The sequence below is a fragment of the Nocardia sp. NPDC058705 genome (genome assembly GCF_042749305.1).
Taxonomy (GTDB): Bacteria; Actinomycetota; Actinomycetes; order Mycobacteriales; family Mycobacteriaceae; genus Nocardia.
In genome coordinates this window covers 171,290-221,919 of the sequence record NZ_JBHYRN010000003.1, presented here as the reverse complement: position 1 = coordinate 221,919, position 50,630 = coordinate 171,290, and the positions used below count along the sequence as shown (strand labels likewise).

The 50,630-nt window shown below is 66.7% G+C and carries 48 protein-coding genes, 1 tRNA gene and 1 pseudogene (1 of these 50 cut by a window edge); 24 read left to right on the top strand and 26 right to left on the bottom strand.

The genetic code is table 11. The features are described from left to right. Positions 1–394 (top strand): WD40 repeat domain-containing protein (locus tag ACFW6D_RS06520; protein WP_379325412.1); only part of this gene is annotated, 394 nt, incomplete at its 5' end. Between the two features lie 389 nt (positions 395–783). Next, positions 784–1,638: a hypothetical protein gene (locus tag ACFW6D_RS06515; protein WP_379325410.1), complete on the top strand. Its 855-nt coding sequence runs from the start codon at positions 784–786 to the stop codon at positions 1,636–1,638. A gap of 53 nt (positions 1,639–1,691) precedes the next feature. On the opposite strand, the gene ACFW6D_RS06510 is transcribed toward ACFW6D_RS06515, so the two are convergent. Next, the gene (locus ACFW6D_RS06510; protein WP_379325408.1) at positions 1,692–2,321 is read right to left on the bottom strand and encodes a hypothetical protein; all 630 of its coding nucleotides are present in this window, start codon (positions 2,319–2,321) and stop codon (positions 1,692–1,694) included. 267 nt (positions 2,322–2,588) lie between these two features. Next, positions 2,589–3,782 (bottom strand): hypothetical protein, encoded by a 1,194-nt coding sequence (locus tag ACFW6D_RS06505; RefSeq protein ID WP_379325407.1) that lies wholly within the window; start codon positions 3,780–3,782, stop codon positions 2,589–2,591. 225 nt (positions 3,783–4,007) lie between these two features. On the opposite strand from ACFW6D_RS06505, the gene ACFW6D_RS06500 reads away from it, so the two are divergent. After that, entirely contained in the window at positions 4,008–4,598 is a 591-nt protein-coding gene (locus tag ACFW6D_RS06500) for an RDD family protein (protein ID WP_379325406.1), read from the top strand. A gap of 225 nt (positions 4,599–4,823) precedes the next feature. On the opposite strand, the gene ACFW6D_RS06495 is transcribed toward ACFW6D_RS06500, so the two are convergent. Both ACFW6D_RS06495 and ACFW6D_RS06490 read right to left on the bottom strand, forming a co-directional pair. After that, positions 4,824–5,465, bottom strand: coding sequence for an SMI1/KNR4 family protein (locus tag ACFW6D_RS06495; RefSeq protein WP_379325405.1), 642 nt, complete (start codon positions 5,463–5,465; stop codon positions 4,824–4,826). 263 nt (positions 5,466–5,728) lie between these two features. Next, complete coding sequence (locus ACFW6D_RS06490) at positions 5,729–6,043, bottom strand: hypothetical protein (RefSeq protein WP_379325404.1); 315 nt, start codon at positions 6,041–6,043, stop codon at positions 5,729–5,731. 644 nt (positions 6,044–6,687) lie between these two features. Here ACFW6D_RS06490 and ACFW6D_RS06485 point away from each other — a divergent pair. Continuing rightward, entirely contained in the window at positions 6,688–7,602 is a 915-nt protein-coding gene (locus ACFW6D_RS06485) for a 3-methyladenine DNA glycosylase (RefSeq protein ID WP_379325403.1), read from the top strand. Here the strand turns inward: ACFW6D_RS06485 and ACFW6D_RS06480 are convergent. After that, the gene (locus ACFW6D_RS06480) at positions 7,599–9,335 is read right to left on the bottom strand and encodes a BCCT family transporter (protein WP_379325402.1); all 1,737 of its coding nucleotides are present in this window, start codon (positions 9,333–9,335) and stop codon (positions 7,599–7,601) included. The two genes, ACFW6D_RS06485 and ACFW6D_RS06480, sit on opposite strands and share 4 nt — an antisense overlap. A 245-nt stretch (positions 9,336–9,580) precedes the next feature. Between ACFW6D_RS06480 and ACFW6D_RS06475 the strand changes: the two are divergent. After that, positions 9,581–10,906: pseudogene (locus ACFW6D_RS06475) on the top strand (LVIVD repeat-containing protein); the annotation flags it as partial. A 2-nt stretch (positions 10,907–10,908) separates the two neighbouring features. Continuing rightward, positions 10,909–11,529, top strand: coding sequence for a DUF305 domain-containing protein (locus ACFW6D_RS06470; RefSeq protein ID WP_379325401.1), 621 nt, complete (start codon positions 10,909–10,911; stop codon positions 11,527–11,529). A gap of 57 nt (positions 11,530–11,586) precedes the next feature. Here ACFW6D_RS06470 and ACFW6D_RS06465 read toward each other — a convergent pair whose 3' ends face one another. From ACFW6D_RS06465 to ACFW6D_RS06450, 4 genes are all read right to left on the bottom strand, one after another. Next, complete coding sequence (locus ACFW6D_RS06465) at positions 11,587–12,441, bottom strand: isocitrate lyase/phosphoenolpyruvate mutase family protein (protein ID WP_379325400.1); 855 nt, start codon at positions 12,439–12,441, stop codon at positions 11,587–11,589. Between the two features lie 136 nt (positions 12,442–12,577). Beyond that, on the bottom strand, positions 12,578–13,234 hold the full coding sequence (locus ACFW6D_RS06460) for a GntR family transcriptional regulator (RefSeq protein ID WP_379325398.1): 657 nt from the start codon (positions 13,232–13,234) through the stop codon (positions 12,578–12,580). Further along, positions 13,221–13,946 carry a maleate cis-trans isomerase gene (locus ACFW6D_RS06455; protein ID WP_379325396.1) on the bottom strand — a complete coding sequence of 242 codons (726 nt, stop codon included), beginning with the start codon at positions 13,944–13,946 and terminating at the stop codon, positions 13,221–13,223. The genes ACFW6D_RS06460 and ACFW6D_RS06455 overlap by 14 nt, the downstream gene beginning before the upstream one ends. Positions 13,947–14,016: 70 nt before the next feature. Then, the gene (locus ACFW6D_RS06450; protein ID WP_379325394.1) at positions 14,017–14,757 is read right to left on the bottom strand and encodes an Asp/Glu/hydantoin racemase; all 741 of its coding nucleotides are present in this window, start codon (positions 14,755–14,757) and stop codon (positions 14,017–14,019) included. Positions 14,758–14,858: 101 nt separating this feature from the next. Here ACFW6D_RS06450 and ACFW6D_RS06445 point away from each other — a divergent pair, with 101 nt between their 5' ends. Together ACFW6D_RS06445 and ACFW6D_RS06440 are read left to right on the top strand one after the other, a co-directional pair. Next, the gene (locus ACFW6D_RS06445; RefSeq protein ID WP_379325736.1) at positions 14,859–15,824 is read left to right on the top strand and encodes a D-2-hydroxyacid dehydrogenase; all 966 of its coding nucleotides are present in this window, start codon (positions 14,859–14,861) and stop codon (positions 15,822–15,824) included. A gap of 11 nt (positions 15,825–15,835) precedes the next feature. Then, complete coding sequence (locus ACFW6D_RS06440; RefSeq protein WP_379325392.1) at positions 15,836–17,230, top strand: amidase; 1,395 nt, start codon at positions 15,836–15,838, stop codon at positions 17,228–17,230. A 442-nt stretch (positions 17,231–17,672) separates the two neighbouring features. Here the strand turns inward: ACFW6D_RS06440 and ACFW6D_RS06435 are convergent, their stop codons facing one another. Next, complete coding sequence (locus ACFW6D_RS06435) at positions 17,673–18,914, bottom strand: aspartate aminotransferase family protein (RefSeq protein WP_379325390.1); 1,242 nt, start codon at positions 18,912–18,914, stop codon at positions 17,673–17,675. Positions 18,915–19,020: 106 nt separating this feature from the next. Here ACFW6D_RS06435 and ACFW6D_RS06430 point away from each other — a divergent pair, with 106 nt between their 5' ends. The 3 genes from ACFW6D_RS06430 (at position 19,021) to ACFW6D_RS06420 (ending at position 23,282) form a co-directional block, all read left to right on the top strand. After that, on the top strand, positions 19,021–20,577 hold the full coding sequence (locus ACFW6D_RS06430) for an NAD-dependent succinate-semialdehyde dehydrogenase (RefSeq protein WP_379325388.1): 1,557 nt from the start codon (positions 19,021–19,023) through the stop codon (positions 20,575–20,577). A gap of 9 nt (positions 20,578–20,586) precedes the next feature. After that, on the top strand, positions 20,587–21,660 hold the full coding sequence (locus ACFW6D_RS06425; protein WP_379325386.1) for a tartrate dehydrogenase: 1,074 nt from the start codon (positions 20,587–20,589) through the stop codon (positions 21,658–21,660). Positions 21,661–22,073: 413 nt separating this feature from the next. After that, on the top strand, positions 22,074–23,282 hold the full coding sequence (locus ACFW6D_RS06420; protein WP_379325384.1) for a molybdopterin-binding protein: 1,209 nt from the start codon (positions 22,074–22,076) through the stop codon (positions 23,280–23,282). A gap of 232 nt (positions 23,283–23,514) precedes the next feature. Here ACFW6D_RS06420 and ACFW6D_RS06415 read toward each other — a convergent pair whose 3' ends face one another. Together ACFW6D_RS06415 and ACFW6D_RS06410 are read right to left on the bottom strand one after the other, a co-directional pair. Beyond that, positions 23,515–24,756: an SPFH domain-containing protein gene (locus ACFW6D_RS06415; RefSeq protein WP_379325382.1), complete on the bottom strand. Its 1,242-nt coding sequence runs from the start codon at positions 24,754–24,756 to the stop codon at positions 23,515–23,517. A gap of 3 nt (positions 24,757–24,759) precedes the next feature. Further along, a complete protein-coding gene (locus ACFW6D_RS06410) occupies positions 24,760–25,191 on the bottom strand; it encodes an NfeD family protein (RefSeq protein ID WP_379237812.1) in 432 nt (143 codons plus the stop codon). Between the two features lie 106 nt (positions 25,192–25,297). Here ACFW6D_RS06410 and ACFW6D_RS06405 point away from each other — a divergent pair, with 106 nt between their 5' ends. Together ACFW6D_RS06405 and ACFW6D_RS06400 are read left to right on the top strand one after the other, a co-directional pair. Beyond that, entirely contained in the window at positions 25,298–26,122 is an 825-nt protein-coding gene (locus ACFW6D_RS06405; protein ID WP_379325380.1) for a DUF3097 domain-containing protein, read from the top strand. A gap of 72 nt (positions 26,123–26,194) precedes the next feature. Continuing rightward, positions 26,195–27,007: a hypothetical protein gene (locus ACFW6D_RS06400; RefSeq protein WP_379325378.1), complete on the top strand. Its 813-nt coding sequence runs from the start codon at positions 26,195–26,197 to the stop codon at positions 27,005–27,007. A gap of 191 nt (positions 27,008–27,198) precedes the next feature. Here ACFW6D_RS06400 and ACFW6D_RS06395 read toward each other — a convergent pair whose 3' ends face one another. The 10 genes from ACFW6D_RS06395 to ACFW6D_RS06350 all read right to left on the bottom strand — a co-directional run bounded on the left by ACFW6D_RS06395 (position 27,199) and on the right by ACFW6D_RS06350 (position 37,024). After that, positions 27,199–27,681, bottom strand: a complete 483-nt coding sequence (locus tag ACFW6D_RS06395) for a hypothetical protein (RefSeq protein WP_379325376.1) — start codon at positions 27,679–27,681, stop codon at positions 27,199–27,201. Between the two features lie 87 nt (positions 27,682–27,768). Beyond that, positions 27,769–28,161: a hypothetical protein gene (locus tag ACFW6D_RS06390; RefSeq protein WP_379325374.1), complete on the bottom strand. Its 393-nt coding sequence runs from the start codon at positions 28,159–28,161 to the stop codon at positions 27,769–27,771. 86 nt (positions 28,162–28,247) lie between these two features. Beyond that, positions 28,248–29,297 carry a ferrochelatase gene (locus ACFW6D_RS06385; RefSeq protein WP_379325372.1) on the bottom strand — a complete coding sequence of 350 codons (1,050 nt, stop codon included), beginning with the start codon at positions 29,295–29,297 and terminating at the stop codon, positions 28,248–28,250. Next, on the bottom strand, positions 29,297–30,133 hold the full coding sequence (gene inhA, locus ACFW6D_RS06380; protein WP_379325370.1) for an NADH-dependent enoyl-ACP reductase InhA: 837 nt from the start codon (positions 30,131–30,133) through the stop codon (positions 29,297–29,299). The genes ACFW6D_RS06385 and inhA overlap by 1 nt, the downstream gene beginning before the upstream one ends. Before the next feature lie 53 nt (positions 30,134–30,186). Beyond that, positions 30,187–30,906 carry a 3-oxoacyl-ACP reductase FabG1 gene (fabG1, locus tag ACFW6D_RS06375; protein ID WP_379325368.1) on the bottom strand — a complete coding sequence of 240 codons (720 nt, stop codon included), beginning with the start codon at positions 30,904–30,906 and terminating at the stop codon, positions 30,187–30,189. A gap of 85 nt (positions 30,907–30,991) precedes the next feature. Continuing rightward, on the bottom strand, positions 30,992–31,996 hold the full coding sequence (locus ACFW6D_RS06370; RefSeq protein ID WP_379325366.1) for a VWA domain-containing protein: 1,005 nt from the start codon (positions 31,994–31,996) through the stop codon (positions 30,992–30,994). Further along, the gene (locus tag ACFW6D_RS06365) at positions 31,993–32,943 is read right to left on the bottom strand and encodes a DUF58 domain-containing protein (protein ID WP_379237828.1); all 951 of its coding nucleotides are present in this window, start codon (positions 32,941–32,943) and stop codon (positions 31,993–31,995) included. The genes ACFW6D_RS06370 and ACFW6D_RS06365 overlap by 4 nt, the downstream gene beginning before the upstream one ends. A gap of 29 nt (positions 32,944–32,972) precedes the next feature. Next, complete coding sequence (locus ACFW6D_RS06360; protein WP_379325364.1) at positions 32,973–34,133, bottom strand: AAA family ATPase; 1,161 nt, start codon at positions 34,131–34,133, stop codon at positions 32,973–32,975. 657 nt (positions 34,134–34,790) lie between these two features. Beyond that, the gene (locus ACFW6D_RS06355) at positions 34,791–36,215 is read right to left on the bottom strand and encodes an NlpC/P60 family protein (RefSeq protein ID WP_379325362.1); all 1,425 of its coding nucleotides are present in this window, start codon (positions 36,213–36,215) and stop codon (positions 34,791–34,793) included. A 266-nt stretch (positions 36,216–36,481) separates the two neighbouring features. Beyond that, the gene (locus tag ACFW6D_RS06350) at positions 36,482–37,024 is read right to left on the bottom strand and encodes a DUF6676 family protein (protein ID WP_379237836.1); all 543 of its coding nucleotides are present in this window, start codon (positions 37,022–37,024) and stop codon (positions 36,482–36,484) included. A 283-nt stretch (positions 37,025–37,307) separates the two neighbouring features. On the opposite strand from ACFW6D_RS06350, the gene acnA reads away from it, so the two are divergent. From acnA to ACFW6D_RS06320, 6 genes are all read left to right on the top strand, one after another. Further along, positions 37,308–40,121, top strand: a complete 2,814-nt coding sequence (gene acnA / locus ACFW6D_RS06345; RefSeq protein WP_379325360.1) for an aconitate hydratase AcnA — start codon at positions 37,308–37,310, stop codon at positions 40,119–40,121. Positions 40,122–40,251: 130 nt separating this feature from the next. Next, a complete protein-coding gene (locus ACFW6D_RS06340; protein ID WP_266290299.1) occupies positions 40,252–40,821 on the top strand; it encodes a TetR/AcrR family transcriptional regulator in 570 nt (189 codons plus the stop codon). A 17-nt stretch (positions 40,822–40,838) separates the two neighbouring features. After that, positions 40,839–40,911: transfer RNA gene (locus tag ACFW6D_RS06335), tRNA-Val, on the top strand. Between the two features lie 137 nt (positions 40,912–41,048). Next, positions 41,049–42,263, top strand: a complete 1,215-nt coding sequence (locus tag ACFW6D_RS06330) for a hypothetical protein (RefSeq protein WP_379325358.1) — start codon at positions 41,049–41,051, stop codon at positions 42,261–42,263. Then, positions 42,256–43,413 (top strand): sensor histidine kinase, encoded by a 1,158-nt coding sequence (locus ACFW6D_RS06325; RefSeq protein WP_379325356.1) that lies wholly within the window; start codon positions 42,256–42,258, stop codon positions 43,411–43,413. The genes ACFW6D_RS06330 and ACFW6D_RS06325 overlap by 8 nt, the downstream gene beginning before the upstream one ends. After that, on the top strand, positions 43,410–44,015 hold the full coding sequence (locus ACFW6D_RS06320; RefSeq protein ID WP_379325354.1) for a response regulator: 606 nt from the start codon (positions 43,410–43,412) through the stop codon (positions 44,013–44,015). The genes ACFW6D_RS06325 and ACFW6D_RS06320 overlap by 4 nt, the downstream gene beginning before the upstream one ends. A gap of 20 nt (positions 44,016–44,035) precedes the next feature. On the opposite strand, the gene ACFW6D_RS06315 is transcribed toward ACFW6D_RS06320, so the two are convergent. Both ACFW6D_RS06315 and ACFW6D_RS06310 read right to left on the bottom strand, forming a co-directional pair. Continuing rightward, positions 44,036–44,830, bottom strand: a complete 795-nt coding sequence (locus tag ACFW6D_RS06315) for an alpha/beta fold hydrolase (protein WP_379325352.1) — start codon at positions 44,828–44,830, stop codon at positions 44,036–44,038. Between the two features lie 153 nt (positions 44,831–44,983). Beyond that, the gene (locus tag ACFW6D_RS06310) at positions 44,984–45,484 is read right to left on the bottom strand and encodes a MarR family winged helix-turn-helix transcriptional regulator (protein WP_379325350.1); all 501 of its coding nucleotides are present in this window, start codon (positions 45,482–45,484) and stop codon (positions 44,984–44,986) included. 65 nt (positions 45,485–45,549) lie between these two features. On the opposite strand from ACFW6D_RS06310, the gene ACFW6D_RS06305 reads away from it, so the two are divergent. From ACFW6D_RS06305 to ACFW6D_RS06290, 4 genes are all read left to right on the top strand, one after another. Beyond that, positions 45,550–46,044 carry a cupin domain-containing protein gene (locus ACFW6D_RS06305; protein WP_379325348.1) on the top strand — a complete coding sequence of 165 codons (495 nt, stop codon included), beginning with the start codon at positions 45,550–45,552 and terminating at the stop codon, positions 46,042–46,044. Positions 46,045–46,132: 88 nt separating this feature from the next. Beyond that, positions 46,133–46,552: an acyl-CoA thioesterase gene (locus ACFW6D_RS06300; protein ID WP_379325346.1), complete on the top strand. Its 420-nt coding sequence runs from the start codon at positions 46,133–46,135 to the stop codon at positions 46,550–46,552. 274 nt (positions 46,553–46,826) lie between these two features. Then, entirely contained in the window at positions 46,827–47,246 is a 420-nt protein-coding gene (locus ACFW6D_RS06295; protein ID WP_379325344.1) for a hypothetical protein, read from the top strand. A 15-nt stretch (positions 47,247–47,261) separates the two neighbouring features. Next, a complete protein-coding gene (locus ACFW6D_RS06290; protein ID WP_379325342.1) occupies positions 47,262–48,221 on the top strand; it encodes a hypothetical protein in 960 nt (319 codons plus the stop codon). A 12-nt stretch (positions 48,222–48,233) separates the two neighbouring features. On the opposite strand, the gene ACFW6D_RS06285 is transcribed toward ACFW6D_RS06290, so the two are convergent. Then, a complete protein-coding gene (locus tag ACFW6D_RS06285; protein ID WP_379325735.1) occupies positions 48,234–48,506 on the bottom strand; it encodes a helix-turn-helix domain-containing protein in 273 nt (90 codons plus the stop codon). A 136-nt stretch (positions 48,507–48,642) separates the two neighbouring features. Beyond that, positions 48,643–50,274: an ABC-F family ATP-binding cassette domain-containing protein gene (locus tag ACFW6D_RS06280; RefSeq protein WP_379325340.1), complete on the bottom strand. Its 1,632-nt coding sequence runs from the start codon at positions 50,272–50,274 to the stop codon at positions 48,643–48,645. A 124-nt stretch (positions 50,275–50,398) separates the two neighbouring features. Between ACFW6D_RS06280 and ACFW6D_RS06275 the strand changes: the two genes are divergently transcribed. Further along, positions 50,399–50,630, top strand: partial view of an SDR family oxidoreductase gene (locus ACFW6D_RS06275; protein WP_379325338.1) — the beginning only. It continues 533 nt past the right edge of the window; 232 of the gene's 765 nt are visible here — the first part of the coding sequence; it begins with the start codon at positions 50,399–50,401; its stop codon lies off the right edge, out of view.

The window sequence follows — 50,630 nt, the reverse complement described above, 5'->3', positions numbered from 1 at the left end:
GGCGGTCGCTGCGGTGGCGTTGCCCGATGGGCGGACCCTGCTCGCTTCGGGCAGCGACGATCGCACGGTGCGGTTATGGGACCCGATCACCGGCCACCCACACGGGACACCGTTGACCGGCCACACCCACATGGTGACGGCGGTGGCGGCGGTGGTGCTACTCGATGGGCGGACCCTGCTCGCTTCGGGCAGCCACGATGACACGGTGCGGTTGTGGGACCTGAGCGATACCCGTTCGTGGTCTTGTAAACTGACTGTCGACGTGGGCGCACGGGTCGAAGATCTGTGTGTGCTCGGACTGAGCGCGTTTGCCATCGCCCTGGGCACTGACGGAGCGGCGACAATCCGTGTCACCGAAGCAGTGGAGCACGGACTGAGTCAGAGATCTCGCTGACCGGTCCCGATTCGCCGGGTTCGCTTGGCTGGCGGGTCGGGTCATGTCCCGTTAGCAAGTCGACCCGATCAGCGGGTATGCCGCCGGGTCCCGCCAACGCCTCCGTGTTGCAGTCGCGTAAGCAACACCGACCTGGCCGCCGATAAGCCGGTCTTATCGGCGGTTAACTCTAGTACCGCAGGGTGAAGCCAGTGCGCATCCGTTGTCGGCGACGATGCAATCTGGACGGTCACCGCTTCGCCGGCGAACCCAATTCCGTTGCCGGAGAACGCATCCATCCTTCGAACCTGAACCGCAGGGGCAACGGGTCGGCCGGCCTGCGACCGTCGTGCCGTAACCCCCGGCCCGGCTCGACCAGACATGTCAGACGGGCCGGTTACGGTGCGCGCATGAAGACCCACCGCAAGCGCAACGGCGCGCTGACCTACGAGGAAGCGTTCGAGATCGCCCAGCAATGGTCGGGCAACCCGACCAGCGTGGTTGCCTACCATCATCCCCGACTCGAAAACGCCCAACACGGACGCGGTTTCGCGTTTACCCACACCATCTCCACCGATGACGGCGAACTCGACGGCTACGTCCTGGTCACCGAGACCACCTGCGCATCAGGACTGTTGGGCATGTTCGGACTGACCATCAACGCAGTGATCGCCGAGCACCTGACTCAGGCTGACCACGACCACCGCGAGATCGCTGACCACGAGTTGGGCGCTGCGCAACAGCTGGCGGTCACCGCCTTCGACGCGGGTCACACCCGGATCAGTGAAATGCCCGAATATCCGTCCAACGATGTCGAACTGGTCGACTACGCGGACTACATCTTGCTGGCCCTTCGCCGATGGAGCCGGAATGGGGCTTCCGCACGGAAGATCCTTGCGAGCGAGGACTCCTTGATGGAACCGCCACGCCCGGGAGTGCGATACACCCAACCCTGTCCGCATTGCGAACAATTGATGTTCTATCAACCACGCTACCCACGCGAGATCTGCGGTGACTGCCGCGACCGCATCTCAGACCGGGCGGGGCGCCGCGTTATTGCCACCAACACCAGCCTGCTCGGCACCGGAATGGTCGCCTACTACACCGACACCGACGCACGCGTGGCCGGACCGGGCGTCGAACGGGAAGAATGCGGTGAGGTAACCCAGTCCGGTGTGTGTTTCCTCGACGGGCACCCGGCAACGGTCAGGGAAGCGCGCTTCGGCGGAATCGTTGTCGAGTTGGCGGATACGATGTCGCCATAGGACTCGACGACTGAACACAGAGCTACCGCCGAAACCGGTTCGGGGCCTGAGTATTACGGGAGGGCGGGTTCTCTGATCGCTGCGAGGAACTCCCCGACGGCAGCGCGCACCGACGGCAGCGAGGGGTGGCTCTCGGACCAATGCCACTCGATGGCCATGCTCGGTCGGATGTCGATCTTCGTCCGGGCGTGCCCGGCCAGCCAATCCTGTAATCCGGGCAGTTCCGTCGGGGCGACAAACCCGTTGTCGACCAACCACTCCGCGAATACCGGGTCGTCGATCTCGGCGCGGGGTTTGCGTCCCGCGGACGACAGGTCGTGCGTCCAGTAGTGCGCGTAGTCGGCAGCATCCATTGCCATGCGCGGATACCACCGCCGCTGCGGCGGGCACTGGTGATAGGCGAGGTGGAGGTTGGGACGAACCTGCCACCCGTTCTCGGCCAGCGCGAGCAGTCCCTGCACGGCCGCCGAATTGCCGTAGAAGTGGCGGTACTGCGGTTGGAGCTCGCCGACCCAGGAGCCAAGGACCACCGTTGTGTTCTCGACCCACATACTCACGCGCTGCGCGGCGATGACGCCGTGGGTGAACATCACCGTCGCATAGGGTTCGTGTACTCGGCCGGGGCTGCCGACCGCTCGCTCGAGCAGTGAACACAACTCCCCTGCTTCGACATCGATGTGCATTCGACCACCGTAGACGCAACGTGTCCGGCCCAAACACGCTTCCGCGCAAGTCTTTCAATCGCCGGTCAACCACTTCGGTAACGACGTTGGATGAGCCTCGATGTTGGCTTCGCTGAGGACGAGTTCGGCGAGGTCGTGAGGAATCGAAAGCCGTGGCCCGCACCACCTCCGACTCCCCTTCCTGCGAGCAACCCGTTTCCCGAGCACATCGGCTATCTGGACGCACGACAGATTGAGACTGTCCCTGCACTGCGCATCCACCGCGGACTATCGAGGCAGACCAGCACGGTCGAACTCTTGCTGGAGTCGGGGGCGTCGATTGTGCGTCGCACGCAGCTCGCCGATCAGCGCATCCACCTCGACAGCCCGCTCGGTACCAGCAGCGAGCGCGCGCATTCTGCGCAGGTAGCGTGCGCCGACCTGATAGTGGCGCACATCGGTATAAGCGAGTTCGGCGGTGGCCATATCCGCGAGCACCGGAACAACCGCGACCGGGTCGACCGTCTCGTACGCGGTCACCAGGCGGTCCCAGACATCGATGCTGTTCAACTTCAGCGCGTGCGCGCGCTCCCAGGCCAGTTCGACATCGCCCAGGCTCAGTGCGAACAGCACCGTTTCCCTGGCACTGAACGCCAACCGCGCGAGCACGTCATCGCAGTACTCCGGCCAGACCTCACCAGCGCGATCGTGCACGTGGGCCGCGGTCGAAGCGGTCGGCCAGCGATGAAACACCTCGACACGTGCCGCGAGTTCTTCACTACGGCGATGCTCGCCCAGCAATTCACACCAGTACTGGCCGCCCTCGTAGGCTTGGTGACCGAGATCGAAAACGGCGGCCTGTTCGGCCCAGTCGATCGCCAGATCGACCTCGCCGATCTCGGCCAACGCGCGCGCGGTATCGGTCAGCCATGCCGCGACCCGACGATCGCGCGCGTGCATCGCGATGACGGCGTCGACGTCGCGGGCCGCCACTGCTAACCGTCGGGCGTTCCATTCCACCAGGAAACGACCATGACGATCGGGCCCGAGGTCTGCCTCGAGCTGTCGGATGCGGTCAAGATAGGACGCCAAGCCGACTTCGCCGAGAGCGTCGACATAGGCGACCGGGTCCAACTCGAAGTAGTCGACCTCGCCCTCGAATTGGAACGCGATCATCCACGCCACCAGCTTCGACACCGGCGGCCGAGCGGCCGCGGCCGAACGCGCGTGCAATTCCAGCAGGCCACGGATCGCATCACCCATGATCCCGCTGGAATCATCAGCGCGCGCGATCACCTTGACCGCGCTCGCCAACGCCTTCTGTGTGACCGCGAATACCGTCGCTGGATCGCGGTCAACCGCATCGTTGAGCAGGTCAACCGCTTCGTGCATCTGGCTGCCATGGGCGGTGGCCGCGCTACGGCGATGCAGGTCAGCACGGGTTCGGATCAACGGCAACACGGCATCGGCGAGGTCAGACACCTACCGATTGTGTCGCAGCAACCTGACCGCGGCGCCCGGGACCCCAGACAATCGCACGATTCACGCTACTCACAGATGCCAGCCAGGGCCGTCGGGACCACCAGCGCTACCGCCGGGTACCGCTCGTAGCAGTCTTCGGCTCGTCGCTGGTTTGCTAGCGTCGAGCGGCAACTCGCCGAAAACGTCTGTTAGCCAACGCAATCAATCTTCAAGTGATGAGGGTGGATGCCAAATCTCAGCGCGCCGTTCTGGCGCCGACTCGCGGCCCGTCTGATCGACTTCGCGGTTTGCTTGGCGCTCACCTTCCTGCTCGCCCTTCCGGCGACACCCCTGGTCTTGATCGCCGAGGCCGTCATCGGCAGCGAGCACGAGGACACTCTCTTCGATGTCGCGGCGTGGGCGTGCTACTTCACCGCCTATATCGGGCTCGAAGTGTTCATGCTGCTACGCCGCGACGGCCAAACCATCGGCAAAGGACTGCTCGGCGTGCGTGTCATCCCGGCTGATCCCTGGGCACGCCCACGCCTTGATCTGCGTCCTGCCGCTGTCCGCATGCTGATCATCTTTCTGCCGTTCTTCTGCATTTCGGTCTCTGGTTCCAACCCTGAGTCCACCGCACTCGACATCGTGGCCATGACCGCGTTCGGCACCTTCCTGGCGAGCTGCGTCCTCGCGCTTGTTCCCGCCAACAACAGGCGAACCATCCACGACCTCGTCACCGGGACCCGAGTCATCCGAGCACCGAAACGCAAGGTCGAACTCAAAAAGGATCTGATGATGGCGCTCCCTGGGCGCATTGACTTCGCCAAACATTGACGGTGGGACCTATCGGGCTCGTTCGCCGACGCTGCGAGCAATCCCATGAACTTCGCGACGTCACGACGCAGCAGTGCGCGACGATCTCGGCATCGAAATCGAAAGGGCCAGTGCCGCCGATGATTCCGGTGGTCGCGGCGGTGCTCGACTGACCCCATTGGACTTTCACGCGCGCAGGCCAGCAACCGCCGGTGCTAGCTTCGGTTCGGCACCGAGAGGCTTCATCTATTGCCCGGAATCGGGTGGGTGGTCGCCAGAGTTGCGGGCCGGGTACACCCACTGGCCTCCGCCGTCGGGGTGCAGCGTCAGGTAGGCGCGTCTCTCGCAGGCGCTGCGGTGGTTGCGCTCCATGAGCCGCAGATGCGCGTCGACGTAGCCAGCGAAGGTGGCTGCTATTTGAGTGTCCTCGTGCGGCTTCCCGTCACTCCACCGCATCACCGGGCCGTCGAACCCGCCGATCGCCCGCACGTAGTCGAACGTGTAGCCCTGGTGAGTCAGAACAATGGCCGCGTCCGGGGGCAAGTTCCATGAGCCACTGACATCGTCGACGATCTCGCGAGCATCCTCGCGAAACCGGTCGAAACCGCGGATGCCTGCACGCTCGCTGCCCCGGAACAAATCACCACACGCCTCACCCATGTCCAGCAGGTACTGGCGAAACACCGCCGGGAACCGGCTGCCAACCCGGGCCTCGACAGCTTCGAGTTCCTCGACGTGACAGCCACAGAAGGTGACGAGCCGGGCGCGATGGTCGTCGATCAACGCTTGTGGCGTGTCGACGAAGACGTACTCCGGATTGTCGGCAAGGGTGACCAGTCGCGACTTCCATTCCGCGACAATCGCTTCAGCGGTCACCTGTGAACTCATAGCCTCGATCGTGGCACAACCCTGCGACTGCTGCTGCGGCGGGAGCAGTCACCACGATCCCGTCGCCTTCGGCCAACGCCGACTTCCCCCACAGCGCTGAACACCACCACCACCTCGAGTTCGGCCTGATCGCCCACAATCCCACTCTCGCCGAAGCTGTCCAGCAGCAATTTCGAGCAAGCGAGATGACCGTGTACGAGCGCGTCCTTCATCACTGATGTACCCGCACTTTTGACCCGGATCGCGGATCTGAGGGCCGATCATTACGGCGCACCGAGCAGTTCCGTAACAGCGGTCCAAATCAAGTTCGAGTACTTGGAAACCGCGATCCGATCAGCTCCCCTGTCCACAGCACGTTCAATTTGCCATTCAGAAAATTGCGGAGCAAACCACAACAGTCGAACGAAATCCGCATGCAGACACTCCCCTTCCGGAATCTCAATTGACCGAAGCAAAGCCAGATAGGAATCCCTGAGTTCCGGAACAAATCTTCCTTCGCGAAGATTTCCAAGGAATCCGCGCTCAGGATCCCATGCGGTATCGAGCGCTTCTAGAACTTCGGGTGAGGTATTTCTCACTGACGCAATCCATCTAAACTATGTTTGAAATCAGGCAATTATGTCTCAGATTTCGGTCGGATACAACGAGAGAGAATCAGGGTATACGCGGACCACCCGACCCGGACCGAGCGCAGAAATTTCATCGTTAGAATCTATAAGTACTATTCCGGGCTTTAGGTCCAATGCGGCCATGTCATTTTCAAGGATTGAAAGCGCGCCACAGACCGCCAGTTTCCCATTCTGGACGGACACTCCTACACTGGGACAATCTCCCCCGAATGCACTCGTAACGAGATAATCCTCAGAGATCTCTATCTCGACATCATACTGAACACCCTCACACCCCAGACCAGTTCCACGCCAGGTCGCAGGCCATTCGCGCCCACGGGCGCTGACCGTGCCGGATTCGCCGGGCGAAATGTCGGCAAGAAGGGTTACCAGCATCACCATTTCCTTTCGGGAAGGGGTCGGTCAGGCTTACCGCACCGTCATCGACGCGGGCTAGGATCGCCAACGCTGTTGGTGCTGAAGGGTTGTCGCACAGGCTTGATGTTCTCGGAGACACAGTCGTCGACGCAACCGGTGGCGCGGTGCCGGAAAGCAACTCGGTGAAACCACTGATCCCAAAGAGTTGGTCCGAACCTGTGCGGGACAATAGGTGAGTGAGCACCGCCGATTACCTCGACCACTCCCCTGACCTGCGCGTATTGCCAGCGTCGGAGTGGCAGGCAGCGGCGCGCGAGCACCGGGATAGGCTCGATCGACTGGTCGGTCCCTACCTCGAGCGCCGCAAGGCGGGCAACACCCACCCGGTGATCGATTTCCTGTTTAGTTATTACGGAAACAAGCCCGCGCAGTTGCGGCGGTGGCATCCGGGGTTCGGGATCGGGTTGCGCGATGCGGGTGAGTACAAGGGTGCGCGGGGCTACTACGAGCACGAGCGGGGCGTGTTCACCGCGGATCCGGCCTATCTGGCGAAGCGGCGCGACACGATCGAGTTCGTCTCCCGGCTGCTCACCGCCACCGCGCAACGCCCAGCACAGCTGTCGTGCTTCGGATTGCACGAGTGGGCGATGGTCTACCGCACCGATGAGGTGCGCCACCAGCAGGTTCCGTTGAGGCTCGGCAGTGCGGGCACCGACCAGGTGGTGGAGTCGATGTCGTTGCGCTGCACACACTTCGACGCATTCCGCTTCTTCGCCCCGGAGGCGGTGGGGCGTAATGCCGAACCCCTCACTCGCGCTGACCAAGTGGCGACAGAACAGCCCGGATGCCTGCACGCAAATATGGATTTATACAAGTGGGGCTTCAAACTCGCCCCACTCATTTCCTCGGACCTGCTGCTCGACTGCTTCGAACTCGCCTGCGCCGCAAGAGAACTCGACATGCGAGCAAGCCCTTATGACCTCACCGATTTCGGTTACGAACCGGTCCGCATCGAAACCCCCACCGGCCGAGCCGATTACGTTCGAGCCCAAGCAGCCATCGCAGAACGTGCCGACACTCTGCGGGATCGCATGAAAACGGCCTGCGCCGAGTTGTCCTCAGCACAGGCCGGATTCGACGCTACGAGCTAAGCCCGGGACTCGTCCTTATCGAGAGTCGGAACCATCGGATCTTCCACCGACGGTTCGGTGACGAGGGCGAAATCACCGTCGTGCAGCTCGGTGCCCTGGTCGACGGCCCCCTCGACCAGCTCGACACCACGATCCATCCGCAGGATCAGCGGGTCGTCACTGAGGTCCTTGTACAGCGACACACACATCGCCACCATCACCACCAGGAACGGCAACGACACCACCGTCGTCAACGCCTGCAGGCCGGTCAAGGCCCCGCCGAGGTTGTCGGAATCGGCGATCGCCAGCATGATCGCGGCGACAGCGCCGGTGGCCGCGCCCCAGAAGATGACGACCCACCGCGACGGTTCGATGCTGCCGCGTTCGGACAGCGTCCCCATCACGATGGAGGCCGCATCGGCACCGGAGACGAAGAAGATCGCGACGAGGATCATCACGACCACCGTGGTCACCGAGGTGATCGGGTACTGGTCGAGCAGGTGGAACAGGGCGAAGTTGGAGTCGACCGAGCCGTCGGCTTCGGTGAGGTCACCGTTCTTCGTCTGTTCGAAGATGCCCGCGCCGCCGAAGATCGCGAACCACAGCAGGCTCACCACGCTGGGCACCAGCAGCACACCGGTGACGAACTGGCGGATGGTGCGGCCACGGCTGATCCGTGCGATGAACATGCCGACGAACGGCGTCCACGAGATCCACCAGGCCCAGTAGAAGATCGTCCAACTCGACAGCCACGCCTTCATCGCCTCGTCACCGGCGCCGGTGCGCGAGGCCATGGTCGGCAGGTTCTCGATGTAGTCGCCGAGCGAGGTCGGCAGCATGTTCAGGATGAACAGCGTGGGGCCCGCGATGAACACGAACGCCGCGATGGCGAGTGCCAGCACCATATTGATGTTGGACAGCCACTGGATGCCGCGCGCGACACCGGAGACCGCCGACAGGATGAAGGCGACGGTCAGGCCCGCGATGATCGCGACCAGGCCGACCTTGCCGATGGTGTCGATCCAGCCGTTGAATTCCATGCCGGCGCCGATCTGCAACGCGCCGAGGCCGAGGGAGGCCGCCGAGCCGAACAGGGTCGCGAAGATCGCCATCATGTCGATCACCCGGCCGCCGATGCCGTCGGCGTGGTGGCCGAGCAGCGGCCGGAACACCGAGGAGATCAACTGCGAGCGGCCTTTTCGGAACGTGCCGTAGGCGATGGCCAGCCCGGCGACGGCGTAGATCGCCCACGGGTGCAGTGTCCAGTGGAACAGCGTGGTGGCCATCGCGACCTCCGCGGCGGCCGGTGTGCCCGCTTCGGCGGTGTGCGGCGGCGGATTCACGAAGTGCGACAACGGTTCCGCCACACCCCAGAACATCAGGCCGATGCCCATGCCCGCGCTGAACATCATCGCGATCCACGACACGGTGCGGAATTCGGGTTTCTCGTTGTCGGCGCCCAGCGGGATCCTGCCGTAGCGACTGATCGCCAGCCAGATCACGAAGACCACGAACGCTGTCGCGGTGAGCACGAACAACCAGCCGGTGTTGGTGATGACCCACTTCTGGGCCGTGCTCGCGGCGGAGGCGAGGCTCTCGTCGTCGAGCACACCCCAGGCGACAAAGGCGAGTGCGCCGATGGCGGTGGCGCAGAACACGAGTAGATCCAACCGGGGTTTTCCCCGCGACCGTTCGGCTACCGCGCCGCCGACGCTCTCCGCGTCACCGGAACTCCCTATGACATCGTTCGACATGAAATCCGAGTCCTTTCCGGTCGCGGACACAGCGGTCTTCGCAGACCCACCTTCAGTCAGAGCAACCGTACAGCGTGTCGGCGATGACCCCCGGTATTCGCGACGCCCATCAAACCCCTGTTCCCCGAAACCCACCTCGGCAACCATTTGCGTGGCTTACTATTCGTGATACGACACAACTGTCTGGGCCAGTTGCTGTTGTCTGCATCAGCGATTCGGGGAGGCAACGATGCCGTCAGCCAGGAGACAGTGGACGCAGCACGCAGGGCTATCGGTGCAATATCTCGATGGTCGGCGGCTATGCCGGGCGCGGGGCAGGCATCACCTCCACCAGCTTCGAACATTGCGCTTATCTGGGCACGTTCTTCCCCGGCAACATGCTCAGCGAGCATCCGGGCGTGCAGGTTCTCGACGTATCCGATCCGACGCATCCTCGCCACACCGCAACCCTGTCCGAGCCCGCCATGCTGGCCGGAACATGGGAGACATTGAAGGTCAACACCACTCGAAAACTGCTGGTGGGAACGGGCGTACCGGTGGGGATCGGTGCGGGATACCTGTCGGTCTACGACATCTCCGATTGCGCGCACCCACGGCTGCTCAACCCGAGCACCGGCACGAATCCGCTGCTGCCACTGCCGATTACGACGCACGAGGGCGGCTTCTCCCCCGACGGTCGCACCTATTGGGCTTCGGGCATCGTGCCCGGATTTCTCAGTGCGATCGACCTCACCGATCCGGCGAATCCACGCGTGATCTGGCAGGGACTGACCGGGATCGAGGCGCACGGGCTCGGAGTGAGTCCCGACGGAAACCGGCTTTACATCTCCGCGCTCGGCGGATTCACGGTGCTCGACGTGAGCGCGGTGCAGCGCCGTGACCCGAATCCGTATGTGCCCCACCTGGGCCGCACGTTCTGGACCGACGGCTGGGCCACCCAGCACAGCGTGCCCGTGACCTATGACGGTGTGCCACATCTGTTCACCGTCGACGAGGGCGGTTCCGGTGGGGTGAAGCTCATCGACGTGTCCGTCGACAGCGCGCCGCGGATCACCGCGAAGATCAAACTCGAGATCAACCTGCCCCACAACATCGACGCCAATGTCGGTTCCGCCATGGGCGGTTCGGCGTTCTCCTACGAATCGCACTACTGCACCGCCGACCGTCCAGACAACCCGACCGCGCTGGCCTGCGGCTGGATCTCCGCCGGCATTCGGGTGTTCGACGTCCGCGATCCCGGCGATATCCGCGAGATCGCCTACTTCAACCCGCCGGCCCGCACGGGTCGCAACCTCGAGATCTGGAACTCGCCGCACGCGCTGGCTTCGATGATCGGGATCCCGGTGATGAGCGCACCGGCCGAGGGGCTGTTCGACCCGGCGCAGGTCTTGACCTCACGGGCGGGCGATGTGGCGTTCGGCGATCTGTCCACGGACTGGTGTCTGTCGCCGCCGGAATGGCGGGGCGATCAGCTGTACCTCACGTGTTCGGACAACGGTTTCATGGTGTTGCAGCTCGACAACGAGGTGTACACGCCACCCGCAAATCAGCAGTCGACGGTGGGGTCGTAACCGTGAACCGTGCTCTACGGGTGGCGTTCGCGGGCGCGGCCGCAGTGTTCCTGCTGGTACTGGGCGCGGCTCTGCGACCGCCGTTCGTCACCGAAACTGCCACGCCCGCACCGTTGTTCACAGTGACCGAACTGGGCTTCATCCAGGACATGACCGCTCATCACCAGCAGGCGCTGATCCTCACCGAACGCCTGGACCCCGCCGCCGATCCCGCCGTGCGCAGGCTCGCCGATCAGATCGCCGACGTTCAGCGGATGGAGATCGGCACGCTGCTCGGCTGGACCCAACTCGCCGGCGCGGCCCCCACCGCGGCCGTTCCGATGACGTGGATGGCGCAATCCCATCACCACTCGCCGACGTCACAGGCAACCATGCCCGGCATGGCAACCACCGACGACCTCGACGCTCTCTCCGTAACCCGTGCCGCCGACGCCGAAACGCTGTTCCTCCAACTGATGTACCGCCACCACTCGGGCGGCATCACCATGGCCCGCGCCGCCGACGCTCTCCTCGCCTCCGGGCCCGTGAAGCAGGCAGCCCGCGCGATGGCCCAGTCCCAGAGTCAGGAATTGGGGTATCTCGGCATGCTCCTGGACCTTCGGGGTGCGCGTCCCTTCTCCTGATCAATTGATCACCAGGCTCGGCCGTGCGGAAATGCGGACAAACCTCGCATCCGCCCGTCAGGTGCGGTCGGCGAAATGGGCGTTGAGGGCCGATTGTGAGAGTTGTGTGTCGCCGTAGGTGAAGGTGCCGTGTTCGGCGAGCTCGGTGGCCGCGTCGAGGAGGTGGCGGTAGAGCAGGCGCGCGATGCTGCCGCCGACAGTGACCCGGCGGACGCCGAGGTCGGCGAGTTCGGCCATCGACAAGGCTCCACCGGTCAGTCCCATGACGACGTTGAGTGGTCCGTCGAGCGCGTCGACCAGGGTGGCGATGGTGGTGGCGTCGGCAGCCCCGGGGACGAAGGCACAATCGGCCCCGGCTGCGAGATAGGAGTTGGCGCGGCGAATGGCCTCGTCGAGACCCGCGTCCACGAGCAGCGCGTCGGTGCGGCCGACGAGTACGAACGGTTCACCGCTGGCAGCCACCGCCGCGCGCGCCGCCCGGACCCGGTCCACCGCGTGGACCTCGTCGAACAGCGGGGTGCTGCGGTCGCCGGTGAAGTCCTCGATATTGCCGCCCGCCGCACCGGCGTCGATCGCGAGGGAGATCGTGGTCGCGACATCTTGGGAATCGGGCCCGTATCCCTCCTCGAGATCAGCGCTGACCGGCACCCGCACGGCACTGGCTATCTCGCTGATCCGACGCATCATCGTCGGCCGATCGACCCGCCCCTGCTCACCGTGCTCGGCGAAGAAATCATGATCGGGACGGCCGAAGGAGAACGCGACGCCCGCACTGGTGGTGGCGATCGCCGGAAATCCCACCGACTCGAGAATCCGCGCGCTGCCCGCGTCCCAGGCATTGGGCAGCAGGAAGCAACCGTCGCGGTGCAGATCGACGAAAGCCTGTGCGCGTGCCCGCTGTTCGCTGTCCACGAGTGCTCCTGCTGCTAGTGGGTTATCGGTGCGAGATCTATTCTGCCCCGAACACCTGATCCGATCGGCGTGGACGCATGGCGCACGGCCGGACTGAACGTCAGATGCCCAGGCCGGAGTGGATGCGGGCGGTCGCCTAGCGGTCGCGGAGCCGACGGACCGCGTCGTCCATGTGTTCTACGAGCAGGGCGCGAGCGCGTTCAGGAGAGCCGGTGCCGATCGCTTCGTGGAGTTCGACGTGTTCGCGGGCTTGTTCGCGCAGGTCGGGGTAGGTGGTTTGGAGGGCGCCGAGGCACATGCGGGTTTCGATGAGCAGGGTGCGGGCGGCGCGGACGAGGCGGGGGCTGTCGGCGGCGGTGACGAGGGCTTCGTGGAAGGCCTGGTCGGCGTCGGAGACACCGGGGGCGTCGCCTGCTTCGGCGGCGAGCCCCATGGCGGTGACGCTGGGTTGTAGTGCGGCGTAGGCGATGTCGCGGCGGCCGTCGAGGACGAGGTCGAGGGCGCCGCCTTCGAGGGCGGCGCGGGCGCGGTAGATGTCGACGACGTCGTCGGTGCTGAGTTCGATGACGAAGATGCCGCGGTTGCGGATGCTGAAGAGCAGGCCCTCCTGGACGAGGCGTTGCATGGCCTCGCGCACGGGTCCGCGGGAGACGCCGAAGCTGGTCGCCAGGTCGGCTTCACCGAGTTGGGCGCCGGGGGCCAGCGCACCGGCCATGATCGCCTCGCGCAGCCGCTCGGCGATCATCTCCGCGGTGGATTGCTGGTTGACCGGCTCGAAATCAATGATCGACATGACGACGCCCCTCCGCGAACAACGCGCCGAGCTCGGGGACGACCGGGGTGCGACCGGCCAGTCGCAGACCTTCCCAGATGGTGACCTGGTTCGCCGTGAGCACCGGCTTGCCGAGTGCGGCTTCGAGTTTCGGGAGCACTTCGAGAGTATGCATGGCGGTATCGGGGATGAGCAGCGCCTGGGCGTCGGCGTGGTCGTTGGTGACAGCCAGGGCGAGGACCTGGTCGGGAGTGAGGGTGCCGACCTCGGCGGCGGTGTCGATGCCCGCGCTCGACATCGACACCACGTCGATGCCCGCGTCGGCGAGGAAGTCGACGAACAGTCGCGCGACATCTTCGGGGTAGCTCGCGACGACGGCCACGCGCTGGACGCCGAGTGCGCGCGCTGCTTCGACGAACGCGAAACTCGTGCTCGAAGCGGGGACGCCTGCCGCTTCGGCGAGGCTGTCGATCTGGCCGCGAGCGCCTTCCGGGCCGTAGACGAAACTGCCGGAGGTGCACGCCCAGACCACGACATCTGGATTCTCGGGGGCCAGCAGAGACGCACCGTGGCTCAGCTTCTCCGGGCTGCCCAAGTCGAGCAATTCGGCGACCGCGTGCAGGTCGGTGCCGTAGATGTGGGCCACCGGCAACGCGGCGTCGAGCAGGGCCGCGGCGCGGGGGTAGTCGTCCTCGGCGGCATGGTCGGGGTAGATGAATCCGATTGTCGGCATATGCATCTCGCTCCGTTCAGAAGACATTTACGAGCCACTTCCCTGGGCGGAATGTCGCGTCCACATTCGGTCAGAAAACATTTACGAGCCACTTTCCTGGGCCCATCATCGGCAGTTTCATTCGCCCCAGGCACGCCCACATCGTCAATTGGTTCGCGGTCAGAACCGGTTTGCCGAGTGCCTGTTCGAGTGGCTCGATCACGTCGTAGGTCGGTAGGTTCGTGCAGCTGACGAAGATCGCTTCCGAACGCGGATCGTCGGCGCCGAGTATCCGTTCGGCGATGGTCCGGTAGTTGACCTTCCAGATGCCGCCACCCAGCCCGAGGTGATCGGACTTGATCGTGGCGCAGCCCGCTTCATCGAGGAAGTCGTGCAGTTTGCCGGTGAGGATCTCGTCGTAGGGGGTGATCACCGACATGCGGGTGATGTTGAGGTGTTTGATCGCCTCCACCAGGGCGCCGGAGGTGGTCACCGCATCGGGCGCACCGGCCAGGCAGATCGTTTCCCGCAGGGACCGTTCGTAGGCGAGCCCGTTGATGAAACTGCCCGAAGTACACAGGTAGGCAACGACTTCTGGCTCCACGTGCAACACATCGTGCGTGGCCGCCGTCAGATGCAAAGGGTTGGACACCAGTTCGGCCATGGCCAGCGAGACCGGCACCGGTTCGTAGGGTGTGCGGGCCAGATGCAGGCTCACCTCGAGGGGCGCCCACCGCCACAGTTCCCGTTCGAGGGCGAGGTCGAACGGCGCGATCACGCCGATGCCTCGTTGGGCTACCGGCCCATCGATGTCCGGGAAGCTGAACTCCACTGCGGCCCCTCTCGCGCTCAGCCGGGCAGACCTCCGAACACGATCGGATTGTTGACAATCATACGATCTGAACTTACGGTGTCAATGTGGGCAGCGAAATTGTGGGACGCGGGCCGATTGTCACCGTCCTACATCGTGACAGCGTGCCCGAATCCGACCTCATGACCCCCGTGGCCGAGCGTGCCGAGGTGCGCTACACCGAGGCCGACGGGCTCGCCGATGCGCTTCGCGGCGCCGATGTGCTGTTCGTCTACGACTTCCAGACCCGGGCGGTACCCGGTGCATGGCACAGCGCCGATCGGCTGCGCTGGCTGCACATGGGTGGCGTCGGAGTGGATCCGGTGATGTTCCCGGAACTGCGCGCCTCCGACGTTGTCGTCACCAACACCCGCAATGTCTTCGATACCGCCATCGCCGAATATGTTCTCGGACAGATCATCTCGTTTGCCAAGGACCTACCGGGATCGATCCGTCTGCAGCAGCGGCACGAGTGGAAGCACCGTGAATCCGAACGGGTCGCGGGCGCGACGGCGTTGATCGTGGGCACCGGCTCCATCGGCCGGACGATCGCGCGATTGTTGCGCGCCGCGGGAATGACCGTGCGCGGAGTCGGGCGCCGGGCCCGCACCGGCGACCCGGATTTCGACACCGTCAGCGATGACCTGCACGCCGAATTGCCCGGCGCCGACTACGTGATCGCGATCGCGCCGCTCACCGCGCAGACCCGGCACATGTTCGACGCGACCGCGTTCGCCGCGATGAAACCCCACGCCAGGTTTGTCAATGTCGGGCGCGGGGAATTAGTGGTTACCGACGATCTCGTCGCCGCGCTGGCAGGAGGCTCGATCGCCGCGGCCGCACTGGACGTGGTCGCCCCGGAACCGCTGCCAGCCGGTCACCCGCTCTGGGATCTGCCGAATGTGGTGCTCACGCCCCACAATTCGGGCGATTTCCACGGCTGGCGTACCGAGATCGTCCGCGCATTCACCGACAACTTCGACAGGTGGGCAGCCGGTCTGCCATTGGACAACGTTGTCGACAAGACGCTCGGGTACGTGCCCGGCTGAAGGAGCCCGCCATGACGCAGCCCGACCTCCCCACCGTCCCCACTGCGATGACGGCGGTGCAGTTGGTTTCGGCCTACGCGGCCGGCCTGCTCTCCCCCGTCGAGGCCACCCAGTCCTGCCTGGACGCGATCGCCACCCGTGACGGCGCGATCAAGGCCTTCTGCCTGGTCGACCCGGATCGGGCACTGGTGCAGGCCAAGGATTCCGAGGCGCGCTGGCAGTCGGGTAATCCGCGCGGATTGCTCGACGGGGTGCCGATCTCCATCAAGGACATCTTCCTTACCGAAGGCTGGCCGACGCTGCGTGGTTCCACCTGTGTCGACGCGGGCGGACCGTGGTTGGTGGACAGCCCGGTGGCGGCGCGGCTGCGCGAGGACGGGATGGTGTTCGTCGGCAAGACGACCACGCCGGAAATCGCCTGGAAGGGCGTCACCGACAGCCCCCTGACCGGCGTTACCCGCAATCCCGTCGACCCCACCACGACGGCGGGCGGTTCATCGGGTGGTAGCGCGGCGGCGGTGGCGGGCGCGATGACGCCGGTGTCGGTCGGCACCGACGGTGGGGGCAGCATCCGGATTCCGGCGTCGTTCTGCGGCATCGTCGGATTCAAACCGACGCACGGGCGCATTCCGCTCTACCCGGCCAGCCCGTTCGGGCCCCTCGCCCATGCCGGGCCGATGACGCGGACCGTAGAGGACGCGGCGCTGCTGATGGACATTCTGTCGCTGCCCGATCCGCGAGACCCGACCGCGCTGGCGCCCACTTTCACGACCTTCCGCAGTCAGATGCAGCGGGATGTGCGCGGGCTGTCGGTCGGCTACTCGGCCACGCTCGGGTACGCGCGGGTCGACCCCGAGGTCGCCGCGATCGTCGAGAGCGCGGTCGCGCGGTTGGCCGAGGCCGAGCTGACCATCGATGCGGTGGATCCCGGATTCGCTGATCCGCGGGCGGCTTTCGAGACGCTGTGGGCCGCTGGTGCGGCGACCATGCTTTCGAAGTTCCCCGCCGGATCCCGCGACAAGGTCGATCCCGGTTTGGCCGAGGTGTGGGCGCGTGGTGAAACCGTCAGTGCCATCGACTATCTCGACGCCCGCCATGTCGCCGCCGAGGTCGGCATCACGATGGGCAGCTTCCACACAGCCTACGACGTCCTGATCACCCCGACCATGCCGATCACCGCCTTCGAAGCCGGACACGATGTGCCGCCCGGCAGCGGACTCAACGGCTGGCCCGACTGGACCCCGTTCACCTACCCGTTCAACATGACTCAGCAGCCCGCCATCAGCATTCCCGTCGGCACGACTCGCGCCGGGCTGCCGGTGGGTATGCAGATCGTCGGACCACGACACTCCGATGATCTGGTCCTCGCGGTCGCCCGACACGCGGAGTCCGTGCTCAGCGCCTGAATTCACCGGCATTTTCACGCACTTCGCCGCCGTTCAGTCAGAAAACTGACCGGCGGCGGTCGAAGTGCGTGAAAATGCCGGGCTCATCCGGAATCAGGCGCGGGCGAACGACAGGGTCTCGCCTTCCACACCGCGCAACCACAATCCGTTGCAGGCAGCCGCCAAGTCCGCGAGGCCGTCCTCGGCAGGAGACGCCTGCTTTGGTGAGGGCGATGCTCATATAACGGGCCATGATCCTGCTTCCTGCGCGGTGTGGACTGAGTCGGTGAGATCGGGTGCGGCGTCAACGACGGGTTGCCCACACCATCTAGGCGGGAATGGTGCCTGCGCGCCGCGCGCGCACGACGCGATGCGGGGCCGATGCTGCGCACCAGATGCGGTGCGTGCTGAATGCTGCGGCCACGCCCCCGCTCGGAACCCCGAGCGGGGGCAGCACGCAGGACTACAGCTCGGTGAGGACTTCCGACCAGATCGCCAGGGCATCCTCGACCTGGGTGTCGGTGACGATCAGCGGCGGGATCATGCGCACCACGTTCATGTGCGCGCCACAGGTGAGCAGCAACAACCCCTTGTCGACGGCGGACTTCTGGGCCGCCGTTGCGGTCGCGGTGTCGGGTTCGCCTGTCGCCGTGGTGAATTCGGCACCGACGAGCAGACCGAGGCCGCGCACATCCCCGATCGCCTTCGTGGCCAGCTCTTCGACCCCGCTGAGCAACTGCGCCCCACGGACGGCGGCGTTGTCGACGAGCCCCTCGGCCTCGATCACCTCGAGTGTCGCGATCGCGGCCGCACACGCCACCGCATTACCGCCGTACGTGCCACCTTGGGACCCCGGCCAGGCCTTCGCCATCAGCTCTCGTGACGCCGCGATGCCCGACAGCGGGAACCCACTGGCCAGACCCTTGGCGATGGTGATCACGTCGGGCCGCACGTCGAAGTGCTGGTGGCCGAAGAACTTTCCGGTCCGTCCGAACCCGGTTTGGATCTCGTCGAAGACCAGCAGGATGCCGTGCCGGTCGGCCCGCTCGCGCAGGCCATGGAAGAACCGGGTGTTGCCGGGGATGTAGCCGCCCTCGCCGAGGACCGGTTCGACGATGAACGCGGCGGTTTCCGCGGGCGAGGTGAGGGTGGCAAGCAGATAGTCGAGCTCACGCAGGGCGAAGTCGGTGGCTTCCTCCTCGCTCCAGCCATAGCGGAAGGCGGTCGGGAACGGGGCCACGTACACACCCGACATCAAAGGGCTGAAACCCGCCGAGAACCGGGTTCCCGAGGTGGTCATGGTCGCCGCGGCGACGGTGCGGCCGTGGAAACCGCCGTGGAAGACGACCACATTCGGGCGCCCGGTCGCTTGCCGGACCAGACGCAGAGCCGCCTCGACAGCCTCGCTGCCGGAATTGGCGAAGAACAGCGCGTCCAGTCCTTCGGGCAGGACCGTGCCGAGGCGCTCGGTGAGTTCCAGCAGCGGCCGGTGCATCACCGTCGTGTACTGCCCGTGGATCAGCTTGCCGACCTGGGCTTGCGCAGCCGCGACCACGGTGGGATGACAGTGCCCGGTGCTGGTGACGCCGATCCCGGCGGTGAAATCCAGGTAGCGGCGACCGTCGGTGTCGTAGAGGTAGCAGCCTGCGCCGTGGTCGACGTGAACGGGCGTGGCCTGCTTCAGGACGGGAGACAGCTCGGTCATCAAGGACTCCCCAGATTGTCTATTGTCGGATTGTTGACAATATGCATAACATGGCGACAGGGTTCACAGCAATGGTTGATCCACCGCGTCGGGAGGCAGGCACCGAATGGACGAGGCACACGGACTCCTCACTAACGAGGCACAAGGACTCCTCACTGACGAGGCACATACCAACAAGTCCGGGGGCAGTGCACAGCTACTCGCGGACCTGAGCGTCGACGAGCGCGCCGCGATCGACAGCGTCCCGAGGGGGCTGTTCATCGGCGGCCGGTGGCGTAACTCCCCCGCCACGCTGCCTGTCCTCGACCCCGCGACCGGCGCGGAACTGTGCGCGGTGGCAGACGCGACGGCGGCAGACGGACTCGACGCCCTCACCGCCGCCGCCGAGGCGCAGGCGGACTGGGCGAACACCCCGGCCCGCACACGCAGCGACATCCTGATGCGCGCGCACCACGCTCTCCTCGCCGACACCGAACGCCTCGCCCTGATCATGACCCTCGAAATGGGCAAGCCACTTTCCGAGGCGCGCGGCGAAATCGCCTATGCCGCAGAGTTCTTCCGCTGGTTCGCCGAGGAAGCCGTTCGCCTCGACGGCGGGTATATGCCCGCGCCGACCGGCGGTTCACGATTCCTCGTGACGAAGCAGCCGGTGGGACCGAGCCTGCTCATCACCCCATGGAACTTCCCGATGGCGATGGGTGCCCGCAAGATCGCGCCCGCACTGGCAGCGGGCTGCACCTGCGTCGTGAAACCCGCTGAACAGACACCACTTTCGATGCTGGCCCTTGCCGCGATTCTGGGCGATGCCGGGGTGCCCGCGGGTGTCGTCAATGTGGTCACCACCGCCGACCCCGGCGCGCTGATGGCACCGCTCATCGCCGATCCGCGTTCGCGCAAGCTCTCCTTCACCGGTTCCACCGCCATCGGGAAACTGCTCTTGGAACAGTGCGCCCACACCGTCATGCGCACCTCCATGGAGCTCGGCGGCAACGCGCCGCTGCTGGTGTTCGACGATGCCGACCTCGACGAAGCAGTCGAGGGCGCACTGGCGGCCAAGATGCGCAATATCGGCCAGGCGTGCACGGCCGCGAACCGAATCCTGGTGCAGCGCGGCATCGCTGGGGAGTTCGCTGAACGACTGGCCGCGCGGATGGCGGCGCTACCGATGGGCCGTGGCACCGAGGCGGGCGTTGTCGTCGGGCCGCTGATCGACGCAGACGCCGTCGCCAAGGTCGAGCATCTCGTGGCCGACGCGCGCCGCCGTGGCGCCGAGGTACTGCTCGGGGGGACGGCGATCGACGGACCCGGCACGTTCTACCCGGCGACCGTGCTCACCGGCGTCCCCGACGACGCCGAGTTGTGCCACACCGAGATCTTCGGCCCCGTCGCCGCGATCGGCACCTTCGACACCGAGCAGGAAGCGATCACCCGCGCCAACGACACCCCGTACGGGCTCGTCGCGTACGTGTTCACCGAGAATCTGCGGCGTGGACTGCGCGTCTGCGAAGCGCTCGAAACGGGGATGGTGGGCCTGAATCAGGGCGTCGTCTCGAATCCGGCCGCGCCGTTCGGCGGGGTGAAGGAATCGGGGCTCGGGCGCGAGGGCGGGTTCACCGGGATCGACGAATTCCTCGAGACCAAATACATCGGCGTCAAGGTTTAGGGAGACAGCGTGCGCACATACCGGATCGCGACCATTCCGGGCGACGGAATCGGCGTCGACGTGACCGTCGAGGCGGTGAAGGTGCTCGACCGGGTCCTGCCGGGAATCAGCTGGACCGAATTCGATTGGTCGTGTGAGAACTATCTGCGGACCGGCGCGATGATGCCCGCCGACGGACCAGCGCAGCTCGCGGAGTTCGACGCGATCCTGCTCGGCGCCGTCGGATTCCCCGGCGTGCCCGACCATATTTCCCTGTGGGGCTTGCTGATTCCGCTGCGGCGGGCCTTCAGCCAGTACGTGAATCTGCGACCGGTGCGACTGCTGCCCGGCACGGAATCGGCCCTGCGTGACCGCACGGCCGACGACCTCGACATTCTCATCGTGCGCGAGAACTCCGAAGGTGAGTACTCCGAGATCGGTGGCATCCACAATCCCGGCAGGCCGGACGAATTCGTGCTGCAGGAATCGGTGTTCACCCGCACGGGCTGCGAGCGGATCATCCGCTATGCCTTCGACCGTGCCACCGAACGATCGGGCAAGCTCTGCTCGGCCACGAAATCCAACGGGCTGATTCACTCGATGCCGTACTGGGACAGCATCTTCGAGCGCATCGCCACCGAGTATCCCGGAGTCGAGACCCGCCAGATGCACGTCGACGCGCTGGCCGCCGAAATCGTGCTTCACCCCGACCGCCTCGACGTGATCGTCGGCTCGAACCTGTTCGGCGATATCCTCTCCGACCTCGCCGCCGCCGTCACCGGCGGACTCGGCCTTGCCCCCTCGGGCAATATCAACCCCGCGGCCGACGCACCGTCGATGTTCGAGGCCGTGCACGGCAGTGCGCCCGATATCGCCGGTCTTGGCATCGCGAACCCGGTCGCGCAGATTCTGGCGGGTGCCATGCTGCTCTCCCGTCTCGGCGAGCATGCCGCGGCCGCCGCCGTCGACCGTGCGGTCTGCGATGTGCTCGCTGCGGGCACAGTCCGCACACCGGACCTGGGCGGCACGGCCACCACCGCCGAACTCGGCACCGCCATCGCGGACCGCGCGGCCGAGCTGGCGGGTGCACTGACCGAAGCGTGACACCGCGTTCGCGGGAGCGGGACGGGCAGGGAGTCGCAGCCGGTCGGTGTGGCCGTTGCAGCGCAACCTCGGCAAGCCCGCCGGCGCACGTCCGCTTCGAGGCGGCCGCCGACGCGTGGTGCCGAACCGGCGAGTGACAGTTCGCTGTGCGATGCGATCTGCTCGCCATCCAGCCCGCCCACCCATAAGTACTACGTATCGCGCCGCCCACATGACCCTGCCGAGCGGGAACTCGTGCACCCCTTCGCACGCGGGACGAAACCCGCGCGTGGCACCGAACTACGCACCGCAGCACCTGCCCACCCGTGAGCACAACGTCATCGCGAGGCAACTGCGGGGAAAATCGCAGGCAATCGGTGGTGCGCACCATGAGTCGCAGTGTCGGTGACGGATCCTGCAGAAGGCGAGACGTGGTGACGAGCGCACGGGTGGGCGTAGTGCCGACGGTGCAGTGTGGGCTGAGTCTGGTGCGTGCGCGAATAGCGGCGGAGCTCGAGCCGATCGCGGTCCGCGAGCGACCTGTCGCCGAGGCCGTGGGAGCGACCCTCGCGGTGGCCCTCGCCGCGGGCACTCCCCTGCCGCGCGTGGACAGTGCCGCTATGGACGGTTATGCGGTCGCGGGCCCTGGACCGTGGTGGCGTCTGCACCAGCAGGTCAGTTACGCCGGACGCGGCTGCTCGGTGGTGCTGGCCCCCGGAGAGGCGGTGCGAATCGCGACCGGCGCCGCGACCCCGCTGGGCACCACGGCGACCCTGCGCGACGAACACATCGTGACCACGACCGTCTCCGGTAAACCGGTGGTGATGCGCGCGCCCGGCGCACCGGTGCGCGATGACACCCGCCGCCAAGGCGAACACTGGAGCAGCGGAACAGAATTGGCCCGCGCGGGCGTGCGCGTCTCGGCGGCCTTGGCCTCGGCGGCACTGAGCGCGGAAGCCGAAACAGTTACTGTCCGTGGCCCTTTGCGTGCCGACGTGGTGATGACCGGCGACGAGATCCGCGCCGTCGGTCCGCTCAACCCCGGCGAAACCCGCGACTCCCTCGGCCCGGTCATGCCGGAGTTCCTGCGCTCCTGCGACATCGAGAGCACCGGCCTCTGGCATCTCGCCGACAGCAAAGACCTCCTACGCTCCTGGCTCACCCTGAAATCCCACGCCGACCTGGTCGTCATGGTCGGTGCCACCGGCCGCGGCGCCGCCGACCACCTGCGCACCCTTCTGTCCGACCTCGGCGCCCGAATCATCGTCGAACGCATAGCGATCCGCCCCGGCGGCTCCACCGTCGTCGCCCAACTCCCCGACGGCCGCGTCCTCCTCGGCCTGCCCGGCAACCCCTTCGCCGCCGTCGCAGCCCTGCTGGCTGTCGGCCCCGCCATCGTCGACGCCCTCACCCTGCGCACCCCCGGCCCCACCATGTGGGGCCGCCTCTCCGACGCCGGCGTCATGGAAGGCGAAGCCACCCGCATCGTCGGCGTCCAACAACACCCCGGCGGCGTCTGGCGCAGCACCGGCCCCGCCCACACCCCCCACCTAGCCGGCCTGATCGGCTGCCAAGCCCTCGCCATCCTCCCCCCAGGCACCGGCCGAGGCACCCTAGTAGAACTCCTCCCCCTCCCCCACTGACTCACCCCCTTCGGTTCCGCGCTCGATCCCTCATCCGCCACGTCGACGTACCGGCCGCGCGCCATACGACCGTTCGCCGTCACTACGCCGATCGTGCTCGGTGTTTCCGTTCAACGATCGCGATGTCCATCGACCACGATGGGTTCCGCTCGCGCTGACGTCGAAATGGTTGCCGGACAAGAGAAAACGGCCTCGATGCGCATGCGCATCGAGGCCGTTCACTTGGGTGGGGTCAGCCGTGCTGGGGCGGCTGCCAGGGGCGGCCGTAGGGGTCGTTCGGGCGTTGGGGGGATTGCTCCGCGTCCAGGTTTGTCGGTGGGGTGGGGAGTTCCGGGTCGCCCTTGGCCACTGAGGTTTTCGGGCGCGGGACGGGGGTGTCGAAACCTTCGACCGGGGTGCGGGCGGTGGCTTCGGCGGCGCGGACTGCCTCGGCGATTTTGGGGTCGGAGGCGGTTTCGAACCAGTCTTCGACATCGGAATCGTCGGCGATCTGCACCGGCGCTTCGTCGGCGGACGGCTCGTAACGGAAGACGCCGTCCTCGCCCTTGGATGCGAAGTTCTGGGCGAAGCCTTCGAGTGCCTTACCGAAATCGCTCGGCACCAGCCACACCTTGTTCGCGTCGCCCTTGGCGACCATCGGCAGCGTCTGCATGTATTGGTAGGCAAGCAGTTCCGGGGTCGGCTTGCCGTTCTTGATGGCGGCGAAGACCTTTTCGATCGCCTTCGCCTGGCCCTGAGCTTGCAGGTAGGAGGCGGCGCGTTCACCCTGGGCGCGCAGGATGCGGCTCTGGCGTTCACCCTCGGCCGACAGGATCGAGGACTGCTTGCCGCCCTCGGCGGTCAGGATCGCCGCCTGCTTGGCGCCCTCGGCGGTCTTGATCTGGGCTTCGCGGTTGCCTTCGGCGGTGAGGATCGTCGCGCGCTTCTCGCGATCGGCCTTCATCTGCTTTTCCATCGATTCCTGGATCGACGGCGGCGGATCGATGGACTTGAGCTCCACCCGGGCCACGCGAAGGCCCCAGCGGCCGGTGGCCTCGTCGAGCACACCGCGCAGCTGGTTGTTGATCTGATCGCGCGAGGTCAGCGTCTCTTCCAGGGTCATGCCACCGACGACATTGCGCAGGGTGGTGACGGTGAGCTGCTCGACCGCGGCGATGTAGTTGCTGATCTCGTAGACGGCGGCCTGCGGGCTGGTGACCTGGAAATACACCACCGAGTCGATCTGCAGGGTGAGGTTGTCCTGGGTGATCACCGGCTGCGGCGGGAACGACACGACCCGTTCACGCAGGTCCACCTTCGCGCGGACGCGGTCGGCGAACGGGACGAGAAACGTCAGCTGACCGGACACGGTGCGCGAATACCGCCCGAGCCGTTCGATCACCGCCGCCTCGGCCTGTGGGACGAGCGCGATCGATTTGAAGACCACCACCACGACCAACAGGACGAGGACGGCGGCCACGATCAAGGCAACCATGTTCTAGGGACCCTTCCAGACGACGGCAGTAGCACCGTCGATCTTCATCACATAGACAGTCACACCGGCTTCGTACACTTCACTCGGGTCGAGCGGCCGCGCCGTCCAGACTTCACCCCCGAGCTTCACCTGACCCGAATACTCCGCGACCTGCTCGAGCACCAGCGCCGACTTGCCCGGCAGCGCATCGGCATTCGTCGGCGTTGGCGGCGGCGAACCGAACTTGCGGCGCAACACCGGGCGCACCCCGAGGAACAGCACACCGGCCATCGCGGCGAACACCAACGCGTCGCCCCAGATCGGCAGATCGGTCGCGGCGCTCACGCCCGCCGTGCCGAGTGCGGCCACGCCCAGCGTGAGCAGCATGAGGTCCCCGGTGAGCATTTCCGCCGCCGCGAGAACGATGCCCGCGATCAGCCAGACTATTGCGGCCACACCGCCAGCCTAGCCCTGATGACCGGTTTGCGGGCGGGCTCACGTGATCAGTTCGCCCGGTGCGCCGGTGCAGCGCGCAGGGTTGCGCGCGCGGTAGTTTCGGGGCGTGAGTGCACGAGACAGCTACGGCGACATCTATTCCGGACACGATCGGACCAAGAAGAAGCCGGTGCCGAGGGTGAGCGCCGAACGCGACCTGGTGGTGGAGGACGCGGCGAGCGGATTCTGCGGCGCCGTAGTCGGTTTCGATCGCAGCTACGACGGCGAGTTCGTGAAACTCGAGGACGGGCGCGGTGTGGTGCGACTGTTCGCGATGCGCGAGGCCGCGTTCCTGATCGACGGGAAACCGGTCACGCTGATCAAACCCGCGCAGACCGCGGCCAAGCAGCCCGCACGGTCGGCGTCGGGCTCGACTCGCGTCGAGGGTTTGCGCGCACGGGTCGCGCGGACGAGCCGGATCTGGGTGGAAGGCGTGCACGACGCGGCGCTGGTCGAACGGGTGTGGGGTCACGACCTGCGAGTGGAGGGCGTGGTCGTCGAACATCTGGAGGGTCTGGACAATCTCGGCGCGCGGCTCACCGAATTCGAGCCGGGTCCCGGTGCGCGGGTGGGGGTGCTGGTCGACCACCTGGTGACCGGCTCGAAGGAGTCGCACCTGACCACCGGGCTCGGCCCGCATGTGCTGGTGACCGGCCACCCCTACATCGACGTCTGGCAGGCGGTGTGCCCCGCCGCGGTCGGGATCGACGCCTGGCCGACGGTCCCCCGCGGCGAGGACTGGAAGACCGGAATCTGCGCGCGGCTGGGCTGGGGAACACCGCAGCAGGGCTGGCGCCGCGTCTACGATGCGGTCGACTCGTTCCGGGATCTGGAACCCCCGCTCATCGGCGCCGTGGAACGGCTCATCGACTTCGTGACCGAACCGGACTGAACGCACACCCAGGTCAGGCGGGCCGCTCAGTGCGCGCACGCGATCGCGGGCAAACCTTTATGCTCGATGATTATGTGCTCTCCCAGTGCCACGCTGACGCTGTGGGCCGGCTCCTGGCTGGCCGGTACCAGCGCGCCCGACGACGTGCTGGAGGCACTGCACGCCTGGGCGCCGCGCCACACCATCGCCGCGGGCGACCCGGTGACCGGTGGCCGCACGGATCTGCCGTGGACCGCACGCGGCGACGCGGGCACCGGCGCCATGCCGCTGCTCAAAGTGATCCGCGAGGCGATGGCCCCGGCCGGTGCGCACCTGCGTCTGGTCCTGCCCGCACCGGGTGACGTGCGCGGGCTGCCCGTCGGCACCGCCTTCGCGGCCGACGCGATCGACGCCGAGGAAGGGCTGCTGCTCGGTGTTCCCGGCGAGCCCGGCACGGGCCTGATCCCCCAGTGGGAAGACGACGAGACCCTCCAATGGACCGTCTACGGCGTGGACCTGCCCCGCATCGCCGGGCACGACATGTCGCTCGGTGAGGCCGAGTACACCATGCGCGAGTCGGTTCGCGACGCTGCCGACGCGCTGATGCAACTGCACACCACCGCGGTCGGCAACGGCGACGACGATCCGCGCGAGCAGATCGAGGCGCAGCTCGCGGCCTATTCGCGCCACGCCTACCCGGACTCGATTCCGTTGCGTGCCAAGCGAATTCTCGATACTGCCGATCATGTGGCCGCGATCCTCACTGTCGCGCAACACGAACCGGCGTCGTCGCCCACGTCGGCCACGGCGATCGGCGCGCACGAATCGCTGCTGCGTCCGCTGTGGAACACGATTCGCGAGGCCCGTCTCGTCGCGGTCCACGCCGCCGCTCGCCGCGACACGTAGCCGACAACGCGCGCGCGTCGAGAGCTTCGAGCGACACCGACGACGCCTCCGCACCGGGGTCCGTACTACCGCAACTCCGGACTACCGCAACTCGGGGCACAGTGGTTGCGGGCACAGCGGTTGCGGGCAGCGCGGGGGCCACGTGCCTGCACCTTCAGCGGTGATCGCCGGGCCAGGCGGCGGCCGATTCGTCAGCGACGGTATGGCTGCTGGTACTGCGGCTGCTGATACTGCGGCTGCTGGTATTGCGGGTACGGCGCCTGCTGCGGGTAGGGCTGCTGCGGATACGGCTGGGGATACTGACCCTGCGGATACTGCGGCGGATACTGCGGCTGCGGGTAGCCGGGCGCGGACGGGTGCTGCTGCGGGTAGGGCTGCTGATACTGCGCCGGATACGGCTGCTGTGCCATCTGCTGCGGCGGCATCTGGTGGGGCGCACCGTGATTCGATCCACCACTCATCTTGCGGATCAACACGATCAACACGATGAGCACGATCACGCCGATGATGATGTACCAGACCCAGTCCGGCAGACCGACCCCGATACTCACGCCGTCACCGCCGCCACCGCGACGGGCCTGCACTGTCTCCGCACCACCCGCGAGCACGCGTTCGCCGGCGAACAGACCACCTCCCCCGGATAGCGCGGTCATCGGCACATCGGCATAACTCATCGGGCCCTCCCCGTAGGTGATCGGACCTTCGGGCGAAGGTCTGCGGGGATGCTAACGCAGTGCGGGCGCGAAGGGGGAAGTGCCGCTTCAGAATCCGCCGAGCGCGCTCCGCAGATCGGGGACGCCGAGCACTTTCAGGACGGCGCTGCGGACCTGCGGGCAGGCGCGAGTGGTGGTTGTATCGACGATGCGGCGGTCGTGGGCGACGGCGGCACCCGCGACGGTGTCGTCGATCGTCCACAGGTTCATCACGCCGGTGAACGCCACCTGCGCGACCTGCGGACCCAGCGCCTTCCACGTCCCCTTCTGCCCGTCGAGAATGCCGCACAGTTCGCCCGCCGCGGCCGCCGAGACCGTGGTCACGGGCGGCGGGACCGGCTCGGTCTGGAAGCCCTCCTTGCCACACCCGGTCAGGCCGAGCGCGGCGGCGGTCAGCACCAGGACCAGCCCGGTCGTGCGGTGCGGCGATATCGAAACCATCGGAAATCCTCCGATCAGTCGAGCGCAACTGCGAAAAGGCTACCCCTCGAACCGGGTACTACCGGTGAATGGTTATCCGGTTGTGTTCAGCGCCGCGCCGGGCGCGCGGGCAGTTCGCAGCAGCCGGGGGCACACAGCGCGCCGTCGACAGTGCAGCCGTAGCCGGGGACTTCACCGAGTTCGCGCACCGGTCCGCCGCTCACCCGCTCGGCGATCAGCTCGACGATCATCCGGGAGAACCGTGGATCGGTGCCGGGAGTGCCCGCGCGGGCGAAGGCCATGCCGAGTTCGGCGGCGCGGGTCGACGCTTCGTTGTCGAGATCCCAGATCACCTCGAGATGATCGGAGACGAAACCGACCGGGCACACCACCACGGCGTCGATTCCCTTGCCGTGCAACACATCCAGGTGGTCGACGATGTCGGGTTCGAGCCACGGCACCTGCGGTGGACCCGACCGCGACTGCCACACCACGTCGTAATCGGCGAATCCTGTTGCGGCGGCACACAATCGGGCCGCTTCGGCGACCTGGCGACTGTAGAGACGACCGCCGTCGGCGGGTGGTCCAGCGGCGATATCGGCGGAGATCGGGATGGAATGCGCGGTGAACACCAGGCGCACCCCGGCGCGGCGATCGGCCGGAATCTGTTGCACCGCAGCGGTGATCGCGTCGGCGAAGGACTCGATCAGCAGCGGGTGATCGAAGTACTGGCGCAGTTTCACCAGTTCGGGGGCACCCGCGCCGACCGCGGTGCGGGCACGGGTGATGTCCTCGTCGTACTGGCGGCAACCGGAGTAACCACCCCACGCCGAAGTCGGGAAGACCAGGGCCGAGCGCACACCGTCGGCGGTCATCCGCGCGACGGTGTCCTCGACCATGGGGTGCCAGTTACGGTTACCGAAATAGACCGGCAGATCAAGTCCGGCATCGGCGAGGTCGGCCTCGAGCGCGGCGATGATCCGCAGATTCAACGCGTTGATCGGCGAGACCCCGCCGAAATGCAGGTAGTGCTGTGCGACCTCGGCGAGCCGTTCGGGCGGTACCCCGCGGCCCCGAGTGACGTTTTCCAGAAACGGAATCACGTCCTCGGGGCCTTCGGGGCCACCGAAGGACAGCAGCAGCAGGGCGTCCGGCATCAGCTCAGGGACATGTTCTCCGGGAACCACATGTTGTGGCTGGCGCCGCCGTCGACATAGATGATCGAGCCGGTGGTGGCGGGCAGCCAATCCGAGAGCAGCGCCACGATCGACTTGCCGACCGCGCGCGGGTCGTTGCCGTCCCAGCCGATCGGCGACGCGCCGTCCCAGTACTCGTCGAGCTGCACGAGCTGCTTGGCGTCGTCGGTGGCGGTGCCCGCGATGGCCTTGGCCGCGAGGGTCTTGATCGGACCGGCGGCGATCAGGTTCGAGCGAATCTTCTTGGCGGCGCCCACTTCCCGCGCCACGTACCGGTTCACCGATTCCAGGGCGGCCTTGGACACGCCCATCCAGTTGTAGTACGGCATGGCCACGCGCGGATCGAAGTCCATGCCGACCAGCGAGCCACCCTCGTTCATGACGGGGAGCACGGCACGGGCCAGAGAGGCGTAGCTCCACGCCGAGATCTCGAACGACTTCGAGACGTCGGGGCCGGGGCCCTCGAGGAACGGCAGGGCGCCGGGGCCCATGATCGAACGCGGCGCGAACGCGATGGAGTGCAGCGCGCCGTCGATGCCCTCGGGGGCGATCTCACGCAGCTTCTCGGTGAGCGCGGCCAGGTCGTCCTCGTTGGTCACGTCGAGGCCGATGGCAGGCGGCACTTCCTGCGGGAGGCGCTTGGCGATGCGGTCGATGAGCCGCAGGCGGTCGGGGATACCGGTGATGATCACCCTCGCGCCCTGCTCCTGCGCGATCGCGGCCGCGTGGAACGCGATCGACGAGTCGGTGATGATGCCGGTGACCAGGATGGTCTTGCCTTCGAGCAGTCCGCCCATGAGTTTTCGGTTCTCCTGAAATCAGTGTGTGTGGTTGGTGGGTCAGTGGCGGATCAGTGACCCATGCCCATGCCGCCGTCGACCGGGATGATCGCACCGGAGATGTAGGACGCGTCGTCGGAGGCGAGGAAGCTGATCGCCGCGGCGACATCCTCGGCCTGGCCGATCCGGCCTGCGGGAATGAACTCCAGCGCGGCCTTGCGCATCTCCGGGGTCATGTCCTCGCGGGTCATGTCGGTGTCGATCAGGCCGGGAGCCACCACATTCGCGGTGATGTTGCGCTTGCCCACCTCACGGGTGATGGCGCGCGCCATGCCGACGAGGCCGGCCTTGGCCGCCGCGTAGTTGACCTGGCCCGGCGCGCCGATCTGACCGACGACCGAACCCAGGAAGATGACCCGGCCCCAGCGACCCTTCAGCATGTTGCGATTGGCGCGCTGGGCGACTCGCCATGCACCGATCAGGTTGGCGTCGATGACCTTGGTGAAAGAGTCCTCGCTCATCCGCATGAACAGCGTGTTGTCCACGATGCCCGCGTTGGCCACGATGACCTCGACCGGACCTTGGTGCGCCTCGACCTCGCTGAACGCACGGTCGATCGAATCACTGTCGGTGACATCGCATTTCACACCGAACAGGCCCTCGGGCACCCCTGATCCACGATGGGTGACGGCGACCTTGTGACCGTCGGCCTGCAGACGCTGCGCTACGGCGAGACCGATACCGCGATTACCGCCGGTGACCAGGACCGATCGTGATGTGACGTTCGACATAGGGTCCAACCTATCTGTTCCGATTCGTGCGCCCCGCGTCAGGGTCGCGCCGTTGCGACAGCTCACAACGCGGGGGCGGTGCGAGCTAGGGCAGGCGTTGACGATAGAGCAAACTGACCACGACTCCGGCCGCGATGGCCAGCATGCCGACCAGCAGCCACGGCCTGCTCGCGTCGCCACGGGTTGTTTCGTAGCCGATCTGCTCTTCGAGGGTGTCGTAGACCGCGGTGAGTTCGGCCAGCGACGAGGCGGTGTAGAAGTCGCCGCCGGACAGCTCGGCGATCTCGCGCAACGAGTCGTTGTCGACGGGCACCTTCACCCGCTGGGAGCCCTTGCCGTCGGAATCCGGAATCTCGACGGTGCCCCATTCGGTGCCGAAGGAGATCGTCGAGACCGGGATGCCCTTGTTCTTGGCAAGGCGCGCGGCGGTGAAACCGTGGCGTGCGTTGTCGACGTCCTTGTCGTCGGGCACGGTCTGCTTGCCGTCCGACATCAGCACCACGCGTGCGGGCGGCGGTGTTTCGGCGCCACCGAGCACAGCGGCCAAGGTGTCGATCGACTGCAGGGCGGTGAGGATGCCCTCGCCGGTAGCGGTGCGCTCGGCAAGCTTGATGTTGTCGATCGAGTGCTTCACCGCCTCGCGGTTGGTGGTCGGCGACACCATCACCGAGGCCGTGCCTGCGAACGTCACGAAACCGAGGTTGATGCCCGGCGTCAGACCGTCGACGAATTCCTTACCGGCCTTCTGCGCGACCTGCAACCGGTCGGGCTCCACGTCCGTGGCTTCCATCGACAGCGAAACATCCATCACCAGAACAACAGTCGCGCGGTTACGCGGCACCTTCTGCACGGCGGTCGGTCCCGCGGCGGCGATGGTCAGCAGCACGAGGCCGACGAGGATCAGCGCGATCGGCGCGTGGCGCATCGGACTCGGCCGCGACGGGGCGACACGTTCCAGGATGGCCATGTTGCCGAACTGCAGCATCCGCTTGTGCCGGGCACGCTGCACGAGCACGTAGCCGAGCACGAGGAGAGCGACGACCGCGAGGAAACCCAGCCAGGCGACGGCCGTGAAATGCGAAATACTCACTGGCGCGGCACCCGTCCGCTCGGGGCGCCGAGGCTGTGGCGCCGGGTGGACACGAATCGGACCACGTCGGCGATCCAGTCCCGGTCGGTCTGCAGGGTGAGCACCGGCGCGCCGCAGCTGCGCAGCGCCTGGGCCACCTGTTCGCGTTGGGCTCCGGCCGCGGCCGCGAAGTCGGCGCGCAGCGTGGGGGTGACGCTGAACTCGCGGGTGCGGCCCGATTCGGGATCGTGGAGCACCACGTCGCCGCCGTCGGGCAGCGCGATGTCGAGTGGGTCGAGCACCTCGACCGCGAGGAGGTCGTGGCGGGCGGAGATCGCGCGCAATGAACGCTGCCAGTCGACGTCACCGAGGAAGTCACTGATCACCACGGCCAGGCCGCGTTTGCGTTGCGGACGACGCAGCGATTCGATCCCGGCCTTGAGATCACCGCGCACCCCGTCGCGGGCATGCGGGGTGGTCGCGATGCCACGTAGCAGGGTCTGGGCGTGCATGCGTCCGCTGCGGGCGGGAATGCGCACCAGATCCTGACCGGTCGCGACGACGGCGCCGATGCGGTTGCCGCCACCCGAGGTGAGGTGAGTGATGGCCGCGGCGGCCGCGATCGCGAGATCGCGCTTGTGTACCCGGCCTGTGCCGAAGTCCAGGCTCGACGACAGGTCGACGACGAGCCAGGTCTCGAGCTCGCGGTCGGCGATCATCTGCCGCACGTGCGGATGGGTGGTGCGGGCGGTGACCGACCAATCCATCTGGCGCACATCGTCACCCGGCTGGTAGAGCCGGGCCTCCCCCGGTTCCGAACCCGGACCGGGGATCAGACCCTGGTGATCGCCGTGCAGCACGCCGTCGAGGCGGCGCCGCACGGTCAACTCGAGAGTCTTGAGCGCGGCCGAGAGCTTCGGGTCGGTCAGTTCACCGGCCCGAAACGACGGCGGAGCGTGTGACGACATGGGCACGCGGACAACGGGTTCCGGCGCACTCACTGGGGTGCGGCGGAGCCGGCGGGCTGGGACTGCTGCCCGTTCACCGGCTGCGGCACAGGCTGTTGCTGGGGCGGCTGGGGCACCGGCGGCTGCTGCGCGGCAGCCTGACCGTTGGCCTGCGGGGCGACCTGCGGCAGACCGACGGTCTGCAGCACGCGCTTGATGACGTCCTCGGGCGAAACCTCGTCGGCCAGTGCGTCGTACGACAGCACCAGGCGGTGACGCAGCACGTCCGGGATCACCTCGACGACATCCTGGGGCACCACGTAGTCGCGGCCACGGATCAGCGCGACCGAGCGGGCCGCGGCGATGATGCCCAGGCTCGCGCGCGGGGACGCACCGTAGGAGATCCAGCTCGCCACATCGTTCATGCCGAATTCGGCGGGCGTGCGGGTCGCGCTGATCACGCGGACGACGTAGTCGACGAGCGCGTGGTGCACGAAGACGTTGGCGGCCACCTTCTGCAGGCGGATGATGTCTTCGGGGTCGAGGATCTGGTTCGGCTCGGGCGCGCTCACACCCATCCGGTAGATGATCTCGCGCTCTTCCTCGACCGAGGGGTAGTCCACGACGACCTTGAACAGGAAGCGGTCGCGCTGCGCCTCGGGCAGCGGGTACACGCCCTCGCTCTCGATCGGGTTCTGGGTCGCCATGACCAGGAACGGATCGGGCATCGGGTAGGTCTTGCCGCCGATCGACAGCTTGCGCTCGGCCATCACCTCGAGCAGTGCCGACTGCACCTTGGCCGGTGCGCGGTTGATCTCGTCGGCGAGCACGAAGTTCGCGACGACCGGGCCGAGCTCGGTGTCGAATTCCTCGCGGCCCTGCCGGTAGATGCGGGTACCGATGAGGTCGGTGGGCACGAGGTCCGGGGTGAACTGCACCCGGGAGAACGAACCGCCGATGACCTTGGCGAAGGTTTCCACCGCAAGAGTCTTCGCGACGCCCGGCACACCTTCGAGAAGCACGTGTCCACGCGCCAGCACGGCGACGAGCAAACGCTCGACGAGCCGATCCTGACCGACGATAACCCGCTTGACCTCGTAGATCGCCTTCTCGAGAGTCTGGACGTCACGCTCCAGGGTGCTCGGCGCAGCCGTACCGGCGTCTTTCGCCAGCTTCGGCCCGCTCACACCTTCCGTCGAAGTCACCAACATCCCCGCTTTCGCTTTGGTCCTGTGCGTGCGGCACCAACTATTCCATTGAATCGTCCAGTGCGCCGCAACCGGCCAGCACTAGACGGGAATTCGTCATGCGCGTGACGCCGCTCACGCCTTCCTCACTCGATGCGATAGGTAGCGTCCGAACACGCCGCTACCAGCAACGATGCTTCTGTCACCCGTTTCGTGACGGTCTGCCTGGTCGAGGAGAATTCGCTCGCAGAATTCTCCCCCGTCAAGCCCTACCGCGTGAGTTATCGCTCGGGCGCCGAGACGAGGACGGGAACGTATGCATGGGCGCAAACCGGTGCGAAGTAGGCGGCGGATCGCCGATTCCACGGTCTCGGCGTACAAGACGCTGTTGTCGATTCCACGGCGCGAGTCGGCCTCATCGATGACGTCACCGAGCCTCGGGGCGATGTGGGCGATCGCGTACACGCCACTGAGCGCACTGCACACGGCGCCGGAGAGCATGACATAGAACGCCATCCGCACGGTTTCGGGTACCGCTCGGCGCGAATGCTCGTGAACCGCGGTGAAATTCGACATCGTGCTGCCCTTCGACTGAAAACGGACAATTTCTAGCCCGTTCGGAAGCCGCCCTGGCGAACTCCGGTCGAAGGGCGAACTCAGCCATGAAGATCTGCGGCTGATTCAGTCGGTGATGATGCGGACCGCGTAGGGCATGATGCCGTCTTCGCGGACAGGGGAAATCTTCACGATGTCTCCGCTCTGGGGGGCCTCGATCATCGTGCCGTTGCCCAGATACATCGCCACGTGGGCGCTGCCGCCGGGGCCCCAGAACAGCATGTCACCGCGTTCGCGGTCGTCGACGTCGACTCGGGTGCCCGCGTTGTATTGGTAGCCGCTGTAGTGCGGTAGGGAAACGCCGATGCCCGCGAACGCATACAGCATCAATCCCGAGCAATCGAAGCCGACTTTGTTGTAGTCGCCGTGGGCGTCGCCGGTGCCGCCGTCGCGGATGCCGAGGGTGGGGCCGTCTTCGTCGCCGCCGCCCCAGGCGTAGGTGACGCCGAGTTGGGACATCGCGCGGTCGACCACCGTTTCGATCGCGGCCGAACCGGTGATCTGCGGTTGGGAGGGGCGGGGTTTGGTTCGGCGGGGGGAGGCCGGGGTCGATTCGAGGTCGGTGTGGGGGCGCTGGCCCTCGTTGAGTTCGGCGGCGCGTTCGCGGGCCGCTTTGTCTTCGGCGGCGCGGGTGGCGGCGGCGTTGGCGGCGGCCAGCAGGGCCAGGATCTCCGCTTCGCGTTGGGCGTCCCAGTTCAGGAAGATCTCGCGCTGGCCCTGCAGGCCCGCGACGGTCGAGCGGGCGACGTCGAGAGCGGACTGGGCGGCGCTGCGGTCGCGTTGCAGGGTGTCGCGGGCCACGGACTGGGTGTCGAACTCGGATTTCGCGACGTTCACCGCGGTTTGGGCGGCGTCACGTTTCTGTTCGGCGCCCGCCGCGGCGGTGTCGGCGTCGACCTTGGCCTGGCGGGCGGCGGAGTTCTGGTTGGCCTGGTCGATCTGGGCGCGGCGCAGCCCGTCGAGGACCTGGCGCTGGTTCTTCGACACCATGCCGAGCACCTGCGCGCGATCCATCGCGGCATCGGGGGTCGAGGAGGCGAGGTAGGTGACGACCGAACTGTTGGCCGGGCGCACATAGGCCTGGGTGGCGACCTGATCGAAATCCTGGCGTGCCACACCGACTTTCGCGCCCGCGTCGGCCAGTTGGGTCTGACTGTCGGTGACCGCGGCCGCGGCGGCGTCGGCGGCGTCGCGGGCGTACTGCAGGTCGACGAGCGCCTGGTTGACCGCTTCGCGTTTGGCGGCGAGTTGGTCGTCGAGGGCACGCAGTTGCTGATCGGCCGCGGCGACGCGATTGATCAGGAGGCCGATCTCGCCGACCCGCGCGTCGACCTGGGCGCCCGCACCGGCGATCTCACCGTCGGAAGGGTTCGGTGGCGGAGGTGGTACCGCCGCGACCGGTCCCGCGGCGCCGAGTACCACCAGCACCGACAGCAAACCGATCGCTATTCGTAATAGACCTGGTTCGTCCTGCCTGCCCGCACCGCGCACGGCACCTCCGAGTATCTCGACTCGACATACGCCACCGGCACATCAGCCGAAACACCGACCACAAGAGTCGACCAATGCCCCCTGTACCACTGCATTCACGATCACGATCAAAAGCAACCGTACGACACATAGTTCCCAAAGGAAACATCTGCCACAGTGGGGCGCGGCGGCAATTCATCGATTGCTCAGAATTAGCCTGATGCGAGGCAGGTTTCTACCGCATGGAACAGACCGTTGGTCTGGAAATGTGACTGGAGTGAAACCAGTTAGTTGGTAGAACCCGCATCGATGCGCGGTGAGGTGACCACAGGTGCGTCGGGACCGCGGCGGACCTTCACCAGATACAGCCCGGCGATCGCCAGCGCCATGAGCCCCAGCATCACCACGGTGATGGCGCCCCAGGAGATGCCCTCCGGCTGCTCCAACCGGTCGACAAAGGCCTGCACGGCCTCTTCGGGATGGTTGCCCTTGTACTTGGCCGCGTCCTCGGCCCACTCCAGGCGAACCCGGCTGATGCTGTCGCTGTAGGTGCCGAGCCAGTCGTCGCTGAAGACCGCGACGGTGCCGTGGGTGTTCTCGCCGACCTCGGTGGCCAGGTCACGTAGGCTCGAATCGTGGCCGGGATTACCGGGAACGATCACGACGCTGAGCGGGATCCCCTCGGATCGCGCCTGCGCGACGATCGCCGCCAGCTTCTCCTGATCCTGACCCTTGGGGGCCGCGACGTGATTGTCGGCGAGGTCGGACGCGACGCTGCTCAGCACGGTGTTCGGCGGCAGTTCGGCCGCCATCGGCGCAAAAGTGGTCATCTTCCATCCGGTCTGTCGAGCCACGATCGCCGGTGTCGCGACGGGCGTCCAACACTGCCAAGGTGAGCGTCACTGCGTCTTCCCCGACTTCGCTCGTCAGGCACAGTACGCGACGGAACGCGCTACTACGTCCGCGCGGCACCACCGACGGCCCCCGCGTATTTCATAGGACAAGCGTACTGTTAGGCTCGTACGGCGAGGAAACCGGCATATAACGGCGCCGGATACCCCCTCCGAAGACGCGAGTCGCCGGCACAGCCCCGCCGGCGGCACACCCTCACACATGAGTGGAGCTGACGTGACGAAGATTGATACCTTCGGCGCCAAAGGCACGCTCGAGGTCGGAAGCAACTCCTACGAGATCTTCCGTCTCTCGGCTGTTCCCGGCACCGAGAAGCTGCCCTACGCCCTGAAGGTGCTGGCAGAGAACCTGCTGCGCACCGAGGACGGCGCGAACATCACCGCCGACCACATCCGCGAGATCGCGAACTGGGACCCCTCGGCACAGCCGAGCGTCGAGATCCAGTTCACCCCCGCGCGCGTGATCATGCAGGACTTCACCGGCGTGCCCTGCATCGTCGACCTGGCCACCATGCGTGAGGCCGTCACCGTCCTCGGTGGCGACCCGAGCAAGGTCAACCCGCTGTCCCCCGCCGACATGGTCATCGACCACTCGGTGATCCTGGACGTGTTCGGCCGCGCCGACGCGCTGGAGCGCAACGTCGACCTCGAATACGAGCGCAACGGCGAGCGGTACCAGTTCCTGCGCTGGGGCCAGGGCGCCTTCGACGACTTCAAGGTCGTCCCCCCTGGCATGGGCATCGTCCACCAGGTCAACATCGAGTACCTGGCCCCCACGGTCATGGTCCGCAACGGCCAGGCCTACCCCGACACCTGCGTCGGCACCGACTCGCACACCACCATGGTCAACGGCCTCGGCGTGCTGGGCTGGGGCGTCGGTGGCATCGAGGCCGAGGCCGCGATGCTGGGCCAGCCGGTCTCCATGCTGATCCCGCGCGTCGTCGGCTTCAAGCTGACCGGTGAGATCAAGCCGGGCGTCACCGCCACCGACGTGGTGCTCACCGTCACCGAGCAGCTGCGCAAGCACGGCGTGGTCGGTAAGTTCGTCGAGTTCTACGGCAAGGGCGTCTCCGAGGTTCCCCTCGCCAACCGCGCGACCCTGGGCAACATGAGCCCCGAGTTCGGTTCCACCGCAGCGATCTTCCCGATCGACGGCGAAACCATCAACTACCTGCGCCTCACCGGCCGCAGCGACGAGCAGCTCGCGCTCGTCGAGGCGTACGCCAAGGAACAGGGCATGTGGCACGACCCCGAGCGCGAGCCGGTCTACTCGGAGTACCTCGAGCTCGACCTGGGCGACGTGGTGCCCTCGATCGCGGGCCCGAAGCGTCCCCAGGACCGCATCCTGCTCAGCGAGTCCAAGAGCGCGTTCCGCTCCGACATCGTCAACTACGTCGGCGAAGGTGAGCTCACCGCGCTGGACGAGGGCGTCGAGGAGTCCTTCCCTGCCTCGGATTCGACCGCGGTGTCGGCCAGCGCGGCCGACGACACCTACGTCCCGGCCCACTCGGCCGCCAACGGTGCCACCGGACGTCCGTCCAAGCCGATCGAGGTCGTGGGCGAAGACGGCAACAAGTTCGTCCTCGATCACGGCGCCGTCGTGGTCGCGGGCATCACCTCCTGCACCAACACCTCCAATCCGTCGGTCATGCTGGGCGCCGCCCTGCTCGCCCGCAACGCGGTGGAGAAGGGTCTGTCGACCAAGCCGTGGGTGAAGACCAACATGGCCCCGGGCTCGCAGGTCGTCACCGACTACTACGAGAAGGCCGGTCTGTGGCCCTACCTGGAGAAGCTCGGCTTCTTCGTCGGTGGCTACGGCTGCACCACCTGCATCGGTAACACCGGTCCGCTGCCCGAGGCGATCTCGGCCGCGATCAACGACAACGACCTCTCGGTCACCGCCGTTCTCTCCGGTAACCGCAACTTCGAGGGTCGCATCTCCCCCGACGTGAAGATGAACTACCTGGCCTCCCCGCCGCTGGTCATCGCCTACGCGCTCGCGGGCACGATGGACTTCGACTTCGAGACCGACGCGCTCGGCCAGGACACCGATGGCAACGATGTCTTCTTGAAGGACATCTGGCCCTCGGCCCAGGAGATCGACGACACCATCAAGTCCTCGATCAGCCAGGACATGTTCCGCAACTCCTACGCCACCATCTTCGACGGTGACAAGCGTTGGCAGGGTCTGGCGACCCCGGAGGGTGACACCTTCGCGTGGGACGAGAAGTCGACCTACGTGCGCAAGGCACCGTACTTCGACGGCATGTCGATGGACCCGAGCCCCGTCACCGACATCAAGGGCGCCCGCGTCCTCGCGCTGCTGGGCGACTCGGTCACCACCGACCACATCTCCCCCGCCGGTCCGATCAAGCCGGGCACCCCGGCCGCGCAGTACCTCGACGCCAACGGTGTGGCCCGCAAGGACTACAACTCGCTGGGCTCGCGTCGCGGTAACCACGAGGTCATGATCCGTGGCACCTTCGCCAACATCCGGCTGCGCAACCAGCTCCTCGACGACGTCTCGGGTGGTTACACCCGCGACTTCACCGTCGACGGTGGCCCGCAGGCGTTCATCTACGACGCCTCGCAGAACTACCAGGCCGCCGGCATCCCGCTGGTCGTGCTCGGTGGCAAGGAATACGGTTCGGGCTCCTCGCGTGACTGGGCCGCCAAGGGCACCAGCCTGCTCGGCGTGAAGGCCGTCATCACCGAGTCGTTCGAGCGCATCCACCGCTCCAACCTCATCGGCATGGGCGTTGTGCCGCTGCAGTTCCCGGCCGGCGAGTCCGCCGCGTCGCTGGGCCTGACCGGCACCGAGACCTTCGACATCGCGGGCATCACCGCGCTGAACGAGGGTGTCACCCCCAAGACCGTCAAGGTCACCGCCACCGCCGAAGACGGCAAGGTCACCGAGTTCGACGCGGTCGTCCGCATCGACACCCCCGGTGAGGCCGACTACTACCGCAACGGCGGCATCCTGCAGTACGTGCTCCGGAACATGATCCGCGGCTAAGTGCTGGACCGGTGGCGTGACACCGTAAAGTGTTGCGCCACAAGGGCATTCGTTGCCCATTGAATAATGCGACAGCCCCCGTCTCGGTTCGCCGGGGCGGGGGTCCGTGTATCCGCTAGTTGGAGGAATCATGCCCAAGGTCAGCGACGACCACCTCGCCGCCCGCCGCAGCCAGATCCTCGACGGTGCACGACGCTGCTTCGCCGAATACGGCTACGACGGCGCCACCGTGCGCCGCCTGGAAGAAGCGATCGGCCTCTCGCGCGGCGCCATCTTCCACCACTTCCGAGACAAGGACGCCCTCTTCTTCGCCCTGGCCAAGGACGACGCCGAACGCATGGCCGACGTCGCAGCCAACCAGGGCCTCGTCCAGGTCATGCGCGACATGCTCGCGCGCCCCGAGGAATTCAACTGGCTGGGCACCCGCCTCGAAATCGCCCGCCGAGTCCGCACCGACCCCGAATTCCGCGCGGGCTGGACCCAACGCTCGGCCGAACTCACCGCCGCCACCCTGGCCCGCCTCGAACGCCGCAAGGCCGCGGGCGCCCTGCGCGACGACGTCCCCACCGACGTCCTGCTCGGCTACCTCGACCTGGTCCTCGACGGGTTGATCGCCCGCATCGCCTCGGGCCACACCAACGAAAACCTTTCCGCCGTACTGGATTTGGTCGAAGCATCCGTGCGACGCAAGGAATCCTGAGCTACGCTCGACGTGGTCACGGAGTAGTTCAGCAGGTAGAACACCGCCTCGACAAGACGGAGGTCGCGGGTTCGATTCCCGCCTCCGTGGCCGCCGATCCTGCGATCGCGCCCGGCTTCCCGGGCGCCCTGCGGTGTTCGCCGACCTCCGCGCGAGTGCTGGATTGCGCCTACATTGGGGCTCCGGGGCGGTCCCGGTTCGCGGAGCGGCCATAGGGGGTGGCGGTTGTGCCGGAACAAGCGTTCGCGGTGAAAGGGCTCGGGCAGGGTGTGCTGCGTGGCCGGTCAGCACGGCTACCCCGCGATCCCGTGGATATCGCGGCAGCCGGGACGGTTCTCGCCGCGACCGCACTCGGTGCGCTGACGCTGCTCGCGACCAGCACCGGTAACGGTTCCCGAGCCGAGGTGGCCGCGACCGCCGCGCTGCTGGCAGCGTGCCTCCCGATCTACCTGTGGCACATCACCTTTGCCGTCCGAGACACGATTCCGCCGCACGCGCATCGCAGCTCAGCGATATTGGCCCTGCTGGTGATCGGCGCGTCACCGATGTCGGGCGCCGCGTGGTTGAGCAGTGTGCATCTCGTCGCCGTGGTCGTGCTGCTGACGATGCGACCGATTCTGGCGATGCCGATCGCATCGACGCTGGTCGTCGCTGTCGCACCGCTGGCCGTCCGGCTCGGCGCATCGACACCCGATGCGATCTGGCTGCTGGTGACCACCGGGATGCGAGTGGTCGCGGTCTACACGCTGGTGTGGATGGTCGTCGCGTTGCAGCGTGTGCGCAGTGCCGGGACGGCGCTCGCCGAGCAGGCCGTCGCGCGAGAACGGTTACGCGCCGGCAGCGCGGTCACGCGGACCATCGAGACGGCCCTCGAGTCGATTGCCGAATCCGCCGACAGGGCAGCCGAATTCGCTGCGCAAGGCGACACAGGGTCGGCGTGCGGGGAACTCGGCACGCTGGTCGCAACCTCACGCAGTGGCCTCGCGCAGGCACGACAACTGATCTGCGGCTTCGGAAACGCGGACCTCCGCCACGAGCTCCGTTCCGCCACAACGCTTCTGGCAGCAGCGGGCATTTTCGCCCGAATCAGCGTACCGACACTCGGCCCGCCCGCCCAGCATGAAGAACCGCTGCGCGCCGACCTGCGCCGCCTGCTCGCCCGGCTGCTTCGTGACGGCGCTGCCGGGCCAGTGCTGATCGCCGTGCGTCAGGTCGACACCAGTTGGCTGCTCAGCTGCTCCCCCGACCCCGGCGTCACGGTCGACCCAGCTGTCACCACCGATTCCGCTCTCATCGACTCCGCTGATTTCTCCGGATCCGCGGACCACGGGGGCCACATCAGGACCGTATTCGCCAGTGGCTTCCGGCGCACCGCGATCACCGCCGACACTGATCCCCGCGAGCCGAAGACATTCCCCTCCTCGGCGGTTCGACATGACTGAGGTCTCCCGCCCACTCGCCGGACCCTGGCTGGCGACACCGCGCACCGCACGCGCACTCCTGATCGGCGCGACCTGCGCGACAGGTGTTCTCGCACCGACGCGGGTGACGTTCGCCGGATCTGAGCAGGTCGGACCCACGGTTGTGTGGTGGGCGCTCGCGATCGGGCTCGTCGCTGTCCACCTGTACCACGCATTCAGCACGGTCCGGCCGTCCCAGGGGCTCACCGGCGACAGCCCGGATCACACGGTCGGCGACCGCCGTCTGTGCGGAGGATGGGTGAGTTTCGCGCTGCTGACCGCGCTCGTCTATCTCCCGATGATCTGGGCGCCGACGACGTGGGGCATCAGCCAGGTGTTCGTCATCGCCTCAGCCGCAATGCTGTTCCGTGGCGGGCTACGCCTATTCCTCGTCACGGCACCGATCGCGTCGACCGCTGCCGTGACCGAGCATTTGCTCCCGGCAGTCGAAGTGGTGGTCGTCTTCACGGCGCTGGCGGGCTGCCTCGTCGGCGTGACCCAGCTGGTCCGCGCGGTGCACCAGCTCGACCGCACCCGCACCGCGCTCGCCGAACAAGCGGCCGACCGCGAACGGCTGCGGATGTCGCGGGACCTGCATGATCTACTCGGACACAGCCTTTCGGCGGTGTCACTCAAGGGCGACCTGGCCGCCGCACTGCTGCCCGGAGATCCGGACGCGGCACAGTCGGAAATCCACAGCATCGGCGAGCTCGCACGCGACACGCTCCACTCCATGCGGCGCGTCACCCTCGGTGAACACATCATCTCGCTGCACGCGGAAGTTCTCGGCGCCACCGAGCTCCTGTCGGCCGCCGGGATCGACATCGACCACGATCTGGACCTGCCGCTGCCACCCGAAGTCGACAACGTGTTCGCGTGGGCCACGCGCGAAGGCGCTACCAATGTGCTGCGCCACAGCACCGCCCGTGCCTGTTCCATCGTCGCAGGCCGGCGCGACGGAGCGTTCTTCCTCGAGATCGTCAACGACGGCGCGCACCGCGCGAAAGGCACCGGACACGGACTCTCCGGACTCACAGCGCGCACCTCGGCCCTGTCGGGTACCGTGTCCGCGCGGCGCAGCGGTGACGGCCGATTCCGGCTGCTTCTCGTAATCCCTGGGGGGACACCATGATTCGCATTCTGATCGCCGAGGACATGCACATGATCCGAGGTGCGCTGGTCGCCCTGCTGTCCCGCGAAGACGATATGGACGTGGTCGCCGAACTCGACCGCGGCGACCATGTCATGGACGAGATCACCCGCACCCGACCCGACATCGCCCTGCTCGACATCGACATGCCCGGCCTCGACGGCCTCAGCGTCGCCGCCCGCATCGCCGAACACGTGCCCGAAACCCAGGTGCTGATCCTGACCGGACTGAGCCAGCCGGGTTACCTGCTGCGCGCGCTGCAGGCGCATGTGCGCGGCTTCGTCGTCAAGGACGCACCCGCGCAGACGCTGGCAGAAAGCATCCGCAAAGTCGTCGCCGGTGAACGGGTATTCGACACCGACCTGGTCGCCGCGGCGCTGGAGACCGGCTCGAGTCCGCTGACCATCCGCGAAGCCGAGGTCATCCGGGCCGCCGAGACCGGAATCAGCACCGAGGACATCGCGTCGAGGCTGTTCCTGTCACCGGCGACGGTGCGCAACTATCTGTCGAACGCGATCACCAAGATCGGTGGGCGCAACCGCATCGACGCGATCCGGATCGCGCGCGACGCAGGCTGGCTGTGACCGCGCCCGGCCGGACGCACTCAGCCGGCGGCGGCGGTGATCGTCGCGACCACCTCGCCGGGATGCGAGACCGGCGAGGCATGTGACGACTTCACCTCACTCACCCGAGCTTTCGCGCGCTCGGCCTGGAATCGCTGTGATGCGGGCGGCAGGATCTGATCCTCGGTCGAGACCAGGTACCACGACGGGACCGATGCCCACGACGGGTCACCGCTCGGTTCCGCCTGCGCGGCCGCGGACGTAGGTCGTTGGCGCGCGGCCAGATTCGCCGCGACATCGGCGCTCACATCCTGGGCGAAGACCGCACCGTACTGTTCGGGTTTCAGGGTCACCTGCGCCCCGGTACCAGTGGGCTCGATGAGCAGCGCCGGACCGATCCGGCTGCCCGGATACTTCGCGGGGTCCGAGAGTTCCTGCACCGTTTCGCCTTTCACGGGCGCAAAGCCCGCGATGAACACGGCCGCCCTGACATCGGGCCGGTGGACATTACTGATCACCGCGCCGCCGTAGGAGTGCCCGACCAGGACCACCGGGCCGGTGATATTCGCGATGGCCGAGGTGACCGCGGCCGCGTCCGAGCTCGGACCACGGAGCGGATTATCCGGTTGGACCACCTGATACCCCTTGTCGCGCAGCAATCCGGCGACCGCGTCCCAGCTCGAACTGTCGGAGAACGACCCGTGCACCAGCACGATCGTCGGCTTGACCGCGGCAGCGGTCGTCGGCGTCGAGGGGGACTTCGCGTCGGTCCCACACGCGGTGGCGGCGAACACCGCGGCGGCGGCGAGCACTGTGAACCGGACAAGTTTTCGCATGACGTTCCATTCCCTAGTCGTCGGTCTCTCGACTGAGAATCACAGTCCGCACCCGGTGCCGAACAGAGGTCGATGTCTACGGAAACCGATGGCAAATGTCATGTCCGTTGCGCTCGGCGGGAACTTCCCGGGGCACTGTTTCGCTGATCGGGATCAGCGCGTCCAGGCGTCGAGCAGGGTTCGTGAGATTCGGTCCAGGGTGCCGCGATCGGCGGGATCGAGTACCGACAGCATTGCCGTTTCGTTCTCGGTGTGTGCGACGACGACCCTGTCGACGAGTTCGCGGCCTTGCTCGGTGAGCGCGACCCGCACCGCGCGTCGATCCTCGCGGTCGGCGATGCGGTGGACCAGGCCCGCCGCTTCGAGGCGGTCGATGCGGCCGGTCATGCCCGCGCGCGACAGCATCAGGGTGTCGGCGAGGACCGAGGGGTTGAGTTCGAACGGAGCGCCCGAACGGCGCAGTGCCGCAAGCACATCGAACTCGCCGCGCTGCAATCCGTGTGCGGCGAAGACGGATTCGATGCGCGCAGTGCCGACGGCCATCAGTCGGCCGAGCCTGCCGAAGACAGCCATCGCCTCGAGTTCCAGGTCGGGGCGCTCGCGCTGCCACTGCGCGGTGATCACATCGACGACATCCGGTTCGCGTTCATCCATGGACACGATTCTATTCACTGGGATATAGTTCGGTGACGAATTATCAACCGACGAACGGAATGGCCATGACGAACACCCGCGACATCGCCCTCTGCCTGCCCGAGGACGCGGAGACCCTCGGCACCGACACCGTGCAGATGCGCCTGCTCACCGACGCGAACGCCAGCGACGGCGCGGTCAGCACTTTGGAAGTCACCATGACGCAGGGCGCCGACGGCGCCGCGCCGCACTTCCACACCCAGTCCGACGAGCTGTTCTACGTGGCCGACGGCGAACTGCAGGTCATGGCGGGCGATCGGATCCTCACCGTCGCCGCGGGCGGCTCGCTGGTGGTCCCCCGCCAGATGCCGCACGCTTTCGGCGCCACCCCCGACAGCGGCGCACGCCTCCTCATCGCCCTGATGCCCGGCGTGCAGCGCTTCGAGTACTTCCGCCTACTGGATCGGCTCATCCGCGGCGAGGCCACCTATGACGAATTAGTCTCCGCCCAAGAGGAATTCGACAATCACTTCGTCGACGCGCCCGCCTGGTGGGCCGAGCGCAACGCCCATCGGAGCTGATCGGCGTCATGCGGTTCCGCGCGGCACTGTGGCGGAGATTGCACCCAGATCGGGAACAACGCGCCCGAAGCCGACAGTTCTACGCCGTATGACGTTCTCCGTACCTGTCCTCGTCCGGGGCTACGAGCTCGACACCCAGGGCCACCTCAACCATGCCGTTTACCACCAGTACGGCGAGCACGCCCGCTGGGAGCTGCTGCGTGCGGCGGGTATCGCGCAGGACAAGTTCATCGCCAGCGGCGTCGGCGCCGTGGTGCTCGAGTCGACCATCAAATACAAACGTGAACTGCGCGGGGGCGACGAAGTCACCGTCACCTGCGCGTTCGAGTGGACCGAAGGCGAGAAGGTTTTCCGCTTCCACCACGAGATCATCAAGCTGGACGGTACCGTCGCCGCGGAGATCACCGTCGTGGCGGGCGCCATGGATCTGACCACCCGTCGGCTCGTCGCGAACCCCGCCGACCACTTCCGCGAGCTCGCCGAGAATCCCGAACTGCTCGGCCTGTAAACACCCGCACGGCGCGGCAGGTATCTCCCGGGATACCTGCCGCGCCGTCGTCGTATATGTTTGCTGACCAATTGCCGACGCGCAGACCGCTCCCACTTCCGAGTTGTCCGAAATTCTGCCTCCTCGAAGCGATCACGCGCCGCTCGGCGGTTTGCCCGGCGCTTCGCAAATCTCGCGAACCCGCTCGGTGGGGCACTCCTGCACGTTATGATCCGAAGCACCTTTTGGGGTTCTGGCAAACCGTGAGCAGACGAGAAGATCGGAGTGAGTGCCCATGACCGACGCCATCCACCTCCCCGCAACCGCGTCGTCGGAAGATCGGGGCCCCGCCTTGCGCGGACTGCTGGTGGCCGAGTCCGATCGCGATATCTCGGTGCGCGTCGACGGTGGTACCTGGACCTTCGACCGTCGCGATGTCGTGCGACTCACCGAAGATCGCGCGAGCGTGGGCGAACGGCAGGTGCGGGTCGACATCCGCCCCGGCGCCACCGCCGATTTCACTCGCCGCATGCGCGTGGAGCTCGTCGACCGGCCGATCACACTGGCGCCGGAACCGTCGGAAGCACTCGGCGACGAACAGCTGGCCGACGCCACCCGCAGCTGGGCGGCGAAACTGCGCATCGCCGAACGAGGTGGTGTCACCGGGGCCACGTTCACCTTCCGCGACGGCATCAACTGCGACAGCCTCGACTGAAGCGGAAAACAGGTCATGGAAGGCGCTACCGACGCCGTGCTCATCGTCTCCGAAACCGACGACCTGCACGCCGATGCGCTGGCGTCGACCTTGCGAGAACACCACGGGCTGGACCCGATTCGCTTGGATCTGCGTGACTTCCCCAGGGAGACAGGTAGTTTCCGCCTCGACAAGGCGGGCACCAACCGGGCGCTGTCGCATGTCCAAGGCCTCGACGACGTGCGCGCGGTGTGGTGGCGCAGACCGCACCCGTGCCAGGTGCCGCACGGCGTGCGCGTGGCCGACGACGAGTTCCGTCAGGCCGAGTGCGACGGGTTCCTCCAGGGCATGCTCTGGTCGATCCCGGCGTACTGGGTCAACGACCCGGCCGCCGAACGCACCGCGACCCGCAAGATCGTGCAGCTCGAAACCGCGCAGCGGGCGGGCTTCACGATCCCGGAAACGCTGATCACCAACGATCCCGACGAGGCGCGCAGTTTCGTCGAATCCCGGTGTGGCCCAGTGGTGTACAAACGCACCGGCACCGGACGTGGTGAATTCTCCGAGACCAGGATCATCACCAGGCCCGAGCTGAGCAGGCTCGACTCGATCCGCTCGACGCCCACGACCTTCCAGGATTACGTGGAGGCCAGCTGCGATCTGCGGGTGGTGTGGGTCGACGGGGTCGAGTGGAGTGTGCGGATCGACTCGCAGGCAGGCGTCGGCCGCATCGACTCACGCCTCGACACCTCGGTCGCGTTCGCGCGCGACCGGCTGCCCGCCTCGGTGAGCAAGTCCCTCGCCACCCTGATGGGTGCACTGGGACTGAGCTTCGGCGTGATCGACCTGCGCCTTGGCACCGACGGGGAGTACTACTTCCTCGAAGTGAACCCGCAGGGGCAGTTCGCGTACCTGGAGATCAAGACCGGGCTGCCGCTGTTCTCCAGCCTGGCGAATCTGCTGGTCCGCGGCGACGGAGCTGTGGCGGGCTGGTAGCGGCGCGCGGGGTCAGTCGGCCGGATTCTTGCGCCGGTTCGCGCCGCCGCGCCCGCGCAGCTCCACGTGTGACTCGACCAGCACATTGTGAATGAAGCCGTACGAGCGGCCGGTGGAGCGGGCCAGGGTGCGAATGGACGCGCCCGCCTCGTACTGCTTCTTCAGCTGGGATTGCAGCCGGTCGCGGGACTTGCCCGTCACCCGGGTGCCCTTGCCCAGGGCTGACTTGCCGATCGTCGATTTACCCTTGGCCGACCTAGCGGCCTGTCTGGCACTGTCGCTCATGGCTTCCTCCGAGTCGCCGAGCACTTCTTCCAGGCTAGACACTCCGCACTCGGTGATCAACGAAAACAGTGATCGAACTCACGCGATCCCGGCGAGTTCCCTCACGACACCGCGTTTCACGTGCGACACACCGGCCCTATGCGAGATCGATAAGCTCCGCGTACTCGGCGGACCAGTGGTCCTCGGTGCCGTCGGGCAGCAGGATGACCCGCTCCGGGTTGAGCGCCTCGGCCGCGCCCGGGTCGTGCGTCACCAGCACCACCGCACCCGCGTAGGTGCGCAGCGCCTCGAGGACCTGCTCGCGCGAGACGGGGTCGAGGTTGTTGGTCGGCTCGTCGAGCAGCAGCACGTTCGCCGCCGAGGACACCAGCCCGGCCAGTGCCAGACGCGTCTTCTCACCGCCGGACAGCGTGCCTGCGGGCTGATCCAGCTGCGGCCCGGTGAACATGAACGCGCCGAGCAGACTGCGCAGCTCCTGCTCCCCCGCGTCGGGCGAGGCGTGGCGGATGTTCTCCCACACCGAGGCCGAGTCGTCGAGGGTGTCGTGCTCCTGCGCGAAGTAGCCGACCTTGAGCCCACGACCCTGTTCGACACCACCCGCGGTCGGCGTCTCGACACCGGCGAGCAGTTTCAGCATGGTCGTCTTACCGGCACCGTTGAGGCCGAGCACGACCACGCGACTGCCCTTGTCGACGGCGAAGTTCACGCCGGTGAAGATCTCGAGGGAGCCGTAGAGCTTGGTCAGGTCCTTCACCATGAGCGGGGTCTTGCTGCAGGGTGCGGGCTCGGGGAAGCGGATCTTGGCGACCTTGTCGCTGACACGCACCTCGTCGAGCTCGTTGATCAACCGTTCGGCGCGACGCACCATCTGGTGTGCCGCAGCGGCTTTGGTGGCCTTGGCGCCGAGCTTGGCGGCCTGCTGACGCAGCGCGCCCGCCTTCTTCTCGGCGTTGGCACGCTCGCGCACGCGACGCTGTTCGTCGGTGGCGCGGGCGTCGAGGTACTTCTTCCAGCCCATGTTGTAGACGTCGGGCTCACCGCGCACGGCGTCGAGGAACCACACCTTGTTCACCACGTCGCCGAGCAGTTCCACATCGTGGCTGATCACGATCAGGCCGCCGTCGTGGCTCTGCAGGAAGCCGCGCAGCCAGGTGATGGAGTCGGCGTCGAGGTGGTTGGTCGGCTCGTCGAGCAGCAGGATGCGATCGGAGCGCCCGCCGGAACCGTCGGAGGCCGAGAACAGGATTCGGGCCAGTTCGATGCGTCGGCGCTGACCACCGGAGAGGGTGCGCAGTTGCTGATCGAGCACGCGGTCGGGTAGGCCCAGGCTGTTGCAGATGCGCGCTGCTTCGCTCTCGGCGACGTAACCGCCGAGCGAGGAGAACTGGTCCTCGAGACGCCCGTACCGGCGAATTGCCTTGTCGCGGGCGTCATCGTCGGCGACCTCGGCCATCTCGACCTGAGCCTTCTCCATGTCGCGCAGCAGCACATCGAGCCCACGGGCCGAGAGCACCCGGTCCTTGGCGATCACATCGAGATCGCCTTCCTTCGGGTCCTGCGGCAGGTAACCGATGTCGGTGGAGCGCGTGATCTTTCCGGCGTACGGCTCACCCTCGCCCGCGAGAATGCGCAGGGTGGTGGTCTTGCCCGCACCGTTGCGACCGACCAGTCCGATCCGGTCGCCGGACTGCACCCGCAGCGCCGGCCCAGGGGCCGAGAGCAGGGTGCGGACTCCGGCCCGGACCTCCAGGTCGGTCGCCGTGATCACAGAGTTCTCCTCAGAGTAAGACAAACGGAAAGGGGCATATCGGCAAGAACCACTTATTTTACCGTCGACACCGCCGGAAGCCGAACCCGGCGTTGCCCGATGTGAGCGTGGTTACTCTCGTCCCATGACTACCGACCTACTCGGCCGCACCGCTCTCGTCACCGGAGCCAGCCGTGGCATCGGCCTCGCGACTGCGGCAGAACTGATCCGCCGGGGCGCGAACGTGCTGATCACCGCCCGTAAACCCGAACCACTCGAAGCCGCGGCCACCGAGCTGCGGGCGCTGGGCCACCCGGGTCAGGTGAGCTTTGTCGCCGGCAACGCCGGTGACGCCGACGCGCGCGCCGAGGCCGTGG

Excerpts from the sequence above, each read along its gene's own strand:
- ACFW6D_RS06515 (WP_379325410.1), top strand. The coding sequence starts at position 784 with ATGAAGACCCACCGCAAGCGCAACGGCGCGCTGACCTACGAGGAAGCG.
- ACFW6D_RS06510 (WP_379325408.1), bottom strand. The coding sequence starts at position 2,321 with ATGCACATCGATGTCGAAGCAGGGGAGTTGTGTTCACTGCTCGAGCGA.
- ACFW6D_RS06500 (WP_379325406.1), top strand. The coding sequence starts at position 4,008 with ATGCCAAATCTCAGCGCGCCGTTCTGGCGCCGACTCGCGGCCCGTCTG.
- ACFW6D_RS06495 (WP_379325405.1), bottom strand. The coding sequence starts at position 5,465 with ATGAGTTCACAGGTGACCGCTGAAGCGATTGTCGCGGAATGGAAGTCG.
- ACFW6D_RS06480 (WP_379325402.1), bottom strand. The coding sequence starts at position 9,335 with ATGTCGAACGATGTCATAGGGAGTTCCGGTGACGCGGAGAGCGTCGGC.
- ACFW6D_RS06460 (WP_379325398.1), bottom strand. The coding sequence starts at position 13,234 with ATGTCGATCATTGATTTCGAGCCGGTCAACCAGCAATCCACCGCGGAG.
- ACFW6D_RS06455 (WP_379325396.1), bottom strand. The coding sequence starts at position 13,946 with ATGCCGACAATCGGATTCATCTACCCCGACCATGCCGCCGAGGACGAC.
- ACFW6D_RS06440 (WP_379325392.1), top strand. The coding sequence starts at position 15,836 with ATGACGCAGCCCGACCTCCCCACCGTCCCCACTGCGATGACGGCGGTG.
- ACFW6D_RS06435 (WP_379325390.1), bottom strand. The coding sequence starts at position 18,914 with ATGACCGAGCTGTCTCCCGTCCTGAAGCAGGCCACGCCCGTTCACGTC.
- ACFW6D_RS06430 (WP_379325388.1), top strand. The coding sequence starts at position 19,021 with ATGGACGAGGCACACGGACTCCTCACTAACGAGGCACAAGGACTCCTC.
- ACFW6D_RS06415 (WP_379325382.1), bottom strand. The coding sequence starts at position 24,756 with ATGGTTGCCTTGATCGTGGCCGCCGTCCTCGTCCTGTTGGTCGTGGTG.
- ACFW6D_RS06400 (WP_379325378.1), top strand. The coding sequence starts at position 26,195 with ATGTGCTCTCCCAGTGCCACGCTGACGCTGTGGGCCGGCTCCTGGCTG.
- ACFW6D_RS06395 (WP_379325376.1), bottom strand. The coding sequence starts at position 27,681 with ATGAGTTATGCCGATGTGCCGATGACCGCGCTATCCGGGGGAGGTGGT.
- ACFW6D_RS06390 (WP_379325374.1), bottom strand. The coding sequence starts at position 28,161 with ATGGTTTCGATATCGCCGCACCGCACGACCGGGCTGGTCCTGGTGCTG.
- ACFW6D_RS06385 (WP_379325372.1), bottom strand. The coding sequence starts at position 29,297 with ATGCCGGACGCCCTGCTGCTGCTGTCCTTCGGTGGCCCCGAAGGCCCC.
- inhA (WP_379325370.1), bottom strand. The coding sequence starts at position 30,133 with ATGGGCGGACTGCTCGAAGGCAAGACCATCCTGGTCACCGGCATCATC.
- fabG1 (WP_379325368.1), bottom strand. The coding sequence starts at position 30,906 with ATGTCGAACGTCACATCACGATCGGTCCTGGTCACCGGCGGTAATCGC.
- ACFW6D_RS06365 (WP_379237828.1), bottom strand. The coding sequence starts at position 32,943 with ATGTCGTCACACGCTCCGCCGTCGTTTCGGGCCGGTGAACTGACCGAC.
- ACFW6D_RS06360 (WP_379325364.1), bottom strand. The coding sequence starts at position 34,133 with ATGTTGGTGACTTCGACGGAAGGTGTGAGCGGGCCGAAGCTGGCGAAA.
- ACFW6D_RS06350 (WP_379237836.1), bottom strand. The coding sequence starts at position 37,024 with ATGACCACTTTTGCGCCGATGGCGGCCGAACTGCCGCCGAACACCGTG.
- acnA (WP_379325360.1), top strand. The coding sequence starts at position 37,308 with ATGAGTGGAGCTGACGTGACGAAGATTGATACCTTCGGCGCCAAAGGC.
- ACFW6D_RS06340 (WP_266290299.1), top strand. The coding sequence starts at position 40,252 with ATGCCCAAGGTCAGCGACGACCACCTCGCCGCCCGCCGCAGCCAGATC.
- ACFW6D_RS06325 (WP_379325356.1), top strand. The coding sequence starts at position 42,256 with ATGACTGAGGTCTCCCGCCCACTCGCCGGACCCTGGCTGGCGACACCG.
- ACFW6D_RS06320 (WP_379325354.1), top strand. The coding sequence starts at position 43,410 with ATGATTCGCATTCTGATCGCCGAGGACATGCACATGATCCGAGGTGCG.
- ACFW6D_RS06315 (WP_379325352.1), bottom strand. The coding sequence starts at position 44,830 with ATGCGAAAACTTGTCCGGTTCACAGTGCTCGCCGCCGCCGCGGTGTTC.
- ACFW6D_RS06310 (WP_379325350.1), bottom strand. The coding sequence starts at position 45,484 with ATGGATGAACGCGAACCGGATGTCGTCGATGTGATCACCGCGCAGTGG.
- ACFW6D_RS06305 (WP_379325348.1), top strand. The coding sequence starts at position 45,550 with ATGACGAACACCCGCGACATCGCCCTCTGCCTGCCCGAGGACGCGGAG.
- ACFW6D_RS06300 (WP_379325346.1), top strand. The coding sequence starts at position 46,133 with ATGACGTTCTCCGTACCTGTCCTCGTCCGGGGCTACGAGCTCGACACC.
- ACFW6D_RS06295 (WP_379325344.1), top strand. The coding sequence starts at position 46,827 with ATGACCGACGCCATCCACCTCCCCGCAACCGCGTCGTCGGAAGATCGG.
- ACFW6D_RS06290 (WP_379325342.1), top strand. The coding sequence starts at position 47,262 with ATGGAAGGCGCTACCGACGCCGTGCTCATCGTCTCCGAAACCGACGAC.
- ACFW6D_RS06285 (WP_379325735.1), bottom strand. The coding sequence starts at position 48,506 with ATGAGCGACAGTGCCAGACAGGCCGCTAGGTCGGCCAAGGGTAAATCG.